The 43,456-nt window shown below is 52.8% G+C and carries 47 protein-coding genes (1 of these 47 cut by a window edge); 17 read left to right on the top strand and 30 right to left on the bottom strand.

The genetic code is table 11. The features are described 5' to 3' along the window. The coding region (locus ACKQTC_RS06145; RefSeq protein ID WP_408977554.1) for a hypothetical protein at positions 1-222 on the top strand (222 nt) is incomplete at its 5' end. On the opposite strand, the gene ACKQTC_RS06140 is transcribed toward ACKQTC_RS06145, so the two are convergent. The 5 genes from ACKQTC_RS06140 to dnaB form a co-directional block, all read right to left on the bottom strand. After that, complete coding sequence (locus ACKQTC_RS06140) at positions 219-1,088, bottom strand: ComEC/Rec2 family competence protein (RefSeq protein WP_408977553.1); 870 nt, start codon at positions 1,086-1,088, stop codon at positions 219-221. The two genes, ACKQTC_RS06145 and ACKQTC_RS06140, sit on opposite strands and share 4 nt — an antisense overlap. Positions 1,089-1,170: 82 nt before the next feature. Continuing rightward, positions 1,171-2,364 carry a pyridoxal phosphate-dependent aminotransferase gene (locus ACKQTC_RS06135; protein WP_408977552.1) on the bottom strand — a complete coding sequence of 398 codons (1,194 nt, stop codon included), beginning with the start codon at positions 2,362-2,364 and terminating at the stop codon, positions 1,171-1,173. A 195-nt stretch (positions 2,365-2,559) separates the two neighbouring features. Then, entirely contained in the window at positions 2,560-3,219 is a 660-nt protein-coding gene (locus ACKQTC_RS06130; protein WP_408977551.1) for a Crp/Fnr family transcriptional regulator, read from the bottom strand. Between the two features lie 33 nt (positions 3,220-3,252). Then, the gene (locus tag ACKQTC_RS06125) at positions 3,253-4,812 is read right to left on the bottom strand and encodes a bifunctional metallophosphatase/5'-nucleotidase (protein ID WP_408977550.1); all 1,560 of its coding nucleotides are present in this window, start codon (positions 4,810-4,812) and stop codon (positions 3,253-3,255) included. Between the two features lie 87 nt (positions 4,813-4,899). Further along, positions 4,900-6,258: a replicative DNA helicase gene (gene dnaB, locus ACKQTC_RS06120; RefSeq protein ID WP_408977549.1), complete on the bottom strand. Its 1,359-nt coding sequence runs from the start codon at positions 6,256-6,258 to the stop codon at positions 4,900-4,902. Positions 6,259-6,412: 154 nt separating this feature from the next. Between dnaB and ACKQTC_RS06115 the strand changes: the two genes are divergently transcribed. Beyond that, the gene (locus tag ACKQTC_RS06115; RefSeq protein ID WP_408977548.1) at positions 6,413-6,805 is read left to right on the top strand and encodes a VOC family protein; all 393 of its coding nucleotides are present in this window, start codon (positions 6,413-6,415) and stop codon (positions 6,803-6,805) included. Between the two features lie 21 nt (positions 6,806-6,826). After that, positions 6,827-8,341: an IMP dehydrogenase gene (locus tag ACKQTC_RS06110; protein WP_408977547.1), complete on the top strand. Its 1,515-nt coding sequence runs from the start codon at positions 6,827-6,829 to the stop codon at positions 8,339-8,341. A 48-nt stretch (positions 8,342-8,389) separates the two neighbouring features. Here the strand turns inward: ACKQTC_RS06110 and ACKQTC_RS06105 are convergent, their stop codons facing one another. The 5 genes from ACKQTC_RS06105 to ACKQTC_RS06085 are packed head-to-tail and all read right to left on the bottom strand — an operon-like array spanning position 8,390 to position 12,139. After that, positions 8,390-10,129, bottom strand: coding sequence for an aryl-sulfate sulfotransferase (locus tag ACKQTC_RS06105; protein WP_408977546.1), 1,740 nt, complete (start codon positions 10,127-10,129; stop codon positions 8,390-8,392). A gap of 2 nt (positions 10,130-10,131) precedes the next feature. After that, the gene (locus ACKQTC_RS06100; protein WP_408977545.1) at positions 10,132-10,698 is read right to left on the bottom strand and encodes a DUF3783 domain-containing protein; all 567 of its coding nucleotides are present in this window, start codon (positions 10,696-10,698) and stop codon (positions 10,132-10,134) included. Between the two features lie 9 nt (positions 10,699-10,707). Beyond that, positions 10,708-11,058: a DsrE family protein gene (locus tag ACKQTC_RS06095; RefSeq protein WP_408977544.1), complete on the bottom strand. Its 351-nt coding sequence runs from the start codon at positions 11,056-11,058 to the stop codon at positions 10,708-10,710. Between the two features lie 17 nt (positions 11,059-11,075). Continuing rightward, complete coding sequence (locus ACKQTC_RS06090; protein ID WP_408977543.1) at positions 11,076-11,753, bottom strand: thiamine diphosphokinase; 678 nt, start codon at positions 11,751-11,753, stop codon at positions 11,076-11,078. Beyond that, positions 11,750-12,139, bottom strand: coding sequence for a hypothetical protein (locus ACKQTC_RS06085; RefSeq protein ID WP_408977542.1), 390 nt, complete (start codon positions 12,137-12,139; stop codon positions 11,750-11,752). Before ACKQTC_RS06085 ends, ACKQTC_RS06090 begins: the two co-directional genes overlap by 4 nt. Positions 12,140-12,261: 122 nt before the next feature. On the opposite strand from ACKQTC_RS06085, the gene ACKQTC_RS06080 reads away from it, so the two are divergent. Both ACKQTC_RS06080 and ACKQTC_RS06075 read left to right on the top strand, forming a co-directional pair. Further along, entirely contained in the window at positions 12,262-12,930 is a 669-nt protein-coding gene (locus tag ACKQTC_RS06080) for an HAD family hydrolase (protein WP_408977541.1), read from the top strand. Further along, positions 12,923-13,168, top strand: a complete 246-nt coding sequence (locus ACKQTC_RS06075; protein ID WP_408977540.1) for a hypothetical protein — start codon at positions 12,923-12,925, stop codon at positions 13,166-13,168. Before ACKQTC_RS06080 ends, ACKQTC_RS06075 begins: the two co-directional genes overlap by 8 nt. Positions 13,169-13,186: 18 nt before the next feature. Here the strand turns inward: ACKQTC_RS06075 and ACKQTC_RS06070 are convergent, their stop codons facing one another. Further along, positions 13,187-13,825: a C39 family peptidase gene (locus tag ACKQTC_RS06070; protein WP_408977539.1), complete on the bottom strand. Its 639-nt coding sequence runs from the start codon at positions 13,823-13,825 to the stop codon at positions 13,187-13,189. A 125-nt stretch (positions 13,826-13,950) separates the two neighbouring features. Between ACKQTC_RS06070 and ACKQTC_RS06065 the strand changes: the two genes are divergently transcribed. Beyond that, entirely contained in the window at positions 13,951-14,670 is a 720-nt protein-coding gene (locus ACKQTC_RS06065; RefSeq protein ID WP_408977538.1) for a SanA/YdcF family protein, read from the top strand. A gap of 50 nt (positions 14,671-14,720) precedes the next feature. Here the strand turns inward: ACKQTC_RS06065 and ACKQTC_RS06060 are convergent, their stop codons facing one another. From ACKQTC_RS06060 to ACKQTC_RS06050, 3 genes are read right to left on the bottom strand one after another with little or no spacing between them, the layout of a single operon-like run. After that, the gene (locus tag ACKQTC_RS06060; protein WP_408977537.1) at positions 14,721-15,395 is read right to left on the bottom strand and encodes a DUF554 domain-containing protein; all 675 of its coding nucleotides are present in this window, start codon (positions 15,393-15,395) and stop codon (positions 14,721-14,723) included. A gap of 40 nt (positions 15,396-15,435) precedes the next feature. Further along, positions 15,436-16,116, bottom strand: coding sequence for an epoxyqueuosine reductase QueH (locus tag ACKQTC_RS06055; protein WP_408977536.1), 681 nt, complete (start codon positions 16,114-16,116; stop codon positions 15,436-15,438). A gap of 2 nt (positions 16,117-16,118) precedes the next feature. After that, a complete protein-coding gene (locus ACKQTC_RS06050) occupies positions 16,119-16,547 on the bottom strand; it encodes a GNAT family N-acetyltransferase (RefSeq protein ID WP_408977535.1) in 429 nt (142 codons plus the stop codon). A 166-nt stretch (positions 16,548-16,713) separates the two neighbouring features. Here ACKQTC_RS06050 and ACKQTC_RS06045 point away from each other — a divergent pair, with 166 nt between their 5' ends. Beyond that, positions 16,714-18,099: a citrate synthase gene (locus ACKQTC_RS06045; protein WP_408977534.1), complete on the top strand. Its 1,386-nt coding sequence runs from the start codon at positions 16,714-16,716 to the stop codon at positions 18,097-18,099. Between the two features lie 76 nt (positions 18,100-18,175). Here ACKQTC_RS06045 and ACKQTC_RS06040 read toward each other — a convergent pair whose 3' ends face one another. The 7 genes from ACKQTC_RS06040 to ACKQTC_RS06010 all read right to left on the bottom strand — a co-directional run bounded on the left by ACKQTC_RS06040 (position 18,176) and on the right by ACKQTC_RS06010 (position 25,038). Beyond that, complete coding sequence (locus tag ACKQTC_RS06040) at positions 18,176-19,009, bottom strand: Mrp/NBP35 family ATP-binding protein (protein WP_408977533.1); 834 nt, start codon at positions 19,007-19,009, stop codon at positions 18,176-18,178. Beyond that, positions 19,002-19,397 carry a NifB/NifX family molybdenum-iron cluster-binding protein gene (locus ACKQTC_RS06035; protein ID WP_408977532.1) on the bottom strand — a complete coding sequence of 132 codons (396 nt, stop codon included), beginning with the start codon at positions 19,395-19,397 and terminating at the stop codon, positions 19,002-19,004. Before ACKQTC_RS06035 ends, ACKQTC_RS06040 begins: the two co-directional genes overlap by 8 nt. Positions 19,398-19,620: 223 nt before the next feature. Beyond that, the gene (locus tag ACKQTC_RS06030; RefSeq protein ID WP_408977531.1) at positions 19,621-21,105 is read right to left on the bottom strand and encodes an SLC13 family permease; all 1,485 of its coding nucleotides are present in this window, start codon (positions 21,103-21,105) and stop codon (positions 19,621-19,623) included. A gap of 136 nt (positions 21,106-21,241) precedes the next feature. Further along, positions 21,242-21,817, bottom strand: a complete 576-nt coding sequence (locus ACKQTC_RS06025; RefSeq protein ID WP_408977530.1) for a FumA C-terminus/TtdB family hydratase beta subunit — start codon at positions 21,815-21,817, stop codon at positions 21,242-21,244. Then, positions 21,810-22,685, bottom strand: coding sequence for a fumarate hydratase (locus ACKQTC_RS06020; RefSeq protein WP_408977529.1), 876 nt, complete (start codon positions 22,683-22,685; stop codon positions 21,810-21,812). Before ACKQTC_RS06020 ends, ACKQTC_RS06025 begins: the two co-directional genes overlap by 8 nt. Then, positions 22,682-23,611, bottom strand: coding sequence for a manganese-dependent inorganic pyrophosphatase (locus ACKQTC_RS06015; protein ID WP_408977528.1), 930 nt, complete (start codon positions 23,609-23,611; stop codon positions 22,682-22,684). The genes ACKQTC_RS06020 and ACKQTC_RS06015 overlap by 4 nt, the downstream gene beginning before the upstream one ends. 14 nt (positions 23,612-23,625) lie before the next feature. Then, the gene (locus ACKQTC_RS06010; RefSeq protein WP_408977527.1) at positions 23,626-25,038 is read right to left on the bottom strand and encodes a chloride channel protein; all 1,413 of its coding nucleotides are present in this window, start codon (positions 25,036-25,038) and stop codon (positions 23,626-23,628) included. A 200-nt stretch (positions 25,039-25,238) separates the two neighbouring features. On the opposite strand from ACKQTC_RS06010, the gene ACKQTC_RS06005 reads away from it, so the two are divergent. The 4 genes from ACKQTC_RS06005 (at position 25,239) to ACKQTC_RS05990 (ending at position 30,547) form a co-directional block, all read left to right on the top strand. After that, positions 25,239-26,579 carry a hemolysin family protein gene (locus ACKQTC_RS06005; protein WP_408977526.1) on the top strand — a complete coding sequence of 447 codons (1,341 nt, stop codon included), beginning with the start codon at positions 25,239-25,241 and terminating at the stop codon, positions 26,577-26,579. A gap of 65 nt (positions 26,580-26,644) precedes the next feature. Continuing rightward, positions 26,645-27,955 carry a replication-associated recombination protein A gene (locus ACKQTC_RS06000; protein WP_408977525.1) on the top strand — a complete coding sequence of 437 codons (1,311 nt, stop codon included), beginning with the start codon at positions 26,645-26,647 and terminating at the stop codon, positions 27,953-27,955. After that, a complete protein-coding gene (gene mnmA, locus ACKQTC_RS05995) occupies positions 27,952-28,983 on the top strand; it encodes a tRNA 2-thiouridine(34) synthase MnmA (protein ID WP_408977524.1) in 1,032 nt (343 codons plus the stop codon). Before ACKQTC_RS06000 ends, mnmA begins: the two co-directional genes overlap by 4 nt. A gap of 22 nt (positions 28,984-29,005) precedes the next feature. Further along, complete coding sequence (locus ACKQTC_RS05990) at positions 29,006-30,547, top strand: DUF3825 domain-containing protein (protein ID WP_408977523.1); 1,542 nt, start codon at positions 29,006-29,008, stop codon at positions 30,545-30,547. Positions 30,548-30,629: 82 nt separating this feature from the next. Here ACKQTC_RS05990 and ACKQTC_RS05985 read toward each other — a convergent pair whose 3' ends face one another. The 7 genes from ACKQTC_RS05985 to ACKQTC_RS05955 form a co-directional block, all read right to left on the bottom strand. Next, a complete protein-coding gene (locus tag ACKQTC_RS05985) occupies positions 30,630-31,787 on the bottom strand; it encodes an ArgE/DapE family deacylase (protein ID WP_408977522.1) in 1,158 nt (385 codons plus the stop codon). A 3-nt stretch (positions 31,788-31,790) separates the two neighbouring features. After that, positions 31,791-33,065: an MFS transporter gene (locus ACKQTC_RS05980; protein ID WP_408977521.1), complete on the bottom strand. Its 1,275-nt coding sequence runs from the start codon at positions 33,063-33,065 to the stop codon at positions 31,791-31,793. Positions 33,066-33,218: 153 nt separating this feature from the next. Then, complete coding sequence (locus ACKQTC_RS05975) at positions 33,219-34,766, bottom strand: ABC transporter permease/substrate-binding protein (RefSeq protein ID WP_408977520.1); 1,548 nt, start codon at positions 34,764-34,766, stop codon at positions 33,219-33,221. Between the two features lie 27 nt (positions 34,767-34,793). Next, on the bottom strand, positions 34,794-35,297 hold the full coding sequence (locus ACKQTC_RS05970; protein WP_408977519.1) for an O-acetyl-ADP-ribose deacetylase: 504 nt from the start codon (positions 35,295-35,297) through the stop codon (positions 34,794-34,796). A gap of 100 nt (positions 35,298-35,397) precedes the next feature. Beyond that, positions 35,398-36,216 (bottom strand): inositol monophosphatase family protein, encoded by an 819-nt coding sequence (locus ACKQTC_RS05965; protein ID WP_408977518.1) that lies wholly within the window; start codon positions 36,214-36,216, stop codon positions 35,398-35,400. Beyond that, the gene (locus ACKQTC_RS05960) at positions 36,213-38,606 is read right to left on the bottom strand and encodes a ribonucleoside triphosphate reductase (protein WP_408977517.1); all 2,394 of its coding nucleotides are present in this window, start codon (positions 38,604-38,606) and stop codon (positions 36,213-36,215) included. The genes ACKQTC_RS05965 and ACKQTC_RS05960 overlap by 4 nt, the downstream gene beginning before the upstream one ends. A 128-nt stretch (positions 38,607-38,734) precedes the next feature. Continuing rightward, positions 38,735-39,424 (bottom strand): anaerobic ribonucleoside-triphosphate reductase activating protein, encoded by a 690-nt coding sequence (locus tag ACKQTC_RS05955; protein ID WP_408977516.1) that lies wholly within the window; start codon positions 39,422-39,424, stop codon positions 38,735-38,737. 98 nt (positions 39,425-39,522) lie between these two features. Between ACKQTC_RS05955 and ACKQTC_RS05950 the strand changes: the two genes are divergently transcribed. After that, on the top strand, positions 39,523-40,029 hold the full coding sequence (locus ACKQTC_RS05950; protein ID WP_408977515.1) for a PH domain-containing protein: 507 nt from the start codon (positions 39,523-39,525) through the stop codon (positions 40,027-40,029). After that, positions 40,022-41,548 carry a PH domain-containing protein gene (locus ACKQTC_RS05945; protein ID WP_408977514.1) on the top strand — a complete coding sequence of 509 codons (1,527 nt, stop codon included), beginning with the start codon at positions 40,022-40,024 and terminating at the stop codon, positions 41,546-41,548. The genes ACKQTC_RS05950 and ACKQTC_RS05945 overlap by 8 nt, the downstream gene beginning before the upstream one ends. Before the next feature lie 48 nt (positions 41,549-41,596). On the opposite strand, the gene ACKQTC_RS05940 is transcribed toward ACKQTC_RS05945, so the two are convergent. Together ACKQTC_RS05940 and ACKQTC_RS05935 are read right to left on the bottom strand one after the other, a co-directional pair. Continuing rightward, complete coding sequence (locus tag ACKQTC_RS05940) at positions 41,597-41,770, bottom strand: transposase (protein ID WP_408977556.1); 174 nt, start codon at positions 41,768-41,770, stop codon at positions 41,597-41,599. Between the two features lie 103 nt (positions 41,771-41,873). Further along, positions 41,874-42,041, bottom strand: coding sequence for a transposase (locus ACKQTC_RS05935; RefSeq protein ID WP_408977513.1), 168 nt, complete (start codon positions 42,039-42,041; stop codon positions 41,874-41,876). Positions 42,042-42,189: 148 nt separating this feature from the next. Here ACKQTC_RS05935 and ACKQTC_RS05930 point away from each other — a divergent pair, with 148 nt between their 5' ends. The 4 genes from ACKQTC_RS05930 to ACKQTC_RS05915 all read left to right on the top strand — a co-directional run. After that, on the top strand, positions 42,190-42,672 hold the full coding sequence (locus ACKQTC_RS05930) for an RNA polymerase sigma factor (RefSeq protein WP_408977512.1): 483 nt from the start codon (positions 42,190-42,192) through the stop codon (positions 42,670-42,672). Then, positions 42,669-42,992, top strand: a complete 324-nt coding sequence (locus tag ACKQTC_RS05925; protein WP_408977511.1) for a zf-HC2 domain-containing protein — start codon at positions 42,669-42,671, stop codon at positions 42,990-42,992. Before ACKQTC_RS05930 ends, ACKQTC_RS05925 begins: the two co-directional genes overlap by 4 nt. Before the next feature lie 124 nt (positions 42,993-43,116). Beyond that, the gene (locus tag ACKQTC_RS05920) at positions 43,117-43,344 is read left to right on the top strand and encodes an ATP-binding cassette domain-containing protein (protein ID WP_408977510.1); all 228 of its coding nucleotides are present in this window, start codon (positions 43,117-43,119) and stop codon (positions 43,342-43,344) included. A gap of 20 nt (positions 43,345-43,364) precedes the next feature. Then, a protein-coding gene (locus ACKQTC_RS05915; protein WP_408977509.1) for an ATP-binding cassette domain-containing protein crosses the window boundary here: on the top strand, positions 43,365-43,456 show its 5' portion. The gene runs 370 nt beyond the window's last position; the window shows 92 of its 462 coding nt (coding positions 1-92); it begins with the start codon at positions 43,365-43,367; its stop codon lies off the right edge, out of view.

Below are 43,456 nucleotides of genomic sequence, written 5' to 3'. Positions count from 1 at the left end.
GGGGACACCTGGGTAATCACCTTATCGGCCTTCCTCTGTGGCCTGGGCTTTTACCCCCGGGTCTTCCTGGTGGGCCTGGCTCTGGCCTTGACCCAAGCCCTCCTGGACAGCCTTTGGGTCGGTGCCTTAAGCAGGCGGCCCATCCCCCTCGTCACCTGGCTGAACATCGGCTTGGCCCTATCCCTGGTCATTTGGCCGAGGGCCCTGGACCAGTGGCTCTAGGCCGCCAGGGCTTGACTGGTCTTCTGGGCGGCCAGGTAGAGCTTGTCGCCGTCACTTTCCAGGGCAAGGTGGCCACTCCTTTCAGTGGTATAGACCTCTGCCCCCATTTGCTGCCAGCGCTTAATGACCAAGTTATCCGGATGGTTATAGCTATTTTCCCCTACTGAGATGATGGCTACATTCGGAGCTGCTGCCTGGACAAAGGCCGGCGAGCTGGAGGTCGCACTGCCATGGTGGCCCACTTTGACCACTGTAGACCGGATTTTATGGCCATAGCGGTCCACAATGGCCCGCTCCTCTCCTTTTTCAGCATCTCCGGTAAATAAAAAACTGTGCTGCCCATAGCGGAGGCGGAGGACAATACTGGCCGCATTGCCTTGGCTTTCCTGGGCATTTTCAGGGCCGAGGACATCACAAACCACCTGGTCCGTCAGCTGGAAAAAATCTCCCGCCTGCAGGGGTTGCGGCGACAAGCCTTGGACCCGGGCCGCTGACAGAAAGGCGGAATAGACCCGGCTGTCCTCTTGGCCATTGCTGTAAAGCCGGCCCACCGGGTATTTATTTAAGATGTTCACCAGGCCGCCGATATGGTCATCATGGGCATGGGTGCCTACCATGGCCTCAAGCTTTTTAACCCCATAGACGGCCATGACCTGATCAACGGTTTTAAAGGCTCCGGGGACGCCACCATCAATTAGCATGGCTGTCCCATCGGGGGCAATAATCAGGGCACTATCCCCCTGGCCAACATCAATAAAGATCACCTTCAAAATACCGTCCGCCGGTGCCGGCTCATGAAAACCCGCCGGTGCACAGCCGGTGACCAAGAGAATGATTAAGGTCCATAGTGTAATGAGTCTTTTCACGCACTGCTCCTCCTATCACGACACTATAGCCCATTATACAAAAAAAATAGCCCGGCATAAATGCCGGGCTAGGGAATATATATTATTTGCGGCCAGGATAAGCTTTTAAGCCTTCTTCTAAGACTTTCATAGCTTTTTCAAGTTCCGGCACTTCTAAGATGTAGGCAATACGGGCTTCGTCTTTGCCTAAACCTTCAGTGGCATAGAACCCTTCCAGCGGCGCCATCATAACGGTTTCACCGTTGTAGTCAAATTCGGTCAGCATCCAAATAATGAATTTTTCAGCATCGTCGACCGGGAATTTAACAGCAACATAGAAGGCACCCTTCGGTTCTTCACAAACAACCCCATCCATTTTCTTGAGGGCGTTGTAAACGGTGTCACGACGTTTACGGTACTCATCGTTGACTTCTTTGAAGTAGCTGGTCGGGGTCCGATATAATTCGGTTGCCCCAATCATTTCCATGGTCGGTACGCAGAGACGGCCTTGGCAAAGTTTCATGATGCTGGCCATGAAGTCTTTGTTTTTGCAAGCCAGGCTCCCAATCCGAGCGCCACAAGCGCTGTAACGTTTGGAAACGGAGTCAACGATGACCACGCGGTCAGCGGCATCAGGGTAGTTACCGAAACTCTTGTATTCAGAATCGTCATAGACGAATTCACGATAAACTTCGTCAGCGACGATGAAGAGGTCTTTTTCTTTAGCGATATCGACGATCATTTGAACTTCTTCCGGGGTGTAAACGACACCGGTCGGGTTCCCAGGGTTATTTAAGATAAAGGCCCGGGTCTTGTCATCGATAACCTTTTCAATTTCTTCTTTGGCCGGCAGGTGGAAACCATTTTCCGCCTTAGTGGTGATCCCTTTCACTTCAACGTTAACAGCTGCAGAGAAACCGTTGTAGTTGGTGTAGAAGGGCTCTGCGACGATAATGTTATCACCCGGGTCACATAAGGCAATGATTGAAAAGAGCAAGGCTTCACTGCCACCGTTGGTGATGATGATTTCATCTGTAGCGAAGTCCATATCGTAGGTTTTATAGTAGTCTTGAATAGCTTCAATCAGTTTTGGGTCCCCAGCGGAATCTGCATAAGCCAAAACTTCCAAGTCCACATTTCGAATGGCTTCAAAAAAACCTTTCGGCGTTTTGATGTCCGGTTGGCCGATGTTGAGCGGATAGACTTTTTTACCAGCCTTCCGAGCCTCATTGGCATAAGGCACTAAGCGACGAATAGGTGAAGCTTGCATTCCTGATGCGCGACGTGACATTTCCATATTTGTCTCACTCCATTTCAAAATGTAAACAATACAATTAATTTGTAATTGCTTTAATTGTCAGTATCATCATATCATAATGAATATTAAAATTCCATGTTTTTACAGAAATACTTATTTGCAAAAAAAGGCTGCGGCCATCTCAGCCCTGCTCAATAGCGGGCCTGGTGTGGTCGCAGCCTATTATTATAATTTCTAATAGCTCAGCTGACGCTCATTCATGATATAGGCGAGCATTTTATCTGCGTCAACAATATAGACCCGTCGTCCTTCTGTGACGATGATCCCTTCTTCCCGCAGGGCCCGCATCATTTTTGAAATCGTCACCTTATGGACGCCGAGCTTCTGGGATAAACGAATAAAGCTGGAGTAGTCCGGATGAACGCGGCGGCGACCATCTTCTGCCAGGTAGGAGTTGAAATAGAGCAATTTACATAATTGGTTGGGTACCCGGCCTTCCTGGCGGGCCGCAAAGAGCCAGCTGATCTGCCGCTGTTTGTCAATGCTAATGGCCAAAAGCTGCTTGAGCATAACCGGGTCCTTGCTGAAATAATCCATAGCAATATCAACCGGTATCCGGTAGGCGCAAGTCGGCTCGGTTGCAATAAAGTTGCACTCGCTCTTTTGGTCACTGGAGAACATCGCCAGGACCCCGACCAAGGCGTCATAAAAGGACCCAAAGGCCATTTTGAAGTCAAAAAAGACTTCGTTGCCACCTTCCGTTTGGGCCCCCCTATAACAGCGCCCGGTTTCTAAATAGTAAATGGACTCAACAAGCTCCCCCTGCTTGATGATGTAATCGCCACGGTAAAAAGTCAACCTTTTCACCCCAGGGCGATTTAATAAATCTTCCATTCCCCTCTTCCTCCTTTAATTAAATAAATGATGTTAATAAACGACTTTAAAATTATCGCTGTTTTTCGCTTCAATAACGGGATTTTGAATAATATACTCCACAATAAGGTCGGCCATATCGACCTGGATATCCTGGATGACCTTATCCTTGTTATACATGGGATAGTCCCCCCCACCAATGGCCCGGTAATTATTCATCACTATCTTGAGGGGCTGGTCCGGCTGAACCGGCTCGCCGTGATAATCCAGGCGGGTAATCCGGTCGCCAACAGGTTTCCGGATATCCATGGTGTAGTCAATCCCCGAGTACATGTCATAGTTGTAATACTGGATAAAGGGTTTGGCAAAGGCATCACTAATGCCCAGAGACCCATCGTCATTGACCTTGTAAAAAGCGGCACACCGCTCCAGGGCCTGCTTTAGGTCAACACCTGATATTTCAAGTACTGCTAAAGTATTGGCATAAACATAGTTATTGACGATATTGCGCACCGTTACCGTTTCCGGTAAGCCGGCAGACTGGGCGTTAAAGATAGCTGTACAGGAGATATCCACCCCTGCCACCTTCATTTGTAGCCGGTTCACAAAGTCCACATAAGGATGCATCCGGCTGCGCGCCAGGATGGGGTCACTAATGGTCATATCCCCCTTGACCTTGCCAATGGGTTGGTCTAGCCACTCATCGACCTCTTGGGCCAGAGGGGCTATTGCCGTCATAATTTCTTCATTAGCGTTGACTTGGCCGCTGTTCAAAAGGCTGACATCATGACAGGCTACCCGGTAATTGCCCGGGCCATTCCCCTCGATACAGAGGTGGATCAGGCCCAGGGCCTCACCCCGCCAGCCTGGCATAATATATGGCACATCCTTATAAATCCCCTGCATTTGTCGATGCTGGTGGCCAGTGATGAGGGCGTCAATGCCCTCCACTTCTTCAATTAACCGGCAGGCAACATTTTCCCCGGCCTGCAGGCTAATGGATTCGCCGGTTTGGGGGTCTCGTTCAAAACCGCCATGGTAGGCGACAATGATAATATCTGCTTTTTCTTTAAGCTGTGGCAGCCATTCTTGAGCAGTTGCCACCGGGTCTGTGAACAAAAGGCCTTCAATATGGGCACTCTTCTCCCAGCGTGGCACAAATTCCGTCACCAGACCCAAAACCCCGATTCGCACCTCCTGACGTTCTAAGACCGTGTACGGCGGAAAGGCCGGTTTACCACTGGTCTCATCAATGATATTGGCGCAAATAAAGGGAAAGGTGGCTTCCTTAATCCCTTCGTCTAAAAAGTCGCGACCAAAGTTAAACTCATGATTGCCGATAATGGCTACATCACAAGCCATCTGGTTAAGGCAGCGGATAATCTCCCGCGGTCCCCTTTCCGCATGATACAGGGCTAAGTATTGGGCCAGAGCCGACCCTTGAATCAGGTCACCATTATCAATATAAATAACATTTTCATGTTGTTTGCGTACGGATTCAATGACACCGGCTGCCTTCGCCAGCCCTAGGTTGGTCGATTTGTTATCAGCCAGGTAGTCGGTCGGCCCAATATAACCATGAATATCACTGGTCGCAAAAATATAAAGATCCATCTGCACCACCTTTTCTACTCATAATACTTTAAAATTTGCGCCTATGCTTAACTTTACGGTAATTAACACAGAATGTCCAGCTTTTTGCTAGATATTCATCGGCGGTTCTGCATAAGCGGCTAAATTCCCAAACTTGGTAAACTCTTTTTGGAAAGACAGGGCCACTGACCCAGTCGCCCCGTTTCTGTGTTTGGCAATGATAATATCCGCAATGCCCTGGCGCTCGGTCTCTTCCGGAAAGTAGTACTCCTCTCGGTAGATAAAGAGGACCAGGTCGGCATCCTGCTCCAGAGACCCGGATTCCCGCAAGTGAGACAGGGCCGGCCGCTTGTCCTGGGTCGCTTCAACAGACCGGGAAAGCTGGGATAGGGCGATGACTGGTACATCCAATTCCCGGGCCAGGGCCTTCAACGACCGGGATATTTCCGACACCTCTTGCTGGCGGTTTTCTGTCTTCCCACTTCCCCCCATGAGTTGCAGATAATCAATGATGATAAGGCCCAGGTCCGGGTGCTCTGCCTGCAGCCGACGCGACTTGGCCCGGAGCTCCCGAATACTAATGGCCGGGGTATCATCGATATAAATCGGCGCCTCTGCCAGGGGAGCAATGACCGAGACCAGGGGCCCCCAGTCTTCTTCCGGCAGTGACCCGGTCCGCAAGTAAGACTGGTCCACCTGGGCTGTCGCTGAAATCAACCGCTGGACCAGCTGTTCCTTACTCATTTCCAGAGAGAAGATGGCCACCGGCACCCCCTTTTCGCCCATGGCGGCATTAGAGGCCATGTTCAAGCAGAGGGCCGTTTTACCCATGGCCGGTCTGGCTGCAATAATAATAAAGTCACTTTTTTGCCAGCCGGAGGTGATGTGGTCCAAGTCTGTAAAGCCGGACGGGGTCCCTGTTAATTCATCTTTTTGCTGGGATAATTTCTCCAGCCGCTCTAAATTCGCATCAACAATTTCCCCGATGGGCACCAGCCCCCCCCGGGACCGGTCTTGAGAAATATCCAAGACGATTTTTTCTGCTTCATCTAAAATTTCTTCAACCGGGTCAGAATCCTCAAAGGACCGGTCTGAAATATGCCGGCTGGCATGAATCAGCTTACGCAGCACGCTCTTCTCACGAATAATTTTCGCATATTCATTGCAGTGGTAGACAGAGCCAATGGCCCCAGCCACCTGTGCCACCCGCTTGAGGCCTCCGGCTTTTTCCAAGAGGTCCATCTTCCGCAAGCGTTCGGTTACAGTAACCAGGTCAATCGGCTCAGCGGCTTCGTTCATTTCCACCATCACCCGGAACATAATCGCATTTTCGGGGATATAGAAGTCTTCTTCTTTTATGATTTGCACCACTTCATGAATGCTGTCTCGGTCACGAAACATAGCAGCTAAAACAGCGTTTTCAGCCTCTTCACTGTGTGGCGGCATTTTATCAGCCCAGTCGCTCATATGCTTGCCTCCTTTGAGTATGGTCATTATAGCATACCTCTCTACTTTTAGGTTTAATGACTTTTAAGACTTCCTAAAAGGATTGAAGAATGCAGTCTGTTGTAAACCGGGCGCTTGTGCTACAATAATGGAAATCAATAAGAGGAGGGCTTACATGCAGTTTCGTTTTCTACACAACAACATCAATGTCACTCATTTAGAAAATTCGATGGCATTCTATGAAAAAACCCTTGGCTTACAAGAAGTCCGCCGGATAGAAGCAGAAGATGGCAGCTATATCATTGTTTATTTAGGTGATGGCGTGAGCCGGCACCAGTTGGAGCTCACCTGGCTCAGAGACCATCCCCAACCCTATGACCTAGGCGAAAATGAATTCCACCTGGCCTTTGAAGTCGAAGACTTTGCCCGGGCTTATGTCTTCCACAAGCACTTGGACTGTATCGTATTTGAAAACCCGGCGATGGGCATCTATTTCATTGCAGATCCGGATGGCTACTGGATTGAAATTTTACCCGTCAACCATGGTCAAGAAGACCAAGAAAACTAAGACTTGAAAGGAGCGTATGACATGGCCTTCATTTACGACGAACCCTCTCATACATTTAGTGAATACTTATTGTTACCCGGCTATTCCTCTGCAGAACATACCCCGAATAACGTGTCCCTAAAAACCCCCCTGGCCCGCTACAAAAAAGGGGAAAGCTCGAAACTGTCTATTAACGTCCCCCTGACATCTGCCGTTATGCAGGCGGTTTCCAACGACACCCTGGCCATTGCCCTTGCCCAGGAAGGCGGGATTTCTTTTATTTTCGGGTCCCAGCCCATTGAAAGCCAGGCGGAAATGGTCCGCCGAGTCAAAAAACACAAGGCCGGCTTCGTCACCAGTGATTCCAACGTTCGCCCGGAAGATACCTTGGCAGACGTTCTGGCCTTAAGAGCCAAAACCGACCACTCCACCATGGCCGTAACCGAGGACGGGAGTCCTAATGGAAAGCTCCTGGGTCTGGTCACCAGCCGGGACTACCGCCTATCCCGGACCCCCAAAACCACCCCGGTCAAAGACTTTATGACCCCCTTTAAGGACCTGATTGTCGGTGATGAGACCACTACCCTACCGGAAGCCAATGACCTGATTTGGGAACATAAGTTGAACCAGCTGCCCATCATCGACAAGGCTGGCAACCTCCTCTACTTAATCTTCCGTAAGGACTATGACACCAATAAGGATAACCCCCTCGAACTCTTAGATGACCGCAAGCGGTATGTCTGTGGCGCCGGTATCAACACCCGCGACTATGAAGACCGGGTCCCGGCCCTAATCGAAGCCGGGGTCGACGCCCTGGTCATTGACTCCTCTGAAGGCTATAGCGAATGGCAGGCCCGGACCCTGGCCTGGGTTCGGGATACCTACGGCGACGATGTTATCATCGGGGCCGGCAATGTCGTCGATGAAGAGGGCTTCCGCTTTCTCGCTGAAGCCGGCGCTGACTTTGTAAAAGTCGGTATCGGCGGCGGCTCCATCTGTATCACCCGGGAGCAAAAGGGGATTGGCCGCGGCCAGGCAACGGCTGTCATTGAAGTGGCCAAGGCCCGACAAAAATACTTCGAGGAAACAGGCATCTACATCCCCATCTGCTCTGACGGCGGGATTGTCTACGACTACCATATCACCCTAGCCCTAGCCATGGGTGCGGACTTCGTCATGCTGGGCCGCTACTTTGCCCGCTTTGACGAAAGCCCCTCCAACAAGGTCCATATTGGCAACAGCTACATGAAGGAGTACTGGGGCGAAGGGTCTGCCCGGGCCCGGAACTGGCAACGGTATGATATGGGCGGCGACAGCAAGCTCTCCTTTGAAGAAGGCGTTGATTCCTACGTGCCCTACGCCGGGGCCCTCAAGGACAACGTCCAACTGTCTTTAAGCAAAATCCGTTCAACCATGTGCAACTGTGGCGCCCTGTCGATTGCTGAACTGCAAGACAAGGCCAAACTGACCCTGGTCAGCTCCACCTCTATTGTCGAAGGCGGGGCCCATGATGTCACCTTACGCAATGCCGACATGGATGGGTCCAACCACCTATAAAAGTGCATATAAAAAGGAAGGCAGTCAGCTGCCTTCCTTTTTTATTGGTCACTTTTTCTCATCATATAAGTCGATGGCGCCAGCCCGGTAGAGGGTGCTGTCCACCCATATCGCCGCCTGCCAGGTCCCCCTTTTATCCTCCAGGGGAATCCGCCAGGTGACCGGGCGTTCCGGTCCCTCGTTCAAGGAATACTTCCATTCACAGCCATAGGGCCAGCGGTTGGTCTGCAAATAGTACCAATCGGTCTGCTCCTCTTGGCTCAGGCGCAAGGCCACTGCCTCACCTTGGAAAAAAGTGCCCTTGATGTAAAGGCTATCGCCCCATTGCAGGAGCTCGCCCTGAACATCTTCCAGCCCTTTCTCTTCTGCCTCAACCGGCAGGTCAATATCTACCTGCATGACCGGCGCCCAGTCCCCCAGGCGGCCGATTGCCGGGGTATTGCCGGCTTTGAGCCGGTCTGGGGCAATCAGGCTAGCGGCTGCTGTCGCTGCATCCAGCCGGTAGCTGAAAATGCTCTCTCCGCGGTCCGTTAAAAGGTAGCCTTCGCTGGCTACAGGGGCCCCCTCGATGGCCCGGTAAAGGGCCGGCGGGGTATTGTCCCGGGCTGTGGCCCCTAGGTGCAGGTGCAGCTGGTCCTCGTACCGGCCCAGGCTATTTAAAACCGGGGCCGGCAAGGGGCTCTGCCAAAGGACCGTTTCCCTACCGGCTGCAATCTCCAGCAGCTGGGCAGGGCCTGCCGGGTCTCCCTTCCCGCCGGGAAAGCGGTTGGACAGGAGGTGCCAGGCCCGATCCCCAGCAGCCAGGGCCCCGGCCGGCTGCCGGTAGGCCGCAAGGGGGATCACTTGGCAAAAGGCCGGCAGGTCCAGGTATTTGACCAGGCGGTCCTCACAGTAAATCTGCCGGCATTTAGCGGTTACCGGGTCCAGGCCAAAGGTCATATTGATGGCCGCAGCGCTGACCCAGACCAGGCCCTCTGCCGAATCATAATGGAGGGCGGAGAGCTGGATGGGGTCGGTTCCCCGTTGGCCGGGCAGTCGGGGCATTTTTCCCAAGAGGGTTTTGGCCTGCCAGAAAAGCTGGGCCTCCCCTTGGTCATCCAGGACCCAGAGGCTATCCCGAACGGTGCCGGCATGGGGGTCTCCACTGATGACCAGGAGGCGGCCATCGGTCAATTCGACCAGATCTTCAGCAAAGCCAGCGCCAAACCGCCATTCTTTGTAGACATAGCCCAGGGGGTCCAACTCCCAGATGGCTGTGCCACCGTGAGGCGGCGCCGGATTGAGCGGGGCCCCGGTCAAGAGGTGGCCCCGCCGATTGACCTTGAGCACATGGCTACAGGGCGCCTTTAAGTGCCAGCGGACCCGACCCCGGTCATCATAGGCGACAGGCCCGGTTTCCCCATCGGCAAAGACCAGGCAAAGGAGGTCCGCCAGCTGGCCTTCACAGGTCAGATCAGCTAGGGAAGGGGCCGGCAGGTCAATGGTAAAGGTATGACTTTGGCCATCCCGGTCCTTAAGGGTCACCTGGTTTTCTTCACCGGCGACCAGCCCCCACAGGCCAACCAGGTGGAGACTGCTTTTCTCTGTCACCCAACTGTATTCATTGACTTGTACGATAAAGGACTGGGGCCAGTCTGTGTGAAAGCAAATAACAGCGGTCAAAGGGGACTGGCCAAAGGGGTCAATGACGACCTGGCCCTCACTAAGGGCGTGCCGCTTAGCCAAGGCCTGTAGGGCCAGCCGCTTGTCTGCCTGGTCGGCAAAAGGAGAGGGCAGGTACTTAAACATGCTCAAGCATGCCCCAGGAGGCTGAGAACGCTCAGGTTAAAGTTCTTTAAAATCGTCTCGGCTTCATCCGGCGTCATATCGCCTTTTTTAGCCCGCTCCAAGGCCTCCTGCCCCTGCTTATAGGCCGCCTGAAAAGCCTGCCAGCCTTCAGGGCTGTAGTCTTTTTCCTCGAAGGCCGTGGTGCCAGCCATGAGCCGCTGGAGCTTCACCAGGGCCCGGACTTCCCGGTCTTCTTCCTGGATATGGCGAACGAGGTCACCCAGGAGGTAGGACCGGTTATTGGCGGTAACCATGGCCTTGTAGGGCAGGTCAATGGCCTTTTCCCGTAAACCATCCAGGAGTTTATCCAGCACTTCATCGCTGATATCCATCAGCATAAAGGCCACATCCGGTGCATCTTCCGGTTCTTTATTCAGCTGTCCCTGACCATTGTCCAGGAGCTCCTGGACTGTCAAGAGCAGGTCCCCGGGGCTCAGTTGCCGCCAGGGTTCATCCAGGGCATTCAGCAGGTTCATCAGGTCAAGCCGGGCCTCATCGGCCAGGGCATCCATATTGTACATCCAGATCATAGGTCCTCCTTAAGGGCGAATATAAGCATAACCGGCAGCCTGTTTTTGAGCCATTTCAATAATGGCCGCCTCTACCACCTGCACGCCGGGCAATAACTGGTCAGGGTCGATGTCTTGCCCGGTCAGGGCATTTTGGCAGGCCAGGACAGCAACGCCCTCTTGCATATAGCCCTGGAGCTCTTCAGCGAAGCCCTGGTCCTTGGCCCCTGCAGTGGTTAAGCCACGCACCGCCTGGGCATTGACCACAATCTCTATCTGGCCACTGAGACCATGGGCATCAAAATACTTGAGCGTATTATAGACATTCCCCAAACAGGTCCCAAAGCGGTCTAATTCATCAACATGAAAAATAATATCCACTTGTCACCCTCCTATACTTAATCACAACTCACAAATAACCAGGCATCCCCTCGGCTGATGGTAACAGTCGCCTCAGGGCCGACAAATTCATTGCTGATCAATAAACTTTGCCCACAGGGGACCTGAGCCGAATCGAGCCCATAGTATAAGCCGGTTAAGCTGAGTTCGACGCCTTCATCGGAAGTCGGCACCAGGCTTAACTGATGGTTTGAAGCCGGCACCTGGTAGCTGTGGCCGGCAATATACCGCATGGCATTTTTTTCATCCCACATCACAACGGACTGCCCCTGCCGGCCGTAGCCGGTCACTAAAAAATAGTTGGCTGTACTGTGGTCCCACCGGCTCCCGGTCCCGCCCAAGACCAGGACCTCCTGGTAGTCATGCTGGAAAAGCCATTCCAGGGCGGCCTGGGTGTCGGTAAAATCCTTCTCAACCGGTAAAATAATCGATTCACAATCCCGGTCCTTGAGCTGGGCCAGGACCTCAGGTGCCAGGGAATCCATGTCGCCTACAATCATATCCGGCCACAGGCCCAGGCGGACCAGGCTGGCAGCCCCACTATCGGCACACATGGTAAAGGCGGCTGCGGCCTGGCCCTGGGCGATGAGGGCCCGACTGGGGCTGGCCCCACCGGTAATAAGGAGGGCCCGCCGGTCGACAGCCCTATCTAAAAGACGGTCTGACAGGCTAATCATTTGCGAACCATCTTTACATCAATAATCCGGTCGCCATAGTCAACAATGAGCCCCTTATAGGGGCCGGGAGTGGCATCCAGATCGTAAATGAGGTGCCGGCGGAAGGCCTCATCCCGGCCTTGGGGCTTAAATTCAGCAACCACAGCGGTATGGGGTCCAAGGGGCAGGTCAGTCAATAAAAAGTCTGCCTTTTCACCGGGGGCCAGGCCCAGGTGGTCAAGGGTTTGGTCGGTCCCGTTGGTCCCGACGCTTATATCAAACGCTTCCTTTGTTGCATTGGTCAGCGTCAAAGTCATTTCCTGGGCTCCTTCTTGGATCTTTTTACGGCCCAGGCCCAGACCGGCCAGGACCAGGAAGGCCAAGAAGACAAGTCTTTTGTTTTTCATACTCATTCCTCCTGCTTGCATGATAGCACAGGCCCCGGAGCGGTGCAATCTGTATATTTGCAGCCGCTCCTTCTCATGATATACTGTATATAACTGTATTTTTCCTGTTAAGGAGGGCGCCTATGCGTGCAGCAATATTTGATATGGATGGAACCCTGGTTGATTCGATGCCCTATTGGCGGCAGCACCTCAGGGACCTGTTGGCTGAAAACGGGGTCGACTACGGCCCGCAGATGGACCGGATCGTCAATAGTCAGGGGGCCTTTGACCTCCTCATGGAGGCTGTCAAACCCAACCACCCGGACATCAGCCGGTCTGAAGTCATCGCCATCTACCAGGGCCGGATGCTGGAAGACTATCAGACCAGGATTCAGCCTAAAGAAAAGGCCCTGGCCTACCTTTCCAGCCTAAGAAAAGCCAATATTCCCTGCTGCATCGCCACCGCCACCCCTCGCTACCTATTTGAAGATATGCTCGTCCGGACGGGTTTAGCAGAGTGGATTGACTTTTCCATTACGGTGCCGGAAATTGGCAAGGGCAAGGGCCAGCCGGATATTTTCCTCTATTGTGCCGACCGGTATGGGCTTCCACCCCAGTCCTGCGTGGTGTTTGAGGATACCTTAAAGGCCCTGCGGACAGCTGCCCAGGCCCAGTTTTATACCGTCGGCATCGCCGATCCGGCAGCCGTTGGTGATGAAGAAGCCATCGAGGCCACTGCCGACCGCTACATCCACTCTTTCCAGGCCCTTTTGGACCAGCCCCTGGACTTCGGAGGCAAAAAAAATGGATAAGCCCGCCATCCACAGCCTCTATTACGCCATGGATATAGCCGAAGACCTCCAGTCCTTCAGCTATATCCAAAAGGAAAATGTCATGGACCAGATGGACCGGTACAATTTTGCCGCCGGCAACTGGGCCCCAACCCTGGAGGAGCTGAAAGGCAAGGCCTTTGCCATCCTCCTCTTTTTAACCGGTGAAGACGAGGCCACCGTCTCCCAAATGATTTTTGACGCAGAAAAAAACGACTGAAAGTTTTCAGTCGTTTTTTTACTGGGCAATAATAACGGCCCGCATGCCCATCAGGAGGTAGTTCCTTAAGAAGAGCCAGAGGGGCATGTCCCGTTGGCCATTTTGCGGGTCAGACAGGTGGACCGTCCCCCAGCTAATGCCGTCTAAAACAGCCACATGTAAGTTTTCATAGGGCTGGTAGATCTCTTCGCCGAGCTGCCAAACCGTCCCCGGCTGTTTACGGGGGATTTTATCATCAACGGTAATCCAAACCAAAACCGGCTCACCCCGCTGCAGGTGAAAGCCCAGCCGCCAGGGATCTGTAAAGCGAGGGGCCTTGACCTTTAAGGGCATCTGCTGGGCGGTGAAGTGGCGCTCGGCAGCCCTGGCGATAACAGCCGGGTAGGCATAGTAGCCATTGCCGTAAGGGTCACCGACATAGGCATCATGGGGGTCGGTGGTGCCAATGGGCCCCTTGTCCAGGTAGTTGTCAATAATGGTCGGCCCGCCAACCGGCACCATATAATAGGCCGATACCATCGATAAGGAAACCGCCTCACAGCCGTTGGGCATGCCCGGCAGTTGGCTTTCATACGGCACCTCTACACTGGCAGGCCGGAGGGCCAAGCCGGTAGCGACCAGCAGGAAGACCAGGAGAAAGCGAAAAAGCCATTTCATGTGCACTACTCCTTTCGACTCACTTACAAGGATATCCCCGGACTTTTCCCGCTTTTGATGACAGGTGTTTCAAATCCGGAGGATTTATTGTATAATCTGACACAGAACATATAAGGAGGAAAGTTATGTCTCAAGACAGTCGCGCCGGCCGGATAGCCATGGGATTTCTATCTAAAATCTGGCACCTCGTTGCCGGCTTACTGATTATCGGCCTACTCATTATCATTGGCTTTATCGGCACCAATATATATGTCCTGGCCCAGAATACCGATAATCTCTGGTTAACCAATGATTTAGCCAACAAGCAGGCAGATATTATCCTGGTTCTGGGGGCCGGTTTAGATGAGAATGGCAAGCCCAGCCCCATGCTCGCAGAACGGTTGGATACTGCAGCTGAATTATATCGCAATAAAGCCGGTAAAACAATATTGCTATCCGGCGACACCGACCAAAACTACTACGATGAAACCAAGGCCATGCATGCCTATCTCAAGGAAGCAGGCATTCCTGAAGACGTCATGGATATTGACCCGGACGGGACCAATACCTATAACTCCGTAACCCGGACCAAGAATAAGTTCAATGCTGAAAAAGTCATCATCGTCAGCCAGCAATACCACCTTTATCGGGCTCTGAATATTGCAGATACCATTGGCCTGAAGGCCTATGGCGTCCCCGCCGACCAACACCCCTGGGAGGGGCGTGAACTTTATGAAGGCCGCGAATTCTGGGCTCGGATTAAGGATGTCCTGCAAAGCCATAGTGAAAACTGGCCCCTGCTCATTAAAGATGGCCTCAATGCCGCGATTGATTGGTCCGGCAAGCACATCAACCGCTTATTTTAATAAGGACCTATCCTAAAAATGGACCTATAGCCTAGCTATAGGTCCATTTTTTATACAAAGTAACCTAAAATCCCGCAAACAAACATCCCCGGCAGGAGATTGGCCGTCTTAAACTCTTTGATGCCCGCCACAGAAAAGCCAATGGCTACAATCAGCAGACCCCCGGAAGAGGACATATAGGCAATGACCTGGTCATTTAAGATGGGCTCTAAAACCCCAGCTAAAAGGGTCAATCCCCCTTGGTAAATAAGTATTGCTGCACCGGAAAAGACCACGCCCACCCCCAGGGTGGAGGCCAGAACAATCGACATAATCCCATCCAGAGTGGACTTGACGAATAAAACGTCATAATTATGGTTGACCCCGGCCTCAAAGGCCCCGACAATGGCCATGGCCCCGATACAAAAAATCAAGGAAGCCGACACAAAGCCATCGACAAAGTTAGAATCCTGGACTCGCAGGGCCTTTTTAATATGGCCACCCAGGGCATTAAGCCGGTCATCGAGCTTGAGCAGGGTCCCAATCAAAGCCCCCAGGCAGAGGCCCACGACCAGGACCACATCATTCGGCGACTTAAGGGCCATTTTCAAGCCAATCATAATAACGACCAAGCCATTGACCTGCATAATTAAGTTACGGACCTCTGCCGGAAGGCCGCGCTTTAGCAGTAAGCCTGCAAAGGCGCCTAAGACAATGGCAAGGACATTCACAAGAGTACCCAGCATATATTTTTCTCCTCTACTCACTTATCAGATCAGGTAAAGCCTAATCCCCTTCCACTGGTTCTACCACCCCGGCTTGCATTTCTTTCGCTGCCAACCGGTCCTGCCATTCTCGGTAAGAATAGGGGCAGCCGCAGTAGGACTGCCGGTAAATATCTTCAGCCTTACAGAACTGGATGCTTTTCTGATAGCCCCCGCCCTTCTTAAAGTCATTGGGCAAATGAGGAATCCCCACTTCTTCGGCAATCTCTTCCCCTATTTCATTGATTTTTTCAGCATTCTTATAGGGGCTGATGGAAAGGGTTGAGGCAAAGTAGTCTGCGCCGGCGGCCTTAGCCGCCTCTGCTGCCGCCCTTAAGCGGAAAGCATAGCAATGAAAGCAGCGCTCACTGCCCTCGCCTAAGTGGGTGTAGCCGGCCACCGCCTGATTAAACCGGTCCACATCGTAGCTGCCCACTTCTAACTTAATCCCGTAGTCTCTTGGCAAGTGGGCGATGACCTTTTCCTGGTAGGCCAGCCTTTTATCGAATTCTGCCCGCGGTACAATATTGGGATTATCAAAAAAAACAGTGATATCAAAAAAGGGCCCAAGATAGTCTAAAATCGCTGACGAACAGGGGCCACAACAAGAGTGCAGGTATAGAGAGGGGCGTTTTTCCTTAAGGTCCCGAATAATCCGCTCCAGTTCCTTGGAAAATTGCCGCCGTTTGCCTGCTGCCTTCATACCTAATCACCATACCTTAAGTCTTTAACCATGAGGACATGAGGACAGTCCTCTTCGACAAAGCCCGGCCCCTCCTGCCGGTAGCCGCATTTTTCATAAAAGCCCTGGGCCTGGGCCTGGGCGTGTAAGGCCACCCGCTTGCCCCCCTGGGCATAAATCAGGGCCTCAGCCAGAGCCATGACCCGTTTACCTGCACCGGTCTTCCGCGCCGTCTTTAAGACCGCTACCCGGCCGATTCGATAGGTCTCCGGGTCATCCGGATCCACAAAGATCCGGGCGGTCCCTACCGGTGTCTGGTCTTCATAGGTCACAACATGCAGGGCCTGATCATCGACTTCATCAAACTCCTCGACAAAGCCTTGCTCATCTACAAAAACCGTCTGCCGGATGGCTTTTGCCTCGGCCGGCAGGCCCACTTGTACAATTACCATAACTTTCGCTCCCCCTCCAAGTCTCGCTTCCACTTTTCCCTACAGGTTACGCTATCCGCCTTTTCCTTGTCAAGGCATTTCCCTTTATACCAACCTTTGAAAAGACTTTTCAGAAAACATTTTCCATGCTATACTGACTTTATGCTTTGATGAAAGGATGATCGATATGCCCCACGATTTACATTACGATGAGCTGCGCAGTCAAATAAAAGGCCTCATTGATTATGTACGTCAAAATAATGCCATAGAGCCCTCTGTCTTCGAAAAATACAATGTCAAACGGGGCCTCCGGAATAAAAATGGCACCGGGGTGCTTGTTGGTATGACCCGGATTTCAGACGTCAATGGGTATACCATTGAAGACGGGAAAAAAATACCAATCAAAGGGCAGCTCCGGTATCGCGGCATACCGATTGATGACCTGGTTAATGGCTTCATCAATGAAGAGCGATACGGCTATGAAGAAGTGGCCTACCTCTTGCTTTTCGGCCTCTTGCCCACAGAGAAGTCCCTCTTGCACTTTAACCAACTCCTTAGCCAACGGCGAAACTTTCCGGCTACCTTTAAGGAAGACGTCATCCTAAAGACCCCTTCCCGGAATGTCATGAACAAGCTGCAAAGCATCATCCTGGCCCTCTACACTTATGACGACAACCCAGATGATGTGTCCCTGGATAAGCTCCTGGCCCAGGCCATAGACCTAATTGCCAAGGTCCCCCTCATGCTGGCCTATGCCTACCAGGCCAAGCGACACTACTTCGACAATAAGAGCCTCATCTTACACCAGCCACTGATAGAAGGCGGTACTGCAGAAAACATCCTCCACCTAATTCGGCCGGACTCCCACTTCACCCGGCAGGAGGCAGAAATTCTCGACCTCCTCCTCTGCGTCCAGGCCGACCATGGCGGTGGTAACAACTCTGCCTTTGCCACCCACGTGGTTTCCTCTAGCGGTACGGATACCTATTCTGCCATCTGTGCGGCCATCGGCTCATTAAAGGGCCCCCGCCATGGGGGCGCCAACCAGCGGGTCCACCATATGATGGAAGACATCAAGGGCCATGTTAAGGATTGGAAAAATGAGAAGGAACTCCGAGCCTATATTGAAAAAATCATTGCCGGCGAGGCCTATGACCGGAGTGGCCTGGTCTACGGGATGGGGCATGCGGTTTATACCATGACCGACCCCCGGGCCGAGCTTCTAAAAGAAAAAGCCCGGGCCCTGGCTGAAAAGACGAACCACGTTGCAGAATACGAGCTCATCACCGACCTGGCCCGCCTGACCCAGGATATTTTACGGGAACGTAAAGGGGATGACTACCATATTTGTGCCAATGTCGACCTCTATACCGGCATTATCTATGACATGTTGGGGATTGATGAAGACCTCTTCACCCCCCTCTTTGCCGCAGCCCGGATGGTCGGCTGGTGCGCCCACCGGATGGAACAGGTCATGGACAGCAAGATTATGCGGCCTGCCTATGTCTACGTCCCCAACAATAACCTGACCTATCTGCCGATTGCAGACCGGACCGGCATAACCCAGGCCTAAGGCCCTTAGAGCCGGCCAGGCAAAAAGAAAATAAAAGACCACCCTTCATATGAAGGGTGGTTTTTGGTATGCAAGGCTATATCTTTTCCAGACCGGCGACCAATTCCGCCAGCCAATCCCCCTCTATGTCCGTTATTTTCCCCTGGTCACAGGCCTGGGCCAGGGCCGGGTTAATAGGAATTTGAGCGATTAGGGGAATATTATAGGCCTCACTGAGGGCCTTGACCTGGCTCTCTCCAAAGATGGCATGCTTTTCCCCGCAAGAGGGACAGGTGAAGTAGGCCATGTTTTCAACCAGGCCCAGGACTGGAATATGAACCATTTCCGCCATTTTAACAGCCTTTTCAACAATCATCCCAACCAGGTCCTGGGGAGAAGTCACGACGATAATCCCATCCAGAGGCAGGGACTGGAAGACCGTTTGGGCCACATCCCCGGTGCCCGGCGGCATATCCACAAACATATAGTCCACATCCCCCCAGCAGACATCCGTCCAAAACTGTTCGACGGCCCCGCCAATCATGGGCCCCCGCCAAACAACCGGGTCGGTGTGGTCGGCCAGGAGCAGGTTAATACTGATGACCTTAATCTTGTTATCGGTCAGGGCAGGAATGATTTCCTGGTGTAGGACCTCTGCATTCTTCTCGACGCCAAAGATATGGGGAATCGAAGGGCCTGTTATATCAGCATCCAGAATGGCCGCCTGCCGCCCCCTCTCCTGCATGGCAACGGCCAGGAGAGAAGTCACCAGGGACTTCCCGACCCCGCCCTTCCCGCTGATAACCCCAATGACCTTTTTAATCTTGGAGTGCTTGTTGGCAGGTTTCAAAAAACTTTTGGGGCCCTGGTTGGACGGGCAGGCGCTGCCACAAGAGCCACAGTCATGGCTGCAACTGTCTTGATCAGTCATGGCAATGACCTCCATCTGCGCTGCCGCAGGAATGACCCGCCTCATGTGTGTGGTCATGGTCCCGGCAACAAACATCCGGATTGTACTTCAAGTCACCAGCTAGGAAGTCCTCCACAGCCTGGTCAACAGAACCGGTGACGCCGCCAAAAAAGCGAATGTCCGCCTTATTGAGGGTTTCCTGGGCCCCTGGGCCAATATTTCCACAAATAACCGTATCAACACCGAGCTGCTTTAAAAAGTCAGCCAGGGCCCCGTGGCCATTGCCCGCCGTATCCACAACTTCTGAAGACTGGATGGTCTTATCTTCAATGGTAAAAAGCTTAAAATAGGCCGTTCGACCGAAATGCTGGAAAATCTCGCCCTGGTCATATGTCACTGCAACTTTCATAGTATCCTCCTTCTGGAATTTCCTTATACGCTAGACCGGCAGGAACCTGCCAGGTGCTAGCCAGCTAAAGGCCACTAGGGGCCTGTCAAAATACGTGTCTCTTTTCTATATACCATTTGTCCAGGACTTGTAAAACGCTGCCAGCTACAGGCCCGGAAAGCCCCTTCCAAAGAAAAAAGTCCTCCCGACTATCGAATCGGAAGGACTTGAATTTACGGATAACTTACCCGAGGAATAAGAACTTAGCCAAGGGGTAACCAATAAAGGCGTAAACCAGAAGGGCTACAAAGCACATGGGGAAACCATAGGCATAAATCTGCTTGGCTGCCAATAAGTCTTTGTTCCCGTGCATCATCCCGGCATGGGGGGATGCAGCCGGTGTCAGCATGGCCACGAAGACCAACATACCGACCCCAACCATGAGCGGTTCACTGTTGATACCCAGCTGCTCGGAGAAACCAAGGATAACCGGCATCAGGACGACGGCCATCGCCGCGTTATTAGCAAAGTTGGTGATAACCAGGGCAACGGCGAACATGATAAACATAAAGCCAAATTCAGACTGGTTCCCTAAAACCGGTTCCAGTACGGTCACCAGGAAGGGCTTAATCCCGGTATTGTCCTGGGACAGGGCGTTCCCGGCATAAACAGCAGAGATAATTAAGAAAAGAACACCCCAGTTAAACTGGCTGCTAGCGGCCTGCTGGAAGGGCAGGACCGGCTTGCCGTCCACCCGTAAAATCATCAGCGCCACAATGACGAAACCAGTGACACCGATAACCCCGAGCCGGGCCAAGAGGCCGATACCGGGCCAGGTTTTGGGTAAGAAGCCAGGCATTAAGACCAGGACGATGAAGACAAAGAGAGAAATAATGACGTATTTCTGCTGCTTGGTCATAGCCGGTAGGGGGTGCTGGGTAAAGTAGTCGGTGTTGATATTCTTAATGCTGGAAATATCCACCCGAATAACAAAGCGGATAAAGGCCAGGTAGATCAGGACAATAACCATCCCCATGCTGAAGTTGACAAGAATCCAGCTGAGCATGTCAATGGTAATCCCCGTAGCCTTTTCATAGGCCCCTAAAACAACCAGGATGGCCCCTTTAAAGGGTAACATCGGTTGGCCCAGGGTTGAGGATAGGAAAACCCCAAAGTTAAAGGTCGTCCAAAGCTTATCGCCCTTTTTAACCCCAAAGGAAGATAGCATATCCATCCCGATATTCCACACGATTAACAAGGAAATAACCGGGGAAGTCATGGCCGACAGGATAAAACAGGCCAGGTAGAACATAAACATAAAGACATAGGGTCTGCCATTAATGATTTTCCGGGTTACAAACCAGCGGGCAATGTACTTGGTGGCCCCGACATACTCAATGGCCCCAAAAAGAACCATGGCCAGCATAATCAGGACAACGGTATCGCTCCCGAAAGCCTGCATACAAACGGCTTTAACGCCTGCATACCCTTCAAACTCTTCACCTGCAACCCCAGATAAACCCAAAAGAATAATACCTAAAATACTGGGCCAGATGGAGCCAACGGTAGACCACAAGTAAACCATACCTAAGAAGACACCGGCCACCCGCATCCCAATAGGGGTAACGGTCATTACCGGGTCTAGGACAAACCAAAATAATGCCATAATGCCAATCCCAATCGCCGCATGGATATAGGGCATCATCGATTGCTTTGTTGCTTGCGACATCTCTTTCTCCTTTCATTCCATACAAATACATACAAAAAGTCACGACTAGTAACTCTGCTGAGTATACCATAGCCGTGACTGAATAGCTATTTGAAATAAATATTATATACAAGACCAATATGAGCATAGGTGGCAACTATAGCTGGCGGTAGGCCGCCGGGCCGGCCTCGTAGATATCACCACCGTAGGCATCTGCCGCCACCACCAGGGGTAGATTTTCTACCTCAAGGCGGCGAATGGCTTCAGTCCCCAGATCTTCATAGGCGACGACCTCCACCTGCCGGATACACTCGGCAATAAGGGCCCCGGCGCCGCCGACAGCAGCCAGGTAAATGCCGCCGGTCTCTTGCAGGGCCTCTAAGACCGCCTGGCTTCTGGGGCCCTTACCAATCATCCCGGCCAGGCCGGTCTCTCTTAAGAGGGTGGGGCTAAAAGCATCCATCCGCCCGCTGGTGGTGGGCCCAACGGACCCAATGACCTCTCCTGGCTTGGCCGGCGTCGGGCCGGCAAAGTAGATGATCTGTCCCTTGAGGTCAACAGGCAGGGGCCGGCCTGCAGCCAATTCCTGACACAAGCGCTGGTGGGCCTTATCCCGACCGGTATAGATGGTGCCGGATAGGCTGATACAGTCTCCCACCCGGAGATAGGCCAGGATTTCCCGGGCCCGGTCAGGGGACCAAGTGATGATTTTCAGATGGTCCTGATTAGTCATCCCGGTCCACCCCCTTTAGAGAAACAGTGGCGTGTCGGACGGCATGACAGTTGATATTCACCGCTACCGGGAGCATGGCAATATGGGCCGGAAAGGTTTTAATATGGACCGCAAGGGCCGTCGTCTTCCCCCCAAAGCCCTGGGGGCCAATGCCCAGTTTGTTAATATCAGCCAGGAGCCGCTTTTCCAGGGCGGCATACCGAGGGTCGGAATGGTGGGCATCGACCGGGTCCAAGAGGGCCTCTTTGGCCAGGAGGGTAGCCTTTTCCATGCTGCCCCCAAGGCCAATGCCGACCGTGATGGGCGGACAGGGGTTACCGCCGGCCTGTTGGATGGCCTGCATGACAAAGTCATAAACCCCTTTCTCCCCCTGGGTCGGCTTTAAAAGACCCAAGGCCCCCATATTTTCAGCACCGCCGCCCTTGGGCATGAGGGTAATGATCAGCTGGTCCCCGGGCACGATTCGCCAATGGACCACTGCCGGCAGGTTATTGCCGGTATTTTTGCGGTCAAAGACCGGCTCCTCAACCATCGAGGCCCGGCAGTAGGCGGCCTTGTACCCGGCCGCAATCCCTTCCTGGATGGCCCTTTCTGCATCACCACCAGTGATATGGAGGTCCTGGCCCAGGTCAGCGAAGACAACGACAAGGCCGGTATCCTGACACATAGGCACTTCCTTTTGGGCCGCCAGTCGGGCGTTATCGCCAATTTGCTCCAGGGCATACCGGCCCAGGGGAGAAACTTCCTCTTCCTGGGCGCTGGCCAGCGCCTGGCACATATCCGCCGGCAAGAAACTGTTCACCTTGACGGCAAGGTCTTGAACCGCTTGGCGGATTTGCTCTACATCCAGCACTTTAAGGGCGCTCATACCTCTTCAAGGGCTTTCGTCAAGGGCGGAACCACCTGTTTTTTACGGGAGACCACGCCGGGCAGCTGGACCATCTGGTCAGCGATTTTTTCGCCAAAGGCGGCTTCTACAGCCTCCGGTCCGTCACCGACGACCAGGGCCAGGGAGTCATTTTCCAGGATATCCGTGGCCAGAAGTAGGAAAAGGTCATAGCCTTCCCGGCCATTCGTTTCGGCCATGAGGCGCAGGAGGTCATCCTTGCGGGCCAAAATTTCATTGGTATCAACGGTATTGACTTGACCAATACGGACGGTCTTATCCCCCATGGGGAAACTTTTCGCATCCATATTGAGCAGATCTTCATTGGACTTAGCGGCCAGGTTGGTCCCTGCCTTTAACAGGTCCAGACCATAGGTCTGCACGTCTACGCCGGCGATGTCAGCCAGGACTTTTAAGGCCTTTTCGTCTTCAGGGGTGCAGGTCGGTGACTTTAAGAGGAGGGTGTCGCTAATAATAGCAGAGAGCATGAGCCCTGCAATATTTTTAGGGATGTCGACCCCAGCTTCTCGGTAGAGCTTGTAGATAATGGTATTGCTGCAGCCCACCGGTTCAGCCCGGTAAAGGAGAGGCTCAGCGGTTTCAAAGTTGGCAATCCGGTGGTGGTCAATGACCGAGATGATAGTGGCCTTTTCCCGACCCGGCACGCTCTGTTGGGCCTCGTTATGGTCGACCAGGGCCAGGAGGTCCCCTTCCCGGGCTTCCCGGATGACTTCCGGCGCTTCAAAGCCGAAGTAGCCCAGAGCAAAGGCTGTTTCTTCATTGGGTTGGCCCAGGGCCACCGGCTTGGCCTCTTTTCCCGTACTGTTTAAGAGGTTGGCATAGCTGATGGCAGAAATAATTGAATCCGTATCCGGATTTTGATGACCTGAAACTAAAATCGTTGACATATAATTCCCCTTCTCTATTCTTCTTTACCTAGCAAACGTTTATCTAAGTCGGACCGCGGGCCGACCAGGATATCAAGTAAGTCTTTTTGAGATGCATAAATGCTTGCCTGACCGGCCACCACATGGGCCGTCATACAGACAATAAAAAAGTAGGGCAACACCTGGGGTCCAAACAGTTCAACCCCCATAAAAATTGGTGCCAGAAAGGTCCTGGTGGCTGCCCCAAATACCGCACAGGCCCCACAAGCTGCAATAAGGGCCGGCGAAATCCCCAGGGCCTGGCCCAGCACAACCCCTAAACTGGCCCCAATGACCAGGCAGGGAGCCAGTTCACCGCCCTGGAAGCCGGCAGCCAGGGTGACCACCGTTAGGATGAGCTTAAGAGCCCAGTCCCACCAGTAGACCTCTCCGCCATTCAAGGCCCCGTAAAAAAGGCCGTTTGAAAGGCCGCTATACCGGCCAAAGTCTAAAACCAGAAATATAATACCCAAAATCGTGCCGATGATAAAAATCCGGCGGACGGGATGGGGAATCCAGTTGGCAAAAAGGATCCGGCACTTAAAGAGGCCCAGGGAAAACATCCGCCCGACCAGCCCAAAGGCCAGGCCGACTGCAATGAGTCGGAGCAAGAGCTGGAGGTCAATATCCAGCATTTCCAGTTGGCCCAGGTTGAAAGACTCCAGGCCCAGGGCCCGGGAGGTAAAGGCGGCGGTCCAGGCAGCAACCAGGGCCGGCACCAGGGCATCGTAAAAAATTGACCCAACGACCAGGACCTCCAGGGCAAAGAAAGTCCCTGCCATAGGCGTCCCAAACAGGCCCCCAAAGCCGGCAGCCATCCCGGCCAAAATCACAACCCGGGGGTTGAGTTTTATCGGCAGGAGGTAGCTAAAGCTATTGGCTACCGTTGCCCCGATTTGTACAGCGACCCCCTCCCGACCGGCACTACCACCAAAGAGGTGGGTCAGCCAGGTGGCCCCGATGGTCAGCGGGATCATCCGTAGGGGGATCCGCTCGTCTTCCCGATAACCGACTGCAAAGACCAGGGCCATCCCCTTCTGGGCCTTGCCCCCATAGCGGAGGTAGACCAGCATGATCAGGCAGCCGGCCAGCCCCAAGAAGGGCAGGAGATAAATGGGGTGAGCATCACGAAAATGGTTGAGGGCAATGAGGCCCAGGCCAAACAGGGCATCTAAGGCCCCGACAATGGCCCCGATAAAAGCTGCAATCAGGGCATAAAAAAAAATGCGACCCAGGGCGCAGGCATACCGCTTAATCCAGGCATATAGGTGCGCCAACTGCCCACCTGGCCGGTGATTAGACCCCTGGCCCCTATCCAGGCCCAGCATGTCCTTAATTTTTTTCGTTGCTATCCCCTCCTTGCAGACATTCGCTCCCCTTATTTTATCATCTAGGCAAGGGCCTTTCAATACTGGAGCCCCTCCCTCTTTGCCTGGGTCAGGGGCGTCTGTCAACCCGTCTCCCCATCAATATTTGCCTCATTTTTACCCAGTCTTGACAGGCTTGGCCCGGCTAGCCACCAGCAGCTATTTCTCTTGAAGTGTCTTTGCAAATAGGCTATAATATTCTAAAAATATTACTAGCTATCTATGATTAAGGAGTGTCACTTATGGGCGATGATCCTGGGAGTCCGCAGCTTCTTTATTGGGCCGGACTCATTATTTTATTTTTAATTCATGGTTTTCTAGCCGCCTCTGAGATGGCGGTTGTTTCTAGCGACAAGGCTAAATTGAAAGACTTAGCCGAGGAAGGCGACCGCAGGGCCGAACGGTTACTGACCCTGCTGGCTGCCCCATCAAGGCTCATTACAGCAATACATATGGCAATGAATGTGACCGGCCTGGGGATAGCCGCCCTGCTGACGGCTCATTTTTCACCGGTCTTAGGCCACTGGCTTTATGCCCAAACCGGCCTGCCCTATATATATGAAACCGTCCTGGTCCTCATGCTCTTTCTCATGAGCTTCCTCATGCTTTCCTTCGGGGAATCCATCCCTAAACGGATTGTCCTCCAGGCCCCGGAACGGTTCGCCTTTACAGCCAACGGCTTCATGGCCCTCTTATCTCTGGCAGCCAAGCCCTTATTCCGCCTGATGACCTTAACGACCAACACTACCCTGCGTGTCCTGGGCTTTGATGCGACCCGGGCCGAAGAACGGGTCACCCGGGAAGAAATCCGATCCATTGTTGAAGTGGGCCAGGAGCAGGGCGTCATTAACCCCCATGAGCGGGAAATGATTGATTCCGTCATCTCCTTTGATGACAAGCAAGCCGAGGAAGTGATGACCGCCCGGACGGAGGTCTTCATGATTGATATCGATGACCCCCTCAGCCATTTTATTTCTGAAATGTTGTCCTTAAAATACTCCCGGATTCCTGTTTATGAAGACAATCCGGACAACATCATCGGTATCCTCTATTTGAAGGACTTTTTCAGCCAGGCCTATAAAAAACGGTCCTTTGCTGATGTCAACATCCGGGGGATTTTGCGTCCCCCCTTCCTGGTCCCTGAGCGGAAAAATATCAATGACCTCTTCGTCGAAATGCAGGACAACCAAAAGCATATGGCCCTTCTCATTGACGAATACGGTGGTTTTTCAGGCCTGGTCACCATGGAAGACTTAATTGAAGAAATTGTCGGCGATATCGACGACGAGTACGACCACGATGAGCCGGACATTTACCCGACCGGGGATAACAGCTACCATGTCCATGGCACCATTTCCATCAAAGAATTCAACAGTGAAACCGGCGCCAATATTGACGAGGACTCCGATGACTATGACACCATCGGTGGCTTCCTGATCAATGTGCTGGACTATATTCCGGAAGATGGGGACCGGCCGGTTGTTGAAGTCGACAACCTCATTTTTCACATTTTACGCGTAGAAGAAAAACGCATTAAGGATATCCGCGTGCGAATCCTTACGGAAAACCACGAGGATGAATAAGGCAAAAGCACGCAGGGCCGCCTGCGTGCTTTTGCCTATTCTAAAGGATTAGAAAGGAGCTCGGTATGCCTGAACAAGTTGACCTTTTCGCCCAAGCGAATGCTGAAACCAGAAAGAAGATGGCCCCACTGGCTGCCCGGATGCGGCCCCGTCGCTTAGAGGACATCATCGGCCAAGACCATATCCTCGGGCCGGGCAAACTCCTGCGCCGGGCCATCGAAACCGACCGCCTCTCCTCTCTGATTTTTTGGGGGCCGCCGGGCACGGGAAAGACCACCCTGGCCCAGGTCATCGCCCGGGTCAGTGACCGCCCCTTTGCCCAGTTAAATGCTGTGACCGATGGCATTGCCGACTTGCGCAAGCTCATCCATGCCGCTGAAAGCGATTTGAATACCTATGGCAAGCAGACCATCCTCTTTATTGATGAAATCCACCGCTTTAACAAGGCCCAGCAGGATGGCCTCTTGCCGGCTGTCGAAAAGGGGATTGTCATCCTTATTGGGGCGACGACCCAAAACCCCTACTTCAGCTTAAACCCGGCCCTCCTGTCCCGGTCTATGATTTTTGGTCTAGAAGCCCTGGACGAGGCCAGCATTATCCAACTCATGAAAAGGGCCCTGGCCGACCGGGACCGGGGCTTGGGTGCCTTTGATACCCAGGTGTCCGACGAGGCTCTGGCCCACCTGGCCCACTATGCCCAGGGGGATGCCCGAACGGCCCTCAACGGCTTGGAGTTGGCGGTCCTCTCCAGCCCCGCAGATGACCAGGGCATCCGCCATGTGGACCTAGCCGTTGCAGAGGAAAGCATCCAGCGCCCGGCGGTGGTGTATGACAACACCGGCGATGAGCATTATGACATTATTTCAGCCTTTATAAAAAGCGTCCGCGGCAGCGATGCCCAGGCCGCCATCTACTATATGGCCCGGATGTTGGATGCCGGTGAGGACCCGCTTTTTATCGCCCGCCGCCTGGTGATTCTATCCTGCGAGGATGTCGGTATGGCCGACCCCCAGGCCCTGGTCATCGCCCAAAGTGCAGCGGACGCTCTCCAGTTCATCGGGATGCCTGAAGGGCGGATTATCCTCAGCCAGGCCTGCGTCTACCTCTGCGAGGCCCCCAAGTCCAATGCCGCCTACCTGGCCATTGACAAGGCCCTGGCAGATGTGCGCAAGGGCCGGACCGGACCCGTCCCTCCCCACCTGCGGGATGCCCACTACAAGGGGGCCAAGGACCTGGGCCACGGTAAGGGCTACCGCTACCCCCATGACTATCCGGGCCATTATGTCGACCAGGACTACCTGCCGGATAATTTAAGGGGCACCATCTACTACAGCCCGGACGATACCGTCACGAACCAGAAAGGACCAAGGCAGTGAAGACCATAGCATTAGGAATGAGCGGCGGTGTAGACAGTTCCATTGCCGTCCACCTCTTACAGGAAGCCGGTTGGCAGGTCATTGGCCTCCACCTCAAGCTCTTAGACGCCTCCGGACGGGACAACCAGGCCAGCCGGGATGCCCAGGCAGTCGCCGACTTTTTTGGCATCCCCCTCCACCTTGTCGACGCCCGGGAGGACTTTAAGACCCTGGTGACCGGCCCCTTTGCCGAGGCCTACCGCCAAGGCCGGACCCCGAACCCCTGCGTCCGCTGCAACCAAACCATTAAGTTTGGTCGGCTCTGGCAGGAGGCCCAGGCCCTGGGTGCCAGCCACCTGGCTACCGGCCACTACGCCCGCATCCTTGAAAAAGACGGCCGGTTTGGCCTCTACCGGGGGCTCAACCACAAGAAGGACCAGAGTTACTTTCTCTACGGTATCGACCGCCAGGTCCTGCCCCAGGTCCGCTTTCCCCTGGGGGACTATTCCAAGGACCAGGTCCGGGCCATGGCCGCCCAGTTGGGGCTGCCGGTGGCCTCGAAAAGCGATAGCCAGGAAATTTGTTTTATTGCCAATGATGACTACCCGGCCTGGCTCGAACAACATTGCTCCAACCTGCCGACCCAGGGGCAATTTTTGACGCCGGATGGTCAGGTCCTGGGCCGGCACCAGGGGGCCTGGCGGTATACGATTGGCCAACGCAAGGGCCTGGGCCTGGCCCTGGGCTACCCGGCCTATGTCGAAGACATTGATGCGGCCAAGGGGACGGTCACCGTCGGCGACGGGTCCGGCCTCTACCGGGACCAGCTGGTCGCCAGCCAGGTCAACTGGTTGGCCGATGACCGGGCTCTTAGCGGCCAAGGGATTGCTAAGATCCGCTCCCGGGGCGAAGGCAGCCCGGCCCACTGGCAGCGGACCGACAACCGCCTGGAAGTGACTTTTGACGCGCCCGTCCGGGCTATTACCCCCGGCCAAAGCGTGGTCTTATATGACGGCGACCGGGTCTTAGGCGGAGGTATTATTGACTAAACCAACATAAGGGGGGTTATGTATGAACCAGGAAACAAAGCAGCGTATTTACAAGTTATTTTTAAAGCACTTTGGCCATGGGGAGGTCAGCCTACAGGAGCTTAGCGACTGTTTGCAGAACAACCGTATTGATTACAAGAAACTCGGCTACCCGGACCTTCCGGCCCTTTTAAGGGACCTGCCCGAATTTATCGAGGGCCGGCCAACCAAGCCAACTGAAACAGCCCGGTTTTTTCGCTGGAACCGCCACAAGTCAGGCCCCGGATCCTATTGGACCCAGCCGACCATGGACCAGGCCCCCAGCCTGGCGCCCAGCCTTATTCCCGACCGGCTCCTGCCTGTCACCCGGCTAGAAGAAAAAACCATGGCCGTCCTATCTGACAAAGTGAGCAAGGCTGACGCCGCCTTACCCTATTTAATTGAAGCGGCCTACCAACAAGCCAAGGCCACCAACCGGTTAGATACCAAAAACAACACCCTACGCTTTTTTATGGACTCTTATAATATGCTGGAGCCCAGTCTCCTCTTAACCTTTAAGCGGATGGACCCTGACGATAACGGCCACCACCTGACCTTCCAATATGTCGATGACAGCGGTCTCTCTTTCGACCTGGCCGGTACCAATGCGGCCCAGAACCCGGCCAAGGCCCTGGAAAACTTTGCCTTCCTGGTCCGCTGGGAGGACTTTCTTCAGGAATTGGCGGACTTGGCCATCCCTGAGGAATGGGATTTTTGCGAAAGCCGAAACAAGAACTACTACATCCTCAAAAAATATATCCAGTATACCTTTTACCGACTCCGCCTGGAAGAAAAGGTGGCCATCTCCAAGGACCGGCAGTTTGCCGCCTTTAATACCGGCCTGGTGACCGTCCACTATGACGATATTTACGCCTGCTTTGAACCGAATAATGCCGGTTCATCACCTTGGCTCTTTAAAGAATTTACCACCGCCGGCCACCGCGGCCTGGGCAAGGACCTGGTCCACCGCTTTAATCCCCTGCCCCAACCGGTGACCTACTTTACCCGCAAGGAAGACCTCCTCTTCGACTTGGACAAGACCCTGGTCATAGACTTTGACCATATCATTTTGGAAAACCTAAACCGTTTTGACGTCCAGTTCCTGAGAAATGAATGTGGCGATAATGCTCAAGCCGCCGGCCTCCTGAAAAAAATCGTTCGGACCTCGGACTATGAAACCCGTAATGAATGCTACAAGGAGTTACGGACGGTAATTGAATCCCATACAGTCTTATACAACCGCTTGAAAAACCGCTTAGACGATGCCGTTGAATTAGCCAAGCGGCAGGTTCGCTGGAATTTTAAAACCGCCGTCCCCTCCTACTATCCTTCCCGCAACACCATGAACTTAATGCTCCCCCTGCACTTGAGCCAGCCAACCCTGGTGGATAACGTCCTTGTCGTGGAGTTAACGCCCTCCGGCAACTACCAGGGCCAGACCATCCTGACCTTGGAGCAGGCCTATATCGATGCCCGCCTGGTCACCTCACCAGAGGCCAATTGGCTCAATACCAGCTCGGTCATGAACTGCCAGTTAGAAGATTAGCCCGCGCCAGCTCTTGCTGAATAGTAAAAAGCCCCTCGATTTTTAATCGGGGGGCTTTGCTATTGATGGCTGTAGGTCCTTGCTACCGGCTTAAGAAGTCCAAAGCCAGGTCTTTGAAAATCCGGATGGTATCCAGGTATTCATCTAATTCGATATACTCATCGACTGTGTGGGCCTTTTCCGTAAGCCCCGGTCCATACACCACCAGCTGGATATCCGCCGACAGGTGGATATAGCGGGCCAGTTCACAGGCCCCAATGAGCGGCCTGAGCTGGACATTTTTATCGCTGGCCGCCCTTTTAAGGGCCTGAATCAGAGGATTATCTGTCGCCGCCTCAGCCGGGTCCAGGACCTGGTCTAGCTGCAAGCTGAGTGTGGCCCGGTCCGGTTCCTGGTTATTTTTGGCAATGGCTGTCTCAAACAACTGAATAGAGGGGTCTGTTGAAAACTCCGGTACCGTCCGGGTATTCCCCCTTAAGACCACCTTATCAGGAACCGAATTGACCTGCCGGCCCCCTTCGATAACAGAAAAGACATTTAAGGTCGAGCCCAGGTTGGAATTCCGGAGGTCAGGATCGGCCGTTACCGCATCAAACTGGTCCTGAACCCTGCGGATAAAGTCGGCCAGGGTCGTCAAGGCGTTAATGCCTAATTCCGGCATGGAGGAGTGGGCAGCCCGGCCCTCTGCCTGGATGGTGTACATAATGGACCCCTTAGAGGCAAAGATGGCCTGGTTTTCGCCATTGCGCTTGGTCGGCTCGGAAATGAGGATGGCGTCAACCCCCTCCAGGTGGCCTCCGTCGACCAGGTCCTTGGCCCCCTGCATGCCGATTTCCTCGCCAACGGTCCCGATAAACCACAGTTCACCGGCAAAGGGCGTCCTGGCGTCCAGGATATCCAGAAGGGCATACAGGCTGGCCGCCACCCCGGCCTTCATGTCACAGGTCCCTAGCCCGTACATCTTATTGCCGACAACCGTCCCTTCGAAAGGCGGATAGGTCCAGCCCTCCCCCGGTTCTACAACATCCAGGTGGCCGGAAAAAGCGAGAATCTTCCCCTTTTCAGTCCCCTTGACCTTGACCAGGACATTGGACCGGCCGGGAAAGGAAGAAATCAACTCCGTTTCGACATTGTCGTAACCCTTGAAAAGGTCGGCAATATACTTGGCCACCTCTTCTTCATGGTCATTGACCGACTTTATTTGAATAAGCTGTTGCAAAATTGCTAAATACTTGTCCATCTTTTATTCCCCCACTGTCTGACTGCCTTGCCGGCCATGTTTTTTCGCTTGTTCATGGGCTAAAAACCAGAGGAAACCGGTTAGGAGGGCGAAGGCAATATTAATCAACCAGGCCCAATGGTAAGAGCCAGTTGCGTCAAAAATATATGATACAAAGAGGGGGCCGAAAGCAGCCCCGACCTGGGTCCCGGACTGCACAAAGCCATAGGCCTCCCCGTATATTTCCCGATTATAAATCGATGAGGTGATGAGCGGCGGTAAAACCGAGCCCAGAGCCAGGCCTAGGCCAAAGACAAAGGCCACCAACCAGGGGCCCCAGCTCTGCCCGACAAAGAGCATGCAGACAAAGCTAAGGGCCAGGGAGCCTGCCCCGACCAATAAAGCGTGATAAATCCCGTACTTATCCGCAATCCGACCCAGGAGGAGCTTACCAAAGACACCGACCAGGAGGTAAATCGACACCACTGTCCCGGCGGTTTGGAAGCCGGCAGCCTCCTGGAGGGCCGGCGGGAATTGCAGGGTGGCCCCGTTGGCCAAGCCATTCATCACAGACCCTAAAAGCAGAAAGATAAAAAAGCTACAGGAAATAGAAGCGCCAATGCTAAGCCCCACCCCTAAAGACCGGTTGGAATCCTTATCCGGGTCAAGGACCAGGGCCTTTTCCGTCGTATAGCCATAGGGCTTGAGCCCCTTGTCTTCCGGCCGCAAGTAAATAAGGAAAAAGCCGAAAACGATGGCCAGGGCGAGGATAATCACCGCATAGACCCGGTAGGACATCCGCCAGCCAAACTGGCCAATTAAACCATTGATGACCGGACTGAGCAAGGCCCCACCGGCAGAAATCCCGGAGACTGCAATCGAGGTGGCCAGCCCCTTCTTCTCCTGAAACCAGTTGTTAATGAGCATCATCATAGGAATTTGGGCAGTGGTAATGTAAGCCGCGCCGACGATGAAGGCAAAAATATAAAATTGGTACTTGTTTTGGGCGATGGAGTAGCCGAATATGGCTAAGGCAAAGAGAATGGCTGCACAGGTCCAAATCCTTTTGAAATTATACTTGGTCAAAAAATACGATACGACCGGCCCCAAAAAAATCCCCACGGCCTGGGTAATGGTCCCGGTAAAAGAAAAGGCTGTTCGGGAAAAGCCCAAATCTTGGGTAACGGCAAGTTGCCAACTGTTCGACAGTGAATTGACGATCGGTACATATACCCCCAGGACCAGTGAAGCAACCACTAAAATGACCCAGGCATAATGAAAGCGCGTCTCCTTTTTCATCATCATAATCTCCTATACGATTGGTCTGGCCCAAGTCTGGACTCCTGCAAAGACTTGGGCGCCACCCTATTGAAGGGTGCTTTTGCTGAAAGATACCCTGCCGGCTTGCTCCAATAAAAAAAGCGCTTCAAGCGCTTTTTTTAACTGGAGCGGTTAGTTAATAAGCCCTTTTTTCTTTAAGAAGGCCTGGGCTACCGCTTCCGGGCTTTCTTTATCAACCTCTACCGCATAATTCATTTGCGCCATTTCCTTTTCAGAGATTTTCCCGGCCAACCGGTCTAAGACCTCACCCAGTTGGGGATATTCCTCTAGGCTATCCTGACGCACAACCAAGCCTGCCTGGTAGGAGGGGTAAAACTGCTTATCGTCCTTCAGGGTCTTAATCCGGTCATCAGAGGCCTGGCCATCTGTGGTAAAGACGCTGAGAACATCAATTTCTCCCTTAAACAAGGCTTCATATACCAGCCCCCGGTCCATATCAATGGCATCCTTAAAGTGTAAGCCATAAATTTCCGTTAGGGGTTTGAACCCGTCCTCCCGCTCAAAGAAGTCATAGTTGGCCCCAAAAACCAGGTCGCCGGCCACCGGGGCCAAATCACTGAAGATTTCCAGGCCATTAGCCGCAGCATAATCCGAGCGAACAGCAAGGGTATAGGTATTATTAAAACCCAGCATGCCCCGCCAAGTCAAGCCATAATTGTCCTCATACCGTTCTTTTAATTCTTCAAAGCGGGTCTCCTGATAGGGGGTCTGGTCCTTTAAGACCACCTGCCAGGCGGTGCCGGTATATTCCGGGTAAAGGTCGAAGTCTCCCTTGAGGATGGCCGGGTGGATATTCCCTGTCCCCCCGGCAATGCCATGGGAAATATTGACTTTTAAGTCTGTATTCCCCTCAATGGCCCCGGCTACGATTTCAGCCAGGATATAGCCTTCGGTGGTCGGCTTAGAGGCCAATTCGAGGGTGCCGTCCCCTTGCCGGCTGCCAACCCATAGGGCACTACCAAGGCCAACCAGGAGTACAAGGGCAAAGGCCAGCCAGCGTTTGCCGGAAGAGGGCCGGCGCCGGACCTGCTCGCCATAGCCGATCTGCTTTTCAACCAGGCCCAGGAGCCAGTCACAGAAAAGGGCCAGAAGGGCAATAAGGATACTCCCACTCAAGAGCAGGACCTTATTATTGGTGGTAATTCCTCGGAAAATCGCTACCCCAAGGCCCCCCGCCCCGACAAAAGAGGCAATCCCTGCCAGGGCAATGGTCATGGTTACCATATTCCGGACCGCCGAAAAAATCACCGGCGCCGCCAGGGGGAGCTTGACCCGCCAGAGCATTTGCCTGGGCGTATGGCCCATGGCCAGGGCTGCTTCAATGATACTCGGGGCGATTTCCGTCAGCCCGGTATAGGTATTCCGCACCACCGGTAGGAGGGCGTAAACCGTTAGGGCAATAATAGCTGTTGTATTCCCAATCCCTGTAATGGAAATAAAGATCCCCAGTAGGGCAATTGAAGGAATGGTATAGGCCACATTGACCACAGAAATGACCGGGTCGGCAAAGGCCGGCCTTTCACTGATGGCAATCCCCAGCAGGAGGCCAATCAGGGTCGCTATGATAACTGCAACCCCACTAATGACCAGGTGGTCGATGGTCAGAGATAGAAAAAAAGAGAAGTTCTGGGCTATTTCATTAAATATAGCCTGGAGCATGGGTCACATCCTTCCCCTAAACCGCCCTTAGCGGTCAAGTGCTGTCAAAACACCTTGGTATATCGCTGCATCTTCTGCCCGAAAGCAGACCAGGTAGACCTGCATATCCTCAGGCGCCTCTGCCAGGACGGTCCGAACCGCAACGACGGCCGCCTGGGCCAGCGGGTACCCGTACACGCCTGTCGAAATCGCCGGAAAGGCAATGCTGGTATAGCCGGCTTCTTTAGCCAGGGCCAGGCTGTTTTTATAGCAGGCCGCTAAGAGAGCCGGCTCACCGGAGGCGCCTCCCTCCCAGACTGGCCCAGCCGTGTGGATAATCCCCTTGCAGGGGAGCCGATAGGCGCCGGAAAGTTTCGCTTCCCCAGTTGGGCAGCCCCCCATTTGTTTGGTTTCTTCTAATAATTCCGGCCCAGCTGCCCGGTGAATGGCCCCATCAACGCCACCCCCACCAAGCAGGGATTCATTGGCTGCATTCACAATCGCATCTACTTCTAACTGGGTAATATCCCCTTGAATCACTGTCACCGGCATAAACTTGCCTCCTATTCATTTCTTTATAAAATCTATGTACCCCAAGGCCTATACCTAAAAACACTTAAGACCGCTAAGTCCCCTTAGCGGTCTTAAGTCTTTAGTTATCTTTAACCGGTGAAAAGTACCGGTGGATGATATCATCTGCTAATGCCTGGCTGGCTGCACACAAAAGGGGCAGAGGGGCACCTGACAAAAAGGGGTCGACGCCGGGCTGGGCACTGGGAAAAAGGGGCACCAGAACCCCGCCCAGCTCTTCTAAAATCACCCTGGCTGCTGCATGGTCCCAGGGCCGGAGCCGGCTGGACAGGTAGAGCTGGGTCCGGCCGGTGGCAATTTGGCAAATGGCCAGTGACCCGCAACCCATGGCCCGGGTGGCCCTGACCTCCCGGCTGATATTGAGGAGACCGGCATCTGTCCGCCGCATGAGGTTGCGCAGGGTACCAATACTCATTTCCAAAATACAGGCAGGCAGGGGCCGGTCGACCGGCCGGTCCAGGGCCAGGCCATTAAGGTAGGCCCCGCCGCCCTTGATAGCTGAGTAGAGGTCCCCCCGCTCCACATCAAAGACCACTCCAAGCAGGGGCTCTGACCCATCGTAAAGGGCCACAGAAATGGCGAAGTCCCGCTTGCGGCTGACAAAGTTGGTCGTCCCGTCAATGGGGTCGACAATCCAGGTAAGCCCCTCTATAGGTCTATTGTCTTTCTCTTCTGCATAAAAACCGGCGGGACACAGGGCCTGGAGCCGGGTGGCCAGCGCCGCCTGGACCCGGCGGTCCAGGTTACTGACCAGGTCCTGGGGATCATTACCCTTGTAATCGACAGATTCTATCTCCCATCCCCAGAGTTGGCAGCCGATATCCCGCACACAGGCGGCCACATCCCGGACCAGTGCCGGAAGATCAGGATGCGTGCTCATCGGACAGCATGCTGGCGGCTATAGGGCATGATTTCCCCCAGGCCCATATATTTTTCACCGGTGGACAGGACCAGGGTCGGCGCACTGGTGATGTCATAGGCCCGGGCCAGATCAGGGTTGGCTGCACAGTCGATGACCTTATAGTTGAGGCCGGCCTGGTCTAAGGCCTTTTGAGCCATGGGACAGTTGGGGCAGGTCGGCGTGGTGAAAAGCCAGGCTTCCTGGGCCTCAGCCGCATCTTGGACCGCTGCCTTTTCCTGGGCAGGGGCCTGACCTGCTCCTACCTTCCCTTGGCCAGTGGTCATCCAGCGGAGACCCATCTTCGCCGGGTCGTATAAGCACCGGTCCTTATATTCCTGGGTCTTACCGTCATTCCAGTTTTGAACCGGCCGGTAGTAGCCGGTAATCCGGCTGTAGACTTCTGCCGGCTTGCCACAATGGGGGCAGGTCTTTTCTTCGCCGGGCAGGTAGCCATGTTCCTGGCAGACCGAATAGGTTGGTGAAATGGTGTAATAGGGCAACTTGTAGTTTTCCGCGATTTTTTTGACCAATTGGGCTGAGGCCTTCCAATCCGGCAATTTTTCCCCTAAGAAGCCATGGAAGACCGTCCCTGAAGTGTAGAGGGTCTGCAGGTCATCTTGGATGGCTAGGGCAGAAAAGATATCTGAGGTGTAGCCGACCGGCAGGTGAGAGCTGTTGGTGTAGTAAGGGGTGTCCCCTTCCTTTGCAGCGGTGATGATTTCGGGATACCGGTTGACATCGTGCTTAGCAAAGCGATAGGTGGTTGATTCTGCCGGGGTGGCCTCCAGGTTGTATAGGTCCCCATACATTTCCTGGTAGTCAGACAGCCGGTCCCGCATATGGTTCAGGACTTCCTTGGCAAAGGTCTGGGTCGCCTCATGGGTCAGGTCTTGACGCAACCAATTGGCATTGAGGCCCACTTCATTCATACCGATCAGGCCGATGGTGGAGAAGTGGTTTTCAAAACTGCCCAGGTAGTGCTTGGTATAGGGGTAAAGGCCGGCATCTAAGAGCTTAGATACCACCGTCCGCTTGGTTTTCAGGGACCGGGCAGCCAAGTCCATCAGCCGGTCCAGGCGGGCATAGAAGTCTGACTGGTCCTTGGCCAGGTAGGCAATCCGGGGCAGGTTAATGGTAACCACCCCAATGCTCCCGGTTGATTCGCCGCTTCCGAAGAAGCCGCCGGATTTTTTCCGGAGCTCCCGGAGGTCCAGGCGGAGCCGGCAGCACATAGACCGGACATCGCTCGGCTCCATATCACTATTAATATAGTTGGAAAAATAAGGCGTCCCGTATTTAGCGGTCATTTCAAAGAGCAGGCGGTTATTTTCTTTATCTGACCAGTCAAAGTCCTTGGTGATGGAATAGGTCGGAATCGGATACTGGAAGCCCCGGCCGTGGGCATCCCCCTCCAGCATGACTTCAATAAAGGCCTTGTTGACCATATCCATTTCTGCCTGGCAGTCCCCGTAGGTAAAGTCCATGGGCTTGCCACCGACAATGGCCGGTTGGTCCGCCAGGTCGGCAGGGACGGTCCAGTCTAAGGTAATATTGGAGAAGGGCGCTTGGGTCCCCCAGCGGCTGGGGGTGTTGACGCCGTAAATAAAGCTCTCGATACATTTTTTAGTGGCCTCATAAGACAGGTTGTCGGTACGGACAAAGGGGGCCAGGTAGGTATCGAAGGAAGAAAAGGCCTGGGCCCCGGCCCATTCATTCTGCATAATCCCTAGGAAGTTGACCATTTGGTTGCAGAGGGTGGCCAGGTGCTTGGCGGGACTGGAGGTAATTTTACCGGGGATGCCACCCAGGCCCTCCTGAATGAGCTGCTTAAGGCTCCAGCCGGCGCAGTAGCCGGTGAGCATAGACAGGTCATGGATGTGGATGGCCCCACTCTTATGGGCTTCAGCGACATCCTGGTCGTAAATTTCGGAGAGCCAGTAATTGGCCGTAATAGCACCGCTATTGGATAAAATAAGGCCACCGACCGAATAGGTGACCGTGGAGTTTTCCTTAACCCGCCAGTCTTCTACATTCACGTAACTATTAACAATATCTTTATAGTCCAGCAGGGTATTGGAGACATTCCGCATTTTTTCATGCTGCTTCCGGTATAAAATGTAAGCCTTGGCCACATCGGCATAACCGGCCTGGGACAGGACCTTTTCCACTGAGTCCTGGATATCTTCTACGCAAACGAGTTCATCTTTAATTTTCGGCTCAAAGTCTGCCGTTACCTTAAGCGCCATAAAATCAATAATATCCGGCGTATACTGACGCCCACAGGCATTAAAGGCAAGCACCATTGCCTGGGTAATTTTTTCAAGATTAAAAGGGGCTACAGACCGATCACGCTTTAGTACTTGATACATTGAATACCCTCCTATAAATTCTTTAGCTAACTTAAATGCTATCAGAACCCCCGGCGGATGTCAACGCAAATTACTAAATATGCCTACTAATTCCTATCACACTCGGCTTCAGATACTATATGTAGTATCTACCCTCTTAGGTCAGCATTCGGGCAAATGCTTCGGACTGCCTTTAGGCAGGCTTCTATCTCTTTTGGCGACAGGCTATGTAGTCCCGCCTGCAAGAGGTCCCCCTCATCTTTAAAGGTTTGTAAAAAATACCGGTCAACAGGCCCAATCCACCGGGCCAGGGCCAGGAGCCGGTCCGGGGTGTGGAATTCTTTGACCAGGGTCGTCCGGAACTCAAAGGGAATGGTCCCTTCCTTTAACAATTGCATAGTCTCCTGGACTGGGGCCAGGTCAAAATGCGCTAGGCCGATGGTCTCTGCGTAATGGAGAGGGTCATTTTTTACATCCATAGCTACATAATCCACCAGCCCCTGGTCCAGTAAAGGGGCCAGGCGGTCGGGCAGGCTCCCGTTGGTATCCAGTTTAACGGCAAAGCCGCGGTCTTTAACGGCCTGGATAAAGTCGGCCAGCCCTGACCAAAGCAGGGCCTCTCCCCCACTGATACAAACGCCGTCTAAAAGGCCCCGGCGGGTATCCAGAAAAGCCAGGACCGACTCAGGGCTGTGCTGGTCTTCAACCGGCAGCCGGTCTTCAGCCAAGGCCCCGTTATAGCAAAAGGGACACCTGAAGTTACAGCCGCTTAAAAAGACCGTCGCGGCCGTCTTGCCCGGATAGTCTAGTAAGGTCAGCTTGGTAATATTGCCAATCATAGACGCCACCCTTTCTGTACATCATCATTTTTCCATGCTATACTAAAAACCCAATTTATCCCTGTTTAATCCTCTCTTCAGACAAGAAAGGAGTCTTTATGCAAGTATCCGATGCCCACCTACTGCCAGCCGCAGCTAAGAAAGCCATGGTTTTGGAATCCTTACTCAACCTCGTCATCGTCGGTGTCATTACCGGCGTCATCTATGCCGTCCTCACGGCTTTCCAACTGCCGGCCCTCGTCATCCTCATTGCACGGGCCATTGCTGCTCTCGTCATTATAGCATTAATTGTCAACCTCATTGCCAGTATTACAGTTAAATACCAACGGTACAGGTATATTATCCACTCAGACTTAATTGCCGTCCGCTCAGGGGTCTTTACCATTACTCGAGAGTACCTCCCCATGCGCCGGTTACAAAAAGTCCATGTGGAAAGCGGGCTGATTAACCGTTTCTGTGGCCTGGCTGATATTGAGCTTTATTCCGCCGGCGGCACCCTCTCTATCCGCTATTTGCCGGCCGATGAAGCCGAAGCCCTGGCTGAAGACTTGAATAACAAGGTCAATGAACTGATTGCCGATGGGGAGGTTTTAACCCGTGTTTAATGGGCCCTTCAAACATGATAAGCGGATGATTCCGGCCCGGCTATCGGCAGGCCTGACCCTTTTTGCCGCCATCTCCTTTGGCCAGCTCGATGACCTGAAAAATATCCTCCAGGCCCTCCTGGCCGGGAATATTAAAGGGGCCATGAGCTATAGCTTCATCCTGGTTATTTTATTGGCCATCCTGGTCTTTAACGGCCTGGCTGCCTTTTTACAATGGCGCCGGCAGGAATTTATCCTCACTGACGACACCTTTGAAATGAAGGATACCAAACTGATCAAACGCCTGATGCGGATCCGCCTGGCGGATATTTCCAATGTCCAAATCAAAGAGCCCCTGGGCTGCCGGGCCCTCGGCATTGCTCAAGTTTGTATCAACACCAATACCCGGGCGACGGCCTCCAGGACGGATATGACCGTCTACCTGGCCAAGGACCGGGCCCTGGCCCTCAAGGATGCCTTAAAGGGCGGTGCCCTAGCCAAGCAGACCGGGGAAGACCGCGACCTCGCCCCCGAAGGCGACCGACCGGCTTGGGGCAAGCACTATTCCACCCGGGAGCTGGCCAGGCATTGGCTCCTGAGCCTGTCCTGGTTCTCCCTTTTTGTCCTGGCCCTTGGGCTTATTTGGGCCGGCCTGGCTGCCTTTATCGTCCTGGTCCTAGGGGGTAGCCTGGCCTGGCTACCCATCAATGAAATCGGTAAGCTAGCCCCCCTGGCCATCCTGCCCCTTTTAACCGCCTTTATCTTCCCCTTTATCCGGCAAACGGCCCTGACCTGGATCCGCTGGTGGGACTTTCGCGTAGCCTATGACGGGGACCGCCTCCTCTTAGAGCATGGCCTCTTAACCCGAAAGTCCTTTACCATGCCCATTGACCGAATTCATGCCGTAACCATTGAGCAAAACTTTATCGGCCGCCTCCTGGGCTACGGGTCGGTGACCGTGGTCAATGTCGGCCTGGAAGATGAAAATGAGGGTCTCTCTTCCCAGCTCCTCCTGGCCGCCCCCCTGGGCGAGATTTTTAACCAGCTGGAAACCCTCCTGCCGGGCACGACCTGGGCACCAAGCCTAGTCCAGCAGCCCAAACGCAGCATGGTCCCCCTGACTTTTAGCAGCCTGGTGGTCCTGGTCCTTTTGACCGGCTGCCTTCTCTACTTTATCCCGGGGGTCTGGAAGCTGATGGCCCTGCCGCCGGTCCTCTTCTTCCCCCTCTATGCCTTAGCGGCCAGTCGGACACCCGGTGTCCAATGGCAGGGTGACCAGATTGTCCTGGTCGAAGGCACCTTTGACCGGCGCTGGCACTTCCTCCATGAATGCCACATCGAACAACTGGCCATTAGCGAAAAATGGCTGCCCCGCCTACTCGGCCTATCCCAAATCACCTGCACCATCCTCTCCCCTTCAATCCTAACCGCCAGCTACCTGTCCGGCTACTACCCCCTCACCTTCTGGTCCCCCTTCTTGAAAAAGTGGGTCCGGTGGAAGGACCGGCAGTTGAAGGCAGAGAAGGCCAGCCCCAACTAAAAAGGGCTGTTGCAAAATAGCTCTCTTAATAACGTCACAAGGCCCGTCTCATTTCGAGACGGGCCTTGTGACGTTAATGTAAAGAAGGTCTACCATCAGGTAGGGATAGGCTTTTTCTGTTAGCTGGGCATGTTGCCATTCACGAACCATTCCATCAAGTTCTTTGCTAAAGTTAGCTACAAAGGATTTAGAAATCTTTTTTCTACATAGCTCCTCTACAATTTACGTGTGGAAACCTATTGGACATATATTTCTAAGACAGAAGTAGGGAGGGCTTTTTCATTAGGTTGATAGCGGCCAAAACATCCGTCGAGAACCGGCCATCTCATGTTCTAGGCACCCGGAGGGGCAAATGACCAATTCGTGTGCTATAACCCCCTTCATGGTAGCCATTACGATGACTTGTGCGTTCATGATTACGCTCGTAGTTGCCAACCTTGATGTGTTCATCTCGCTCCTGTTCCATGAGTGGGTTAAAAACATTGTACCGCAAAAGGACTGATATAACCTCTTTTGCTTTTACATAAGTATATGGACTCTATCATTCTATGGATGCAGCTATTAACAACTAAAATATTTGTAACGTTTTTGATGTATGGTCGTCTAATATATGAAAAGAGTTTAGGGGGTGTGATTATACAGTGGAGTCTAATTATGAAGAAGTATATGCAAAATATTTTCCTAAAGTGTATCTATATATTTTTACGATTTGCCATGATGAGCATATTGCTGAAGAAGTCACTCAAGAAGCTTTTTTTAAAGCATTAAAGAATATAAGCTCATTCAAAGGCGAATGTAAACTTCAAACTTGGCTCTGTCAAATTGCTAAAAATACTTTATATGATTTTTACAAAAAAGAAAATAGGCAAGTGTCTATTGAAAATTACTCTAACGAATTAATCTCTGATATAGATCTAATTATTGCCTTTGAACAAAATAATCAGATAATTAAAGTGCATGAATGCTTGCATCATTTAGAAGAACCTTATAAAGAAGTATTCACTTTAAGGATATTTGCAGAATTGTCCTTCAAGCAAATTGGTGAATTGTTCAATAAAACTGATGGATGGGCAAGAGTCGTATTTTATAGAGCTAAGAAGAAGTTATTGGAGGAATTAAAATGAAAATTTCATGTAAAGTAATTGAAGATCTTCTTCCATTATACATAGATGAAGTGTGTTCTGAAGAAAGCAAAAAACTAATAGAAATTCATTTGACAGGATGTAGCAGATGTAGTGAAATTCTCGAACAAATGCAATCAGATTACGAGCCACAAAATAATATAGAATTAAACTTAAAAGACGCTGAACCTATTAAAAATTTATCAAATGCCTGGAACAAGAAGCTTGTAGGGTCAATGTTAAAGGGAGTTGCATCTACATTATTTATTGTGTCTCTTATATTTTTACTGGTTTATATTTTTGTTGGAATACAAATAGGATAGTTTTATAGGAGGATATTTTATATGCATTCAAGAAGCAAAAAAGTATTTATCGTCTTTGGTATCCTGCTTTTCCTAGTTCTTTTGAGTTTCATTGCAGTTAAAACCAAGTAGAGGGGTGATACAGATGGAGAACTTGAAAATTGAAAATGTGACAAAAGAATATAGGGAAAGTGCCCTTTTGGATAATGTGACGTTTGATCTTGAAAAAGGAAAAGTATATGGATTGTTAGGAAAAAATGGAGCAGGCAAAACGACACTTCTCAAAATAATTGTCAAACTGATCCCTATGGATAATTATAAGGGGAGGGTGAAAATTTTAGATTCAGAGAAAAAGATATCTGCTTTAATTTAATTAGTGATCCATCTTGTTATATGAATCTGACTGTTAAAGATAATTTGAAATTATATTCATTTCTATTTTATGACCGTAAAGTGGCAAGAGAAGAAGCTATCTGTAAAATGAT

This window comes from Peptococcus simiae (genome assembly GCF_046097595.1).
Lineage (GTDB): Bacteria > Bacillota > Peptococcia > Peptococcales > Peptococcaceae > Peptococcus > Peptococcus simiae.
This window is presented reverse-complemented; position numbering and strand designations above follow the sequence as displayed.

What these genes read in the sequence shown, in the direction of transcription:
- ACKQTC_RS05975 (WP_408977520.1), bottom strand. Translation starts at nt 34,766, where the DNA reads ATGCTCCAGGCTATATTTAATGAAATAGCCCAGAACTTCTCTTTTTTT.
- ACKQTC_RS06100 (WP_408977545.1), bottom strand. Translation starts at nt 10,698, where the DNA reads ATGATCTGGATGTACAATATGGATGCCCTGGCCGATGAGGCCCGGCTT.
- ACKQTC_RS06030 (WP_408977531.1), bottom strand. Translation starts at nt 21,105, where the DNA reads ATGTCGCAAGCAACAAAGCAATCGATGATGCCCTATATCCATGCGGCG.
- ACKQTC_RS06050 (WP_408977535.1), bottom strand. Translation starts at nt 16,547, where the DNA reads ATGGTAATTGTACAAGTGGGCCTGCCGGCCGAGGCAAAAGCCATCCGG.
- ACKQTC_RS05925 (WP_408977511.1), top strand. Translation starts at nt 42,669, where the DNA reads ATGAAAATTTCATGTAAAGTAATTGAAGATCTTCTTCCATTATACATA.
- ACKQTC_RS06060 (WP_408977537.1), bottom strand. Translation starts at nt 15,395, where the DNA reads ATGCTGGGTACTCTTGTGAATGTCCTTGCCATTGTCTTAGGCGCCTTT.
- ACKQTC_RS06040 (WP_408977533.1), bottom strand. Translation starts at nt 19,009, where the DNA reads ATGACTGATCAAGACAGTTGCAGCCATGACTGTGGCTCTTGTGGCAGC.
- ACKQTC_RS06035 (WP_408977532.1), bottom strand. Translation starts at nt 19,397, where the DNA reads ATGAAAGTTGCAGTGACATATGACCAGGGCGAGATTTTCCAGCATTTC.
- ACKQTC_RS06025 (WP_408977530.1), bottom strand. Translation starts at nt 21,817, where the DNA reads ATGACTAATCAGGACCATCTGAAAATCATCACTTGGTCCCCTGACCGG.
- ACKQTC_RS06130 (WP_408977551.1), bottom strand. Translation starts at nt 3,219, where the DNA reads ATGGAAGATTTATTAAATCGCCCTGGGGTGAAAAGGTTGACTTTTTAC.
- ACKQTC_RS06015 (WP_408977528.1), bottom strand. Translation starts at nt 23,611, where the DNA reads ATGTCAACGATTTTAGTTTCAGGTCATCAAAATCCGGATACGGATTCA.
- ACKQTC_RS06110 (WP_408977547.1), top strand. Translation starts at nt 6,827, where the DNA reads ATGGCCTTCATTTACGACGAACCCTCTCATACATTTAGTGAATACTTA.
- ACKQTC_RS06005 (WP_408977526.1), top strand. Translation starts at nt 25,239, where the DNA reads ATGGGCGATGATCCTGGGAGTCCGCAGCTTCTTTATTGGGCCGGACTC.
- ACKQTC_RS06000 (WP_408977525.1), top strand. Translation starts at nt 26,645, where the DNA reads ATGCCTGAACAAGTTGACCTTTTCGCCCAAGCGAATGCTGAAACCAGA.
- ACKQTC_RS05920 (WP_408977510.1), top strand. Translation starts at nt 43,117, where the DNA reads ATGGAGAACTTGAAAATTGAAAATGTGACAAAAGAATATAGGGAAAGT.
- ACKQTC_RS05955 (WP_408977516.1), bottom strand. Translation starts at nt 39,424, where the DNA reads ATGATTGGCAATATTACCAAGCTGACCTTACTAGACTATCCGGGCAAG.
- ACKQTC_RS05970 (WP_408977519.1), bottom strand. Translation starts at nt 35,297, where the DNA reads ATGCCGGTGACAGTGATTCAAGGGGATATTACCCAGTTAGAAGTAGAT.
- dnaB (WP_408977549.1), bottom strand. Translation starts at nt 6,258, where the DNA reads ATGAGCGACTGGGCTGATAAAATGCCGCCACACAGTGAAGAGGCTGAA.
- ACKQTC_RS06045 (WP_408977534.1), top strand. Translation starts at nt 16,714, where the DNA reads ATGCCCCACGATTTACATTACGATGAGCTGCGCAGTCAAATAAAAGGC.
- ACKQTC_RS06135 (WP_408977552.1), bottom strand. Translation starts at nt 2,364, where the DNA reads ATGGAAATGTCACGTCGCGCATCAGGAATGCAAGCTTCACCTATTCGT.
- ACKQTC_RS06115 (WP_408977548.1), top strand. Translation starts at nt 6,413, where the DNA reads ATGCAGTTTCGTTTTCTACACAACAACATCAATGTCACTCATTTAGAA.
- ACKQTC_RS06085 (WP_408977542.1), bottom strand. Translation starts at nt 12,139, where the DNA reads ATGAAAAACAAAAGACTTGTCTTCTTGGCCTTCCTGGTCCTGGCCGGT.
- ACKQTC_RS06065 (WP_408977538.1), top strand. Translation starts at nt 13,951, where the DNA reads ATGTCTCAAGACAGTCGCGCCGGCCGGATAGCCATGGGATTTCTATCT.
- ACKQTC_RS06055 (WP_408977536.1), bottom strand. Translation starts at nt 16,116, where the DNA reads ATGAAGGCAGCAGGCAAACGGCGGCAATTTTCCAAGGAACTGGAGCGG.
- ACKQTC_RS05990 (WP_408977523.1), top strand. Translation starts at nt 29,006, where the DNA reads ATGAACCAGGAAACAAAGCAGCGTATTTACAAGTTATTTTTAAAGCAC.
- ACKQTC_RS06105 (WP_408977546.1), bottom strand. Translation starts at nt 10,129, where the DNA reads ATGTTTAAGTACCTGCCCTCTCCTTTTGCCGACCAGGCAGACAAGCGG.
- ACKQTC_RS06020 (WP_408977529.1), bottom strand. Translation starts at nt 22,685, where the DNA reads ATGAGCGCCCTTAAAGTGCTGGATGTAGAGCAAATCCGCCAAGCGGTT.
- ACKQTC_RS06075 (WP_408977540.1), top strand. Translation starts at nt 12,923, where the DNA reads ATGGATAAGCCCGCCATCCACAGCCTCTATTACGCCATGGATATAGCC.
- ACKQTC_RS06080 (WP_408977541.1), top strand. Translation starts at nt 12,262, where the DNA reads ATGCGTGCAGCAATATTTGATATGGATGGAACCCTGGTTGATTCGATG.
- ACKQTC_RS05985 (WP_408977522.1), bottom strand. Translation starts at nt 31,787, where the DNA reads ATGGACAAGTATTTAGCAATTTTGCAACAGCTTATTCAAATAAAGTCG.
- ACKQTC_RS06090 (WP_408977543.1), bottom strand. Translation starts at nt 11,753, where the DNA reads ATGATTAGCCTGTCAGACCGTCTTTTAGATAGGGCTGTCGACCGGCGG.
- ACKQTC_RS05950 (WP_408977515.1), top strand. Translation starts at nt 39,523, where the DNA reads ATGCAAGTATCCGATGCCCACCTACTGCCAGCCGCAGCTAAGAAAGCC.
- ACKQTC_RS05965 (WP_408977518.1), bottom strand. Translation starts at nt 36,216, where the DNA reads ATGAGCACGCATCCTGATCTTCCGGCACTGGTCCGGGATGTGGCCGCC.
- ACKQTC_RS06070 (WP_408977539.1), bottom strand. Translation starts at nt 13,825, where the DNA reads ATGAAATGGCTTTTTCGCTTTCTCCTGGTCTTCCTGCTGGTCGCTACC.
- ACKQTC_RS05960 (WP_408977517.1), bottom strand. Translation starts at nt 38,606, where the DNA reads ATGTATCAAGTACTAAAGCGTGATCGGTCTGTAGCCCCTTTTAATCTT.
- ACKQTC_RS06125 (WP_408977550.1), bottom strand. Translation starts at nt 4,812, where the DNA reads ATGGATCTTTATATTTTTGCGACCAGTGATATTCATGGTTATATTGGG.
- ACKQTC_RS05980 (WP_408977521.1), bottom strand. Translation starts at nt 33,065, where the DNA reads ATGAAAAAGGAGACGCGCTTTCATTATGCCTGGGTCATTTTAGTGGTT.